The sequence below is a fragment of the Leuconostoc suionicum genome (genome assembly GCF_001891125.1).
Classification (GTDB): domain Bacteria; phylum Bacillota; class Bacilli; order Lactobacillales; family Lactobacillaceae; genus Leuconostoc; species Leuconostoc suionicum.
Genome location: NZ_CP015247.1, coordinates 1 through 57,671, shown reverse-complemented (window position 1 = coordinate 57,671; position 57,671 = coordinate 1). Strand labels below are relative to the sequence as shown.

Below are 57,671 nucleotides of genomic sequence, written 5' to 3'. Positions count from 1 at the left end.
AGTGATTATCCAGACATTTTATGATAAAATATTGGATTCATTCCAAATATGTTATATCATGGTAACAAAGAATTATTTTGGAGACTATTATGGAGATTGGTAATAAAATTAAAGCGCTCCGTAAAAAACACGGACTAACACAACAGCAATTCGCTGAAAAATTATATATTTCATTTCAATCTGTCTCTAATTGGGAACGTCATAAAGGGCACCCCACAACAGAAATGATGCTATTAATTATTGAAAAATTTGATTTGCCTCTGGACTTTTTTATTATTCCACCGACTAATTCGTGTGAAGACAATGATGAAGAGCTAATTTTACTATCTTTCTTAGCCAATATGCATTCAAACAGAGAAGATAAGCCTAGTCTCAAACAACTAGAAAAAACTTCTGGTATCGCTATCCAAAAAATTAAAAAATATTATCCCTCATATGATGATTTATTTTATGCTGTAATCAATCGAATTGACAAAGACGTTAAAATCAAGGTAGAAACAAGCTTGTCAACCAATGACAATCTTACATCAGTTTTCATCAACGACATGGCACCGATGCTCTACGAAAAAAAAGAAGAATTACACCTTTTATATACACGCCCATATATCAGAAATATTTGGATTACATTTATTAAATCTAAATATTTATCACTAATTACACGATATAATCCTAAATTGGCTGCCGATATTCTAACTACAGAATACTTAATTGAAATGCTCACATCGTTTATTTCCGTCTGGATGAGCCAACCTGATCCAGAACCACTGGTTGATTTTCAGAACCGGATGAAAAAGTATCTATCCAACTTATAAACAGACACAAAAAAGGCAAGACTACCATGTCTTGCTTTTTTTGTGTTTGTTTATAAAATTATTGTTTCGTTACCTGTCGCGAATGATAGAAATTAAAGACTACAATAAACAAATTCAAACCAGCCACAGCCAACAAACTCAACATCACACCTTGCAAGTGTTGTGCGGCAAAGTGCCCAGTGACAATTGGCATAATAAAAAATGCAATGCTACCAAAGAAAAAATAGAGACCGGTCAAACGACCTGAAAACTTTGGATCTGAGGCTATTAATTGACTCAGTCCCAACTGTAACGCTCCTCCTGCGGCTGAAAAGCCAAAAATAAAGCAACCAAAACTAGCACTGATTGTTTCTTGGCTCAAAACGACAATAACTAAGCCAACTATTGTTCCTATCGCTGTAATCATTAACAATATTTTTTCGCTGATCCATCCACGGTTGGTCAATAAGAACAAAGTGCCCACGCCCATGAGTGAGCCAATACTGTAAAAAGACATTAGTACATGCGAACTAACTGTTGAAAAAGATTGTACAATGTGAAAATATCGCGTGACCCACTGAGTAAAATGAATCATCACCCACATTGCACTGAAGCCATAAATCATAAATAATATTTTTGTAATATTCCAATGCCATGTACCCTTACTGTTGACTCTCTTGCCCCCTTTTGAGGCGCGAATAGTGTAAAATCCAGCTGCATTAATTGAGGTCATGATGATTAAATTTACTATTAGAATAGCCGTGGCAACCCAAAATAACCAGCCAAACCAAATATGTTGATTAATCAACATGACTAAGATAATCGGTAATATCCCCTCACCCAATGAAATCATTGCTTTAATGAGTACATTCCCACTAGATTTGCCATGATTCATTTCTAATAATGTGGGGTAGGCCACAGAATCTAATGCCGCGTTGGCTGGTCCTGCCAGCGTAGTTATGACAACGGCGAAAAATATATTCTTTGTTAATGGTAAAATAGTAAAAAATATTAAATACATGAGCATCGCCATCATTAATAATTTTTTTCTATCAACGTGATCAGACAATTCTCCCAAAATTGGATAGGCAATTAACTTTCCAATACCAATTGCTGAAACGACAGCAGTTGTACCAGCAATTGAGGCATCCCACAATTCACTTAATTGCTGCACAGTCTGCGCTAAAATAATTAAAGCAAATCCCTGTACAATGTAGGTCAAATAAATAGCAATACGTACACTAACATTATTCCTCTGATTTTTATTTTGCATTAATCGAATCATATTTGATAAGTCCCCTTAATTAGTTCACAATACGCATGTGTGTCTTTTTACCTAGACATGATAAATCTAATTACGATTATAATAATCTAACAATTCTATCATAATTTTTCGAACATTTTATATTAACATTAGTGCCGTCATTTGTAAACAGCAATCCTTATCGTGGCTAAGCCGTCTATCAAATAGCTGATTTTGATCAGCTCATTATCCAAAAACATCCGATTTTACAACCCACAGTGTATAATTGAACAAAGGTAATATACCTCTCTATTAAACAACAACCTATTTCGAGAAAGAACCCTACAAAAATAAATATGTCTAGAAAAATCGATTTACCAACTGCAGCTGAAATGCAAAAATTTCATGACCAATCGCAACGCCATACTTTTTGGTCGCGCATATCAATGCCGCAACGATTGTCATTAGGCTTTTTAACAGTCATTACAGTCGGTGCGCTGTTACTAATGCTGCCCTTTAGTTATCATGGTAATGTGGGTCACACCTTCATGGATGGCTTATTTACAGCAACTTCAGCAGCCTCAGTTACTGGCCTCACAGTTGTTGACACAGCAACTCATTGGACCACCTTTGGTCAAATCGTCATCATGGTTCTGATTGAGATTGGCGCGCTAGGATTCATGTCATTTTCAGTACTGTTATTTACGGCAACCCGAAAAAAAATGGATTTAAGAAGTAAAATGATGGTTCAAGAAGTTTATAACTTGGAAAGTCTCTATGATACACGGGTGGTCTTTGGGTATGTTATTAAACTATCAGTTATTATTCAAAGTATCGGTGCAGTGTTGTTAGCGCCTTTCTTTATAAATGACTTTGGTTGGAAACATGGTATGTTTTATGCTGTATTTCACGCCATCTCAGCATTTGGTAATTCTGGTTTCTCAATTTTACCTCACGAGACAGCTGCTTATAATAATCAACCTTGGATTCTACTAATTATTGCCTTCCTAATCGTTGCTGGCTCTCTCGGGTTCTTAGTCTGGCGTGATCTACTCATATATCGAACAACACATCGCCTAACATTACACTCCAAGCTAGCACTTGTTATGACAGGTGTTCTAATTGTAGGTGGTTGGTTGTTGTTTGAATTGACCGAACGTAATATGAGCTCTGCTCAAGGCATTCAACCTATAAACCGCATTTTCGATACATTGTTTATGTCTATTTCATACCGAACCGCTGGTTTTGCGCAATTCAGTTTTGATTCAATGAGTTCAGCAACTGTACTATTAACAATGATGTTGATGTATATCGGTGGTACACCCGGATCAACTGCTGGTGGTATCAAAACCACTACGCTTGGTGTGTTGATTCTACAAACACACGCTGCTTTACGTGGGAAAAAGGATGTTGTATTTTCGCATCGTCGCTTATCACACGAAAACATTGTTCGTGCACTGCTATTAGTTTTCGTATCGCTAGCATTCTTGGGCATCTTATCATTTCTATTAATGCTTACTCAAGAGCACACCGCACATTATGGGCTAGAATACATTATTTTTGAGGTGGTCAGTGCTTTTGCTACAACTGGCTTAACGCTTGGCTTGACCCCACATCTAACAACCTTTGGACAGCTTATTATCATGCTTGCAATGTTCATTGGTCGTGTCGGTATCTATACCGTCATGTTCTCCATTCTAAATGTGCATGATGATAAAGCCCCCTTCCGATACCCAGAAGAATCCGTTATCATTGGATAGCGTATTACAACCCATAGTTAGGAGAAATAAAAATGAGACAAACCTATGCCATTATAGGCCTCGGACGTTTTGGCGGCGCCCTTTTGGAAACATTGGTTGCAAATGGGCAAGATGTTTTAGGCATTGATATTAGTGAAGAACATGTTAATGATTATCGTGATATTGCAACACAAGTTGTCATTGCAGATGCCCAAGAAGATGAAGTATTACGCAAACTAGATATTGCTAGTTTTGATCATATTGTGATTGCCATTGGCCATAATATGCAAGCGAGTATTCTAGCGACTATCAACGCCAAAGACCTTGGTGCCAAGAATGTTATTGCCAAGGCTGAAAACCGTACCCATCTACGTGTGCTCACAAAAATAGGCGCAGATGTCGTCGTACAACCTGAACGCGAGATGGGCGAACGAGTAGCACGCAAACTTCTTGCGCCTAACATGTTGAATTTTATTGAGCTATCTGATGACTATTCCATGGCCGAAGTTCAAATTGTTAATCCTGCATTTTACGGTCGATCCATTAGCAACCTGAACATTCGGAAAAAATTTGGGCTAAATGTCATAGCTGTTCGTCATGACGGTGATGTTATTGTCGCCCCTGACTCAACCTACAAACTCCACGAAAAAGACATTGTTTCCGTTGTCGGACCAAAAGATATGGTCGATGATTTTGACCAATTAACGAACAATAAATAAATCAAAAGGTTATTCTTCTTCATCAATTTTATTGATTTTGTCAAAAACTCGAAACAAGTTATCCATTTCTGTTAGTCGATATTTTTTAGAATGACGATCAAAAATAATCTCAGATTTAATTGGTTCGCCAATTTGCAAATCATGCAAAAAAGTTCGAATTTCGGAGATATCGCGTTGGACGGTTTTTCGGCCAATAAAAAACATGTCCTCAATTTCTTCAATTGAGAGCGCTCGATGGCTTATCAATGCTGAATAAAGCCGCAAGATACGTTGTTTGTCATTAAATACCGTTTTATGTGCTGCCATAATTTTCCCCGATCCAAAAACTATTTTTATTGTATCAGATAAAACGTTTGTTCGCCATTAAACGAACATGAAAAATTACTATATATTTATACTTGAAAGGATTTCTAATTATGTCTTTCTTTAACATTTTCAAAAAGAAAAAAACGACAGAAAAAAATATTGAAGCAGTAAGTGAGCCGATTACTTGGCAAAACACGACCAATGCATCAGAATTTTTTGAGGGGTATAATATAGCTATAACTGACCTTGATTCTAACGGTGAAGTTGCCGCAGCCGAGACCCTCCGCGCTGATAAAACACAACTCCAGCTTGATTTTATTGAACGATTCGAAAAGGAGATAGACTCAAAAACTGCTGGCATACAAGACATAGATACCCGCACGAAGGTTGTTATTGATGCCATTTCGTCCATTCGTAAATATAATTCTGAAATGCCCATCACTGTTCGCACACGTTTGGCACAGGCCAAGAAAAACTTAATAGGAGAATGATGATCATGAAAATAGATGTCACACTTGATAACGGTTTTATACCAGACAAGTATGCTAAATATGCACCTGCTAATTATCGTACCAATGATATGCCAACCACTAATTTCCCAGTTGAAATATCTAACACGCCGGCTGGTACCCAATCATTGTCTGTCAGTTTAATCGACTATGATGCCGTTCCTGTATGCGGCTTCCCCTGGATTCACTGGTTAGCGGCAAACCTCCCTGTAACTAATATTCCTGAAAATCTTCGTGCTACCAAACGCGGTACATTTGGTACCAATTCAACTTGGCATGATGTGCAAAAATTAGGGCACCCAGCCAATGCTAGCATAAATCAATCTTATATTGGCCCAATGCCCCCTGATAAAACTCATAACTACACACTAACTGTATTCGCCTTAGATACTAAATTGGACCTGCAGGACGGATTTTTCCTCAATGAATTACGTTCCAAAAGTATGGAACACGTACTTGATATAGCAATTCTTGAATTACCTGCACGAGCTTAACACTTCGTATGAAGTGTTTTTTTATACATTAAATTTAAAATATCCAATTTTGTTTTGCATATTTATTGTATTTAAATGCTTATTGGTTTAATATTTAAAACATCAAACACAAGGAGGGCACACCATGACAGACAAAATTATAAAAATTGCTATCGTTGGCATTACAGGATACGGCGGTCTCGAATTATTGCGACTGCTTTACAATCATCCTAATGCCAAGGTTGTGTCCATACATAATACCCAAACAGAAAATACTGACATTAGCGAACAGTTTCCGCATCTAAAATCAATGTATAATTTAACGCCTACGGTATTCGATCCAATGCATATTATGCAGGAAGCTGATCTTGTATTTTTTGCAACATCCAGCGGTGTTTCCAAAAATTTAGCCCAGGACTTTATTCAAGCTAAATTTCCCGTCATTGATTTGTCTGGTGATTTCCGTCTTCCCGCTGATATTTATAAAAAATGGTATAAAAAAGAACCAGCCTCTGATGAAATCATTCAACAGGCACACTATAGTTTAGCTGATTTTTATGACAATAAAGCAACTTATATTGCTAATCCTGGTTGTTATGCAACGTCCACACTTCTTGCTCTTGCCCCTCTTGCACAAAACCACCTGCTTGATAAAGATAACATCGTCATTGATGCTAAAAGCGGATTATCCGGTGCTGGCAAATCCCTGACGTTAGCGAGTCATTTTATTAACGTTAATGAAAACTTCAGCATGTATAAGGCCAACCATCATCAACACATTCCTGAAATTACCCAGCAACTGCAACAATGGCAATCCGATATTACTCATATTCAATTCACCACATCCCTACTTCCAATTAATCGCGGCATTTTTGTCAGTGCTTATGTCAAGATAAACGACGACAGTCAGGCCGAAAAAATTCAAGAATTGTACACTGCAACGTATGCAAATAAGCAATTTGTCCGTGTCATGCCCAAAGATCAATTACCAAGCATCAAACAGGTTATCGGTACTAACTTTACTGATATTGGACTAACATACAATCCTGATACCAAATACCTCACCATTGTTAGTGTTCTTGACAATATGATCAAAGGCGCTGCTGGACAAGCCATCCAAAACATGAATCATTTGTTTGATTTAGAGGAAAGCACAGGACTTCATTTGATTGCTCAATACGCATAATATTCATTATACTAACGTCTAAAAATATACTTAGGAAAATCCTTATGACAGAATTATTAAATCAAATTACAACACTATCAACAGCTGACATTGCTGCTCCCATAGGATTTCACGCGGATGGCCAACACGTTGGCCTCAAGCACAAATCAAAAGATCTTGGTTGGATTTACAGTGACGTAATAGCTAGCGTGGCTGGCGTTTTTACCACGAATCAAGTGCAGGCCGCCCCAGTTCAACTGGATAAAAAAACGATTCAAAATGGTCAATTGCAAGCCATTATTGTTAATTCTGGAAATGCTAATGCTGTCACTGGTAGTATTGGTATGGCACATGCAGAGTCTATGCAAGAGTTTACCGCACAACAACTAAATATCGACACCAACCTGGTTGGTGTCGCTTCTACCGGTATTATTGGCAAAGTACTGCCAATCGATAAGATTATCAACGGCATCAAACAGTTAAAGATTGATGGTGACACAAACGGGTTTGCGCACGCTATTATGACTACTGATACTAAGGAAAAGTCAATTACCATTCAATCCACTATTCAGGGCAAAATTGTCACAATGAGTGGTGTAGCAAAAGGTTCAGGCATGTTGCATCCGAATATGGCTACCATGCTTGGATTTATAACGACCGATATTAACATTGATGCCAAACTTTTACAGCAGGCACTTTCAGAAGATGTTGAGACAAGTTTTAATCAAATTACAATCGATGGTGACACATCAACTAATGACACTGTCTTAGTAATGGCAAACGGTTTGGCTGGTCATAAAATGATTGAGGATCATACAGCTGAATATGAACAATTCAAAAATATGTTACACACGGTAACCACGGCTCTTTCGATTGCTATTGCTAATGATGGCGAAGGCGCCACTAAATTAATTGCTGTTGCTGTAAATCATGCGCAAAGTGCTCTTGATGCGCGAATGGTGGCTAAAAAAATTGTCGGTTCTTCATTAGTAAAAACGGCTATTTTTGGTAAAGATCCTAATTGGGGCCGCATTATCGCTGCTATTGGAGCCAGCAATGTCGATCTTAACCCAAATCTTATTGATATTAGCATTAATCAAATCGCTGTATTAGTAAATGGTGCCCCTGCCGTTTTTGATGCCGATGCCATGGCAGAAAAACTTGAGGAGCATGACATTCACATTGATGTTGATTTACATGCCGGTACCGAATCCGGTTGTGCTTGGGGTTCGGATTTAACATACGAATATGTAAAAATTAATGCACTTTATACAACGTGAGAATCCATTCTCATCTTGTTCGTTTTATGGGAGATAAAGTTTAATGAAAAAAATAGTCATCAAAATTGGTGGCAATGCCGCCACTCAACTCACACCTGCCTTTTTTGATACTATCAAATTTTGGCAAAAACAACATTATAAAATTGCGATTGTTCATGGCGGTGGTGATACAATTTCTGCCTTGATGTCACAACTTAATGAACCTGTTCAAAAGATAAACGGTATTCGTTTTACAACACAAAATGGTATCAACATCACAAAAATGGCACTCCTAGGTCAGGTACAACCTGCGCTACTTGAAGCTTGCCGTGTCAATGGTCTATCTGTAATTGGATTAAATGCTGCAAGTGATCAACTGTTAACTGGTCACACAATTGATCAAGACACATTCGGATACGTTGGCAACATTCACCAAGTGAATACTAAATTAATTCATAACCTTTGGGAAAAAAATCTCGTTCCTATTATTGCTCCGATGGCAATTACCAATAATGGTCAGTGGTTAAATGTTAATGCGGATCACGCGGCAACAGCTCTGGCTAAGTATCTAAAGGCTGATGAATTATATCTATTAACAGATGTTTCTGGTGTGAAAATTAAGGGAAATATTTTACAAAATCTAACTTCCAAAACGATGGAAGAATTACAAAAAACACAGATGATTACCGGTGGCATGATTCCAAAAGTAAACAGTGCCTTATTTGCAGCACGTCATGGCGTGCACGCTGTTCATATTACAAATACAGTTACCCATCCCGGTACTATTGTCACAATTTGAGGTATATCACATGACGCTATTTCCAAACTATCAACGTGCCCCACTAACATTTAAGAAAACTAAAAACGCCACCTGGACTGACGGTAAAAACAATGAGTACACAGACCTATCCAGTGGTATTGGTGTCTATAACGTTGGCGCAAATAATGATGCTGTTGTATCGGCACTTATTGCTCAAGCTAAAGAAATCTGGCACTTGCCTAATTTATACGAAAATGAATTGCAAGAAACTGTGGCAGCAAAATTAGGTGGTGAAGCTTATACCACTTATTTTGCCAATTCAGGAGCGGAAGCTAACGAAGCGGCAATTAAGTTAGCCCGTTTAGTGACTAAGCGGGAAACAATCATTACTTTCAAAAACTCTTTTCACGGTCGTACTTATGCTGCTATGTCAGCAACTGGACAAGATAGCATCCATTACGGATTACCTATGTTAGCTGGGTTCCAGTATGCAGAGTTTAATGACATTAACAGTTTAAAAGAACTCCTTAATACGGACGTTGCTGGCGTAATGCTTGAGCTTGTTCAAGGCGAAGGAGGTGTCATTCCTGCGCATCAAGATTTTGTTACAGAACTAATTCAAGTAGTTCATGATAATGGGTCTTTAATCATGATTGATGAAGTACAGACTGGCATGGGACGCACGGGAAAAAAGTTTGCATTTGAAAACTATCATTTTCAACCGGATATTTTTACGAATGCCAAAGCATTGGCTAGCGGTGTTCCTGTGGGTGCAATGCTTGCTAAAAACGAATTTGCCAGTTCATTTTCATATAATGCACATGGTTCAACATTTGGCGGGAATCCACTGGCCATGAGTGCTGCTAGTGCAACACTAGACGAATTATCTTTAATCCTGCCTAGTATTTCAGAAAAAATTAATCTTTTTTGGCAGGAATTGGCAACCTTCAAAGAGTTAAGTAGCGTTGTTGAAGTACGGGGCCTTGGTATGATGGCCGGTATTGAATTAAACATACCTGTAAAGCAAGTTGTTACTGACTTATTGGATGAAAAAATTGTTACCTTGAGTGCCGGACACAATACGCTTCGTTTGTTACCGCCACTGACAATATCAGAATCACAGCTCACAACAGCACTACAAAAAATTAAGCAGTTACTTTCGCAGTAAACTGTTGACAAGATATTCCAACGTTGATATACTTTAATAGTTGATTAATTCAGCTAATTGCTCCATAGTTCAGTGGTAGAATAACGCACTGTTAATGCGCAGGTCCTTGGTTCGAATCCAAGTGGAGCAGTCCTAAAAAAAGCGCCAAAATCGATAAGGTTTTGGTGCTTTTTAGTTGCTTTAAAACAGCTAGATTCTTTCATCACTCAAAACGAAACCCCCGCATCCAAAGATACGGGGGAGAGAAGAGAATTATAATTTGAGAGAATAATAATAGATTGAGTGTATCTTTTTTAGGGGGCTTCGCTAATTTGACAAATTTAAGTATTATTGTCAATATAATCACTGTACTGCACTAACATTAAATCAGTGTTAAAGTAATTATTTTTCTCCGTGCACTAAAAATCAATTAGTGAGACTGACATGTTATACTGAGGGTAACTGGTGCTATCAAAATAACACCGTATAATAAAAGACTCACGGAGGTAAATCACATGTCCCTTGTAGATACATATAAGCTAACCAACGGCATCGAAATTCCTATAATTGGGTTTGGAACTTGGCAAAGTGCAAACGGTACAGAAGCTTATCAGTCTGTGCGTTGGGCTCTAGAAGCAGGTTATCGCCACATCGATACAGCGGCTGTATATGGTAATGAAGATTCTGTCGGTCGTGCCATAAAAGATTCTGGTATTCCACGTGATGAATTGTTTGTAACGACTAAACTTTGGAATGATGCGCACACATATGAAAAAGCTATACAAGCGCTTGACACATCCCTTAGCAAGCTTGGCTTAGATTACGTTGATTTATATTTAATCCATTGGCCAAATCCTGCTGCCCTGCAAAAACAAGGAAAGGACGCCTGGATTGATGCAAACGCAGATACTTGGCGTGCTTTGGAAGATGAATATAAAATAGGAAAAACGACAGCCATTGGCGTTTCGAATTTCCAAATTGAACATCTAGAAGCACTAGCCAAAACACAAACTATAGCACCCATGGTTAATCAAAACTTTTTAAATCCTTCTGATAACCAACAAGAATTAGTTGCCTATGATAAAGATCATGGCATGCTTAACGAAGCCTATTCCCCACTAGGTACAGGAAAGCTCGTTGATTTACCACAAGTCGTTGATCTGAGTAAAAAATACAATAAATCGGTGCCGCAAATATTAATTCGTTGGTCCTTGGATAAGGGATTCTTACCTTTACCAAAATCAACACATGAAACATACATTAAAGCCAATGCCGATGTATTCGACTTTGCTCTAACATCAGCAGAAATTGCATCATTAGACTCACTCACTGGCGTGGGTGGATTCCATACTGATGCTTCCTCAGCCGACTTTTAAATAAAAAACACGAACTCACATTACGTTCGTGTTTTTTATTATTTATCAATTTTAAACGCTGCGTTTTCTAAAGATTAAATAAGCGATACCATACATCAACACAATATATATCAAATATGCTGATATCATTGCTCCTTGTGACATATCCATTATTTGTGCCATTATACTAAGTTTAACTTGTCCAAGACTAGCAATACCTAAATAAATATTGAATGGATTCCACTTCAAGATTGGTGCTAAATCAATTAATTTTAACGAAATGACAGAGATGATTGGTGTAGCAACTATCATCACTACGCCAAGTCCAATAGCAGCTCCTGAACTTTTGACCATGTTCGTAACCATCAATACTAATGCAGCCACAAATATCATTTGAAGTGCTACATCCATAATCGAAATCATCATACCCTGCCAACTATTCCCTATATATCCTAACTTTTGTGAGAAATCATATTTAGGGGCAAATATAGCAGTAGCCAAAACAGTACCAATAAAAGCTGATAAAAACAATCCAATGTAAACACTAATGTTTAATAACAACTTACTGATGAACACTTCCCCTCGACTAAAGCGACGTGACAGCAATGGACGAATTGTACCAAAACCGAACTCTTGAGAGATAGACAAAGCAGTAATAATGATTCCTGCCATTTCAACATAAATTAAGGACTGACCAAGATTAATAATCGATCCAGCTGATCTTGTTGACTTAAAAATGCCGATGATAGCAATGGGAAAAATAAATCCTAAAATCAACCAAATGTATAATCTATTTTGCTTGAATGCTTTGTAATATTCTTGCTTCATTAATGTTAACATGCGTTATTCCCCCTGATTATCAGCCGCTAGCATATCAAGTAGTGACTTTTCTAGATTGCCAGTTGCAGTATTAAGTGATTGAATTTGTATATTGGCTGCATTGAATGCTGTGATCACTTGTTGCAAATTTTCTGCCCCACTAATTTGCAACTGTCCGTTGTCGATTGTAGCTTGCCATTTTTTATCTTGTGCGATTTGTAGAGCTGATTCATTATCATTAGTGTCAAATGTCCAACGTGCTTGGTCATGAATAAAGAATGTCTCTATGGTAGCCGTTTGAATAATTTTTCCGTGATTAATGATTACAACATCATCCACTAGTTTTTGCAATTCATCCAATAGATGGCTTGAAATCAAGAAAGCCACCCCTTCTTCAGCCAACGAACGAATTAATTCACGCAAGTCGTGAACCGATTGTGGGTCAAGTCCGTTCATTGGTTCATCCAAAATAACTAATTTTGGATTTCGGATGAGCGCAATAGCAATACCAAGTCGCTGTTTCATACCCAATGAAAAATTTTTCGCCTTGCGCTTTCCAAAATTATCCCCGTCTATTTGCGTTTTATGCATTAATTCTTTGAAATCAGCGGGATTTTTTGTGTCCATTGCATACAACTTCAAGTGTTCTAGCGCGGTTAAGTTCGGATAAATGGCTGGATATTCAATCAAATTACCAATTTTATCAAGCGCACTATGATTATTAAAGGTCACAGGTTGCCCATCAAACGTGATTTGTCCAGATGAGTAGCTCATTAAACCAGTAATAGCACGCATGGTTGTTGATTTACCAGCGCCATTGGGACCAATCAATCCAACAATGTGACCAGCTTCAACATTGAAACTGACGTCATCCATTGCTGCTCTACTACCATACTTTTTATTAACGTTCTTTACTTCCAATAATGCCATGTTTTTCCCCTTTTATTGAATCAACTATTTTTGCCAAGATAGTTTTGGTTTAAATACGAAGATGAATGTGATTACGCTCAAAATTGCTGGTAATACAAATGAACCCGCCGTTAGGGAACTTCCATTAAGAAGTGGAAGAGCCAATGTTGATGCAAATACAAATATAATTACCGGCCATCTCAAAGCAGGTACACGTACTGTGTCATGTTCACTTTCTGTACCAATAATGCCCACAATATAATAGCTAGCACCTAATAAGAGCATTGCTGCGACAAATGTTACTAACATTATAAACTCTGTACTTTGAGATAACTCTTTCATACCGAGCTTAAAAGATATAGTATTGACGCCAACAGATATTGATGACCACACAATTAACACAAATAAACTAATTACAATTTTTTGCCATATTGGCCCAATAATTGTACTAACCAACACCACCACACTAGCAACGTAAAATAATTCCACAGCGTCGTTTAAATTGTTACTCGCCACCTTGTGCAAATTATCAGAGCGTATTGTAATGGACATGAATAGGTCAATAGCAGCACCCAGTACAATTGGCGCAATAATCATCCACACCACTTTACTGATGAAGAACTGCCTTCTAGAAGCGCTCTGCGTACTCAACCAGGTATTTAAGTGTCTTGTTTGATCTGCGCACGTAGCGGCGCCTGCTGCTAGGAGCATTATACCCATAAGTACGCCTCCCAACTCGCTATCACTGCCTATGTTTGTTATTGCTCGCCCATAATATGTATTCACGCCCCCAATAAAACAAGTTACTAGAACACCAAGAATCGCTATTAATATAATTTGATTAGATTTAATCCTGCCATATAGCCGTAGTGCTTGTTTCATTGTTCCCCCCCCAATTCTTGCTGCCAAGCGTATACTTCGTTGGCAAAGCTCGCACGGAATATGTCTTCACTGCTAATTGGTAGTTCTTCTATGAACTTGAAATCTGATCCAGCTAACTTAATACCAATATCTTCATCAAAATTATCAAACACAATGGTTACAATATGACCAACTTGAGCAATAATCGTTCCATTGTTTCTTAGAAATTCCGGCATCACATCCCCATCGTAAGCCAGTTGATACTTTTTAATGTTTTTATTATTTTCAATCGCAAATGCACGATCAATTGTGCCATCTTTCAGTAATAGAATACGATCAACTAAGGTATCAAGCTCAACCAAATTATGTGACGCAATAAGCACGGTCGTGTTATTTTTTGTAACACGATCAATAATTAACTGTTTTACCTGATCCCGAACTAATACGTCTAATCCATCAAGCGGTTCGTCCAATAAAACATATTGGGCACGGCTTGCGAAGCTGACAATAATCGTAAACAACGCTTTCATTCCTTTTGAGTAATTCTGAACACGTTTATTATTGTTTAAACCAAACTGCTTCAACCGATCATCATACCAGTCTGAATCAAAGTCTGTATAGGCAACTTCCAAAATTGATTTAACTCGCTTTGGTGTATAAAACGCCAACCAATTGTCTGGCATATCAATATAAAATAATTGGTCATGAACTGCAACTGTTTTCATATAATCTTTATTATCTAGACCTATACGACCAAAATCAGCTTGCATCTCCCCAGATATTGTTCTAAATAATGTTGTTTTCCCCGCACCATTACGCCCAACTAGTCCAACAATTTCTCCCTCTTTGAGCTCAAAACTTGCATTTTTTAGAATGGCATGATGGTGTATCTTTTTAGAAATATTTTCTAAAATTAAACTCATGATATTTCTCCATATAATTCTTCAATCCAACTATGTAGCTGCTTGGCATCAATAGACGCACGTTTGGCCTCAATAACAATTTCGGTCATTTTTAAACGTAATTGTGCTAATAATTTATCATCTACAATGCCCTTGTTTTCATGAACAAAAGTACCTTTACCGGTCACCGTTTCAATCACATTTTGCGCTTCAAGAGCTTTATAAGCCTTTGCCACTGTATTTGGATTTAATCCCTCAATTAAAGCCATTTCCCGGACTGATGGTAGTTTATCACCAATATGCAATACACCAGACGCAATTTGCGCTTTAATACGCCACATTAACTGCTCATATAATGGTTGACTGCGTTGAATTTGCGCCATCTGTGCACTTCCTTATTAAATTTTGATAGGTTTTTCTAAGTTGTCCTATCAATAACTGTTCTTTTGTGTGTTTCATTGCTCCCCATGACATCTGTACTACGTGTACTATAATACACAGTACACTTTGTCTTGTCAATCCTTTTTATTCATAAAGTATTCAAAATAGTTGTACTTTTTAGTTTACAGTTGTAGACTAAAGGTATGAATAAATTACTAACACCAAGCGAATGGGAAATAATGCGTGTGATATGGACATTAGGTGAAGCTACCGCCAATCAAATCATTCACATTATGAACAACCAGAAAAATTGGCAGCCATCAACCGTTAAAACGCTAATCAATCGAATACTAAAAAAGGGATTGTTACGCACAGATGGTGCTACACGTAACCGCTTATACACGCCAACCGTAGGTGAACATGAAACGATGACCCAAACACTACGTGCCACAATCGACGACATGTGCGCCATGTGTATTGGCCACACGTTATTGGATGTACTTGCTGACATGACTTTATCTCAATCAGACATTACCAAACTACAAGCGTTACTAGAACAAAAAATGAAAAATGCCCCGGAAAGCATTGCTTGTAACTGTCTACCCGAAAACTGTGAGGATTGTAAATGACTATGAACTATGATCACATGAATATGACAAATAAAGATACATCACATGAGCACCATGACATGTCAAGCATGAACCACGATCATATGGACATGTCCAGTCATGAACACACTTCTCATGCCGGCATGGACAGTATGAATATGTCAGACATGAAACGCCGTTTTTGGTGGGCTTTTTTCTTAATGATTCCAATCATCATTATCACACCCTTCATGGGTATCTATTTGCCATTTACTTTTACTTTCCCTGGCAGTTCTTGGGTATCTGCGCTATTATCTACCCTCCTCTACTTCATTGGTTCCAAACCTTTTTGGGATGGTGCGCGCGCTGAATTTCGTACTAAAAAACCCGCTATGATGAGCTTAATTACTGTCGGGCTGAATGTTACTTTTTGGTATTCTATTTACGCGGTTCTATCAACGCAACTATTTCATGTTCACGTTATGGATTTCTTTTGGGAATTTGCAACATTAAATGTTATTATGCTTCTAGGTCACCGAATTGAGATGTCTGTGACTATGCAAGCCGGAGATGCAACGGCTAAGTTACGCGAATTAATGCCAAATATTGCTCATGTCAAGCATGATGATATGCTGATGGATATGCCTATTGACACACTAAAATCAGACATGATTGTTCGTGTCTTGGCTGGTGAATCTTTCCCTGCTGATGGTACTGTAGTTGAAGGTGTAAGCCAGGTTGATGAATCTTTAATGACTGGTGAAAGTCGACTAGTCGAAAAGAAAATGGGTTCTCAAGTGGTTGGTGGCACCATTAACGGTAATGGTACACTTGATGTCAAATTAACGACTGTTGGGGAAGATTCTTTTATTGGCCAGCTAAAGGAAACCTTGCTATCTTCTCAAGATAAGAAATCGCGCGCTGAAACACTAGCAGACAAAGTCGCATCATGGCTGTTTTGGGTGGCTTTATTATTTGCTATTGGTTCTCTCCTTATTTGGACGCCACTACGCGGACTAGGTTTTGCAATTAATATTGCCGCAACTGTATTAGTCATTGCCTGCCCCCACGCTTTGGGTCTAGCAGTACCTTTGGTCATCAATCGAACAAAGGCGATCGCAGCAAAAGAAGGCATATTAATCAAAAATCGTAAAGCACTAGTGGCAGCAAATCATTTAAAGTTTGCTTTAATGGATAAAACTGGTACATTAACAACTGGAAAATTTACTGTACAACGCTTTAGTGTCTATGACTTTGATCAAAGTAAAGCACTAGGAATTATGAGCGCCTTAGACCAGCAATCCACGCATCCACTTGCGCAATCCATCGTTAACTACGCAAAAGAAAAACACGCACCAAAAATACAAGCATCACATGTAGAAAACATTGCTGGTTATGGTGTACGTGGTAAAATAGATGATCAATTATATACACTTGCATCGGCAAAATATCTCAAACAAAATCATATTACTTTTACGCCACTACAAACAGAAGTCTCAATTTCTTACTTATTGGAAGAGGGACGCGTTATAGCTGTAATAGCACAAGGAGACCATCTCAAAGAATCAGCCTCTGCCTTTATTCGCACTTTATTGAATCAAGGAATCACACCTGTTATGATTACAGGTGACAACGAATTGGCTGCTAACCAGATTGCTGACGAGTTAAAAATAACAGATATCCATGCCCAAGTATCACCCCAAGACAAAATTAAGTTGGTTTCAAAGTATCAACAACATGGTATGACAATGATGATTGGCGATGGTATTAATGATGCCCCAGCCTTAGCTCAAGCTAATTTAAGTATTGCCATCGGTGTTGGAACGGAAGTGGCACATGCTTCCGCTGATGCTATATTAATAGCTGATCAGTTATCAAAAATTATTGATTTTATTAATCTAGCTAAGCGTAGCAATACTAAGCAAGTGCAAAACTTATGGTGGGGAGCTAGTTACAACATTATTGCTATTCCTTTGGCCGCCGGTGTGTTGGCATTTGCTGGTATAATGCTAAACCCAATGATTGCTGCATTAATTATGTCGCTATCAACAATAATTGTCGCTGTCAATGCATTATTATTAAAATATTAGCTATACCTTTCCTTAATATTTAACAACCAGTTAATCTAAGAGTGTATAATAATAAGTGTTGGTAATTTTACATACATATAAGGAGAAATTTCATGCGTAAGTATATCGCAGAATTCCTTGGAACATTTATGTTGGTGTTCTTTGGAACTGGTAGCGTTGTTTATTCAGCAGCTACAACACAATCGGCCATCACTGTCGGTTTGGCATTCGGTCTTTCATTAGCTGTTGCCATCTATGCCTTTGGTCATATCTCAGGTGGACATTTTAACCCTGCCGTTTCATTGGCAATGGCTATTCAAAAGCGTTTACCATGGGTAACATTTATTGGCTATGTGATTGCACAATTGCTTGGTGCTATTGTTGCTTCCGCTGCTGTTTATGGCGGTGTAACAGCTTACCTGAAATCATCAACTGTAACCACTGCTTTGTCTGGTCAATCAATGACTGTGAAACAATTCGTAACCTTAGCTGGTCTAGGACAAACAAACTTCTCTGATGGTTCAGGTTGGTATGCATTTGCATTTGAACTTGTATTAACATTCTTGTTCGTTTTGGTAATTGCAATTGTTACTAAGTTAAATAACGTACCTGCACCATTTATTATCGGTATCTGGTTAGCTGTGTTAGTTGTTGTTGTATTGCCAATTACTGGTGGTGCATTCAACCCTGCACGTGCCTTAGCTCCTGCAATCTTTGTTCAAGGTAAAGCACTTACTCACGTATGGGTTTACCTTGTTGCTGACCTACTTGGTGGTGCCTTGGCAGCATTTGCTGCTAACTTCCTTGATAAAAAAGAAGAAGTTGCAAGTACACCAAAAGAAGTTAAAGAAACTAAAAAAGCATAATTTCATCTTAGTCAAATAATGATGTCAGATAAAAAGACGAACACTCATTCAAGTGTTCGTCTTTTTGTATTGTTTATCGTAGCTGTCTTGGAAAATCAATTGGGAGTGGTCCTGTAATCATTCTTACTCCCTTATCAAACGGTAACGTAATTTTTATGGATGCTGAATGTAGTAGCATACGGTCATTGTGTACACCACCGTATAGCTCATCCCCAACAATAGGGTGTCCTATACTAGCTAAATGCACGCGAATTTGATGCATGCGTCCTGTACTTAATTGCACCCGTAGTAATGAACTGTAAAACACCGTATGCATTCGCCACCAGTGTGTCACCGCTGCTTGGGCTTCTTTCCCGTCAACGGCACGTTTTCGATCATCGCTTGCGTCAATTCCTATCGGTGCTGTGATTGTACCATGATTAGCTTGCACCACGCCACTAACCCATGCCACATAAGTTCGTGTAATCTGTTTATCTGCTAACATTCTATCTAGAATTGGTACTACGACGGGGTTCTTTGCTACAATTACTAAACCTGAAGTTGCTCGATCTATCCTGTGAACCATATAAGGCTGATCGCTTACCTCTCGCTGAATAAACTCACCTGCTAAATAGTTCAACAAAGTATCAGTTTCCGTTGGCGAATGCGGATGCATTTTCATACCTGCAGGTTTATCAACAACAACCAAGTCTTCATTTTCAAAAATGATATTTACCGACTTCTGATGGTTGGGTAGATAGTTTGATTCACTGGTACGAAAGTCATCTGCATCGAAATTAAGCTGCAACTGATCCCCTGTTCGTAATTCATAGTTGGTAGGTACAATAGTATTATTCACACTAAAATGTTTTTTGATTCGCAAAGCGCCACGAATTCTTTGTGGCACGTACCATTTTATCAACAGTTCCTTAACACTTTGACCAGAATTCTGGGATGTTATTATAAAATTATACTGCCACTTTTTCATACATCTAGTTCTCTATTTTCATTCAGTTGCCCAACACAGAAATGCGAATATACATAATAAAAAATGACTGTCTGTTTGACAATCATTTTTTACTATCGACAACGCGATACTTGGCTTTACCATCCTCTAAAAATACGTATAGCAATTGTGTCTCATCGTCATCAAAGTAACCCATATTTACAGCCACAGTGCCTTGGAAGTCTTCTAGGCCCTGAAATTGAAATGCTTGTTTCATAATATGCTTTGTAATCATTGCACTGTCAATGTGTTCATCGGCATGGATCACTGCTGTACGTAAGGTATCGCCATCATCAATGTGTTGTTTAATAATGCTCACCTTTAAGAATGCACGAAAGCCGTACAAACGGGACTCTTGCTCATCATTGCGATCCAATGCCTTAACGTAACCTTGTTTTTCCCAATAACGTAGTTGTCGGGTAGACACGCCTGTCATCCGCGCAAGATCGCCAATCCCGAATTGTAACTTATCGAATGCTGTTTTTTTGTGACTAGGGCTGCAATTGTCCATGAATTAGACCTCTAAGTTAATATTATATAGTTGTCAAGTTGCTTGTCAACAAATATATGTATGATAATTAAAATAAAGTTTCCCACTGCTTCAAAATGGGCTCGATTTGAAAATCACGAACACGATTTAAGGACTTTTCTGCTAAATCAAGTTGTTGCTGACGACTGTTGATCAGCCGTTGAATCGCTATAGCCGCAGCATCAATGTCACCGTTCTCTACCAAAACCCCAAATTCACCCTCATTTAATACTTCTGCAGAACCTGTCTGTCTCATAGCGATAATTGGCAACCCAAAACTCATAGCCTCAACTAGAACAAGCGGTAATCCTTCCCAGCGTGATGTTTGTAGAAATAAACTTGAATTACGATAATGGTCACGCAATTCATTATCTTTCAATGGACCACGATATATTATTTTTTCATGCGCCCCATACTCATTGATTAATTGCCCAAAGGTTTCCATATCCTCCTGCATCCCACCCCCGGCAATTGCTAATTGCCAATCATCCGGTAGTTTGGTGGCCAATTGTACGGCAAAATCAATTCCTTTGTGTTGAATAGCGATACGTGCCGTAAACGATATAATGTGTTTCTCCAATTTAGAAGGGCCTTTAGGTGCAATTGTCAAAGGATTCCAAATTTTAACCGTATGGTCATTGTATTTTTTAAAACCACCTAAATCAAAATCAGTTAGTACCACTACTGCATCTAAAACACGTAAGCCGGCTATAAATTCCTCGCGCATCATTGCATAGTATTGATCTCTATATGTCGTAATGTTGTTATGCATCCACCCAAGCAGTTTTGTATGTGGCAACTTCGGTTTCAAGACAGCTGCAAAACTGGATAGTAGTCCGCCTGCTAAAATAACCACATCATAGCGCTGTGCTAAAAGTGAAAAATTTTCGATAGCTTGGGCGTATCTTTCAAATGGATGCGCATCACTTGTTAGACGTAGCGCGGGTGAAGCAACAACTAAAGGTGCTGACAATTCATAAAACGGTGGTAAATCAGAAAAACTATAATAGGTAACTTCATGTCTTGCTGCCAGTGCATTGCCGACGACAGTTGTTGCTCGCTTCATTCCCCCGAGTTCAATATTTTCGAGCACAATTAAAATTTTTGCCATATATTACTCCAAATTTATATTCCTGTCATCACGACAGGTTGATTTCTAAAAATTATTCGTCGTTACTCCAATCATCCGCATTTCGTGGTAATAATCGTGTTGTATCAGTTTTCTCATCATCAATTTCTGGTGCATCAGTAATATAATCACTCAACGTTGACTTATTACCATTCTGAGCAAACAAACTTGTTGATTTTGTTCCCAATTTTTTATTTTGTTTCTTCAGTCGTTTAATGGTTGCTTCTTTACTATAGTCAAAACTATTAGCCTTGACTGTCTTGAATCCTTCAGGTGTATAGAATTTAAGTAAGTTTTTTTGGTTTAAGTTATCTGACATGGATAACTTTTTATTCACATATGCCTGAATTTTATCAACCTTGGCCTGCAATGACTTACCTGGAGTTACAATTTCCTGCCCTGTCTTAGTATTCCATATTCTTCCCGATAGACTGGCATATTCGGGCGTTATCCAGTCTTTATTTCGAAATGCGACAATTTGCTTATGATTTTTACTCAATAAATCTTGCCCGAATTGAATGTAACGTTTCGTACTAATGCCCAATAAATGTTCTATCGTTGGGGCTACATCAATTTCACCACCATAAGTATGGTCAACATAACCGTTTTTCATTCCCGGAATATGAACAATTAATGGTACTCGCTGAAGGTTTGCATTGTCTAGATCAGTCCAATCGTCAGAGTCTTTTCCCAATAGTGAAGCTAAATAAGAGGCATCTGTGTTTGAAATACCATAGTGATCACCATACAAAACAACAGCTGTATTTTTATATAACCCCGATTTTTTTAGATAAGCAAAAAATTCTTTCACAGATTGATCAAGATAATGATTAGTAATGAAATAATTATCAACTAATTTTGATCCAGTATTGCTCGTTTGGAAATTAGGATCTTGATCTTGTTTATCTAAAGTAAATGGTGTGTGATTAGTTACTGTTAAATATTTAGCATAGAATGGTTGTTGTAGTCGCTCCAAATAAGGTATTGAATTATGGAATAACAACTTATCTTTCAGACCCCAAGAAGTTGCTTTTTTTCCAGTAATATCAAAATAATCACCTGAAACCCAATTTTGATAACCCATTCGTTTATAAACTGTACTACGATTCCAAAATGAACCCGTATTACCATGGAATACTGCACTGGAATAGCCTGCCCGTTGGTTCAAAATTGCTGGCATCGCTTGGAAAGTCTGATCATCACCCAATTTAGTAAATAAAGATCCCTGTGGCAAACCAAATGTAGACGTCTCTAACATATTTTCTGCATCTGACGTTTTTCCCTGCCCTACTTGATTGAAAAAGTTATCAAAAGCAATGGTTGACTTACTATGGTAAAGGCTGTTCAAAAATGGGGTGACTTCCTGCCCGTTTATTTTTCGATCAATCGACATTTGTTGAAAGCTTTCCAGATGAATGACGATTACATTCTTTCCCTTAGCTTTTCCGTAAAATTTAGGATTAATCGCAGCATAGTTTTTCTTAATGTAGTTTTGCACAGCTGTCAATTCTGATGGTGTAGCTGTTTTTCGGATTTGACTAGTTTGATAGGTATTGATGGCATCATAAATTGTAAACGGTCCTATACCAAGGTATTTAACCATGTACTCTCGATCGAACTGCCGAACCAGTAATTGGGGTCGATTCAAGTCAGCCAGCAATAGATTTGCCATAAAAATAAATACACCGATGGTTAAAATTTTAAATGGTTGCAACCGTACCATTGGACGACTATCAAAATGAATTTTTCGCGCTAAGAATAAGCCGATTAGGATGATAATATCAATCCAGAAAAGCACATCATGAATCCCAAACACAATCGCTCCAGCTGCTTTACCACCCTGATTAACCGAACTGTAGCCCAACATGGTGTTAACTGACATAAAATCAGAAAACTCACGAAAATAAATGACATTTAAATATAATAAACCCGTCATTGCAGTATCAAGTAAAATCAATGCACCATAATATAATTGCTTGGGCTTAATAAATAACGCGATACTAAAGATAATTATCGTAAACCCAATTGGATTGATTAACATCAAGAATATCTGCAAAGGATCGGAGACATGTAACCAATAGAAATCAGCACCATATGCCAAAATGGTCTTTAACGTGAACAATACAACCGTCCATGTAAAAAAACCTTTACGAGTATTTAACTGTTTAATCCAATTTTTTGGCGCCAAAGCTTCATGCCAAATATTTTTTAAATATTTTTTCATAATTATCATTATACCAACTTTACAGGGTTTAGGTTTATAATTTCTGCTGAACCAGCGTCTCACTGTTGTCTCCATTGCTTTTTTTGCACTTAACTTGCTATAATAATCCTATGAAAATACAGATTAAACATGCACAAGGCCTCGGACCTATCCACGAAGATGCCCTAGCAATACGTAAAGCAGTTTTTATTGTTGAGCAAGGGGTTGACATTAAAGATGAATTGAATGATCAAACTGCTGAAGAGAATGCTATCCATATCGTTATTTATGCGGATAACAAACTTGCAGCCACTGCTCGGGTATTAGCAGAATCAGATGATACTTGGCACATACAACGTGTCGCTACATTATTTCCTCTTCGTGGGCAGGGGTTAGGTAGACAACTTATGGAATACATTGAAACCCTAGCACCATCTTATGGTATTCAAAACCTTGTCCTTGGTGCTCAAATTCAGGCCCGAGGTTTTTATGAATCCCTTGGCTTTACAGCGGTTGGGGCAACTTTTTTTGAAGCTGGAATACAACATATACATATGAAAAAAGAGCTATAATCAATTATTAGCTCTTTTTTTATGCAATAGTATAGTTATATATGATCATAGGCTATTTCTATTTTTATTTTGTAGGGCTGCACATCATCAACTAACTCACTCCGCGTCGCTAAATGACTTGGTCCTCCTATAAGGACTACTGAGGCTATTGCCAAGCGATAATTAGTCAATGCTTGAGACGTAGGGGTTAGGCCAACCATAGAAACATTACCTAATTCTCGAGCTTGTAATTGGTTAATACCCCCGAATATTTGTAGCGTACCATTATTTTCACGCATTGCAAAATAAGGTAACAAAGTCCCTGGGTGATTGGCGTAAATTACTCCTTGTTGCGCAATAATCTGTCGCTGCGCTTGTTCACCAAGATGCCCATAGTCATTTGCTATTAAATCAAGTTGTCGCATCTCTAATGCAAGCGTGTCTATATTGGCCTGTTGCTGCGCGTCGCTTACCACTGTTCCTAACATAACATTCTGTCGACTGTATAGTCCATTAGCCGGCATGATAACCGTCTCCGATTCACGTTCACTCTTTTCCTCACGCGGTCCCCCTAATAATTTCTCAATTCTAGGTGAAATATCCCACTTACTCGTACGCTTCGTAAAATAATATACTACATTCAAAATGACGAAGTAAAGTAATAGTAAAAATACTGCAGCAATTAATGCACCACGCAACCAACGACCATTCACAAAAAAACGATAGGCTAAATAAAGTAGGTACCAGACACCCCCGGCGCCAACAACAGTATATATGCGCCCCTTGGTTTTTGAATTTGTCGTAAAATATCCGAGATAATGATTAATTAAATCAAGAACTGTCAGCATTATTGGGTATCCTCCGAACTACTTGTTGTAGGTGTTGCGTTTGATGAACTTGATGTTGCATTAGTATCACTTGACGACGTCGCCGAAGAAGACGTACCAGATGATGATGTAACAGCACTTGAGGTTGTCGTATCTGCGGCCGAAGTTGTAACATCCGATGATGATGTATTCTCTGCTGACGTATCATTCGATGTTGAACTTGACTCGTCATCGCTGCTCGACGTTGATGAACTACTTGATTTATCATCACTACTTGTTGTGCTACTTGTTATCATCGAAGTGCTCACGACACTACTAGCACTTGATGATACTTTTCCACCTTCACTTGTACCAGTTGCAACGTTTACTGCTAAATTTGCAGCACTGATAGCAACAATTAAGGAAACAATAGCTGATGGTGTTAAAAACGGTGGTGTTCGATATTTTTTAGGCATAATTTATTCCCCTGTTATTCTATTTTACCCTTTCTATATCAAATTAGGATAAAAATTTAACCTATAACCAACGAAAACCCGCAATTACTTGCGGGCGAACTATATTTATAAAATATTTTAGGAGATTTTATTTTAGGGAGATTGTGATGAGAGAAGTCCGTTGATTCGTTGTTTGATATCAATCAATGTTGATGGGTATAATATAGACATTCAATATTAAATGGAGATTAAACATGTCAAAATATAAAGCTTACTTCATCGACCTAGATGGCACAATATATCAAGGTAAAAAAAAGATGCCTTCTGGCAAACGATTCATTGATCGACTAAAGGCAGCTAATATTCCTTACCTATTTGTAACCAATAATTCAACCAAAAGCCCAGAAGATGTGGCTGATAACTTAACCAAAAACCATGATATTAAAACATCGGCCGACCAAGTTTATACTAGCTCGATGGCAACAGCCGATTATCTTAAAACGATTGCTTTACCTGACAAAAAAAGCGTATATATAGTAGGCGAATCTGGTCTACGGGATGCATTAATAAATGCTGATTTTACAATAACTAATGACGAAAATGCTGATTTTGTTGTTGCTGGACTAGATCGAGCATTCAACTATGAAAAGCTCACTACCGCTACATTAGCAATTCAACGAGGTGCACAGTTTATTGCAACAAATCGTGATTCTAATTTACCCAACGAACGTGGCATGTTACCTGGAGCTGGTTCATTAATCTCTGCCATCCAAACTGCCACACAGGTTGAGCCAACTGTGATAGCTAAACCAGAAATACCCATTATGGATGGTGCGTTAAAAAAGCTCCATATTAATCGACAAGATGTTGTTATGGTTGGTGATAATTACAATACTGACATTCTGGCAGGCATTAATTCAGAAATTGACACATTACTCGTATATTCAGGAGTTTCTACACCTAAACAAATTTCTCAGATTACTCAAAAACCAACCCATGAAGTTGAGACTTTAGACAATTGGATAATTTAAAAATAAAGGCAGTATGTTTCACGTGAAACATACTGCCTTTATTTTTAAGCCAACTCCTCGCTAGGAATAGTTGCTACATTTTTTTTGATACGATCTGGATGATAAAATACCAGATAAAGTATTGCTGAAACCACAGGAATGGTAGCTGAAACTAAGTACAATTCACGGAACGTCAACATAACATGCAAAGCACCTAAAGCATAAGGTCCAACGCCTAATCCCAAGTCCAAGCCGATGAAGTATGTTGATAAGGCAATGCCGACACGATGACTCGAAACTAGCTTTAAGGAAACCGCTTGACCATTTGACATGAATGTTCCATATCCTAGACCAATGAATGCACCGGACAATAACAAAGTAATCCCATTATGGGTCAATGCCAAAACAACTAAACCAAGAGCTAAGAAAAAGTAGCTCGGATACATAACGTAATTTTCACCAAAGCGATCAAAAATACGTCCTGACATTGGCCTCGTCAATGTCACAATGCCGGCATAGACTACGAAAAAGAATGAACTAATCGAAACCAAGTTCAAGGTTTCCGCATATGAAGCCAAAAATGATAATACTGACGAATAAGACAAGCCCATCAAAAATCCTACACCAGCAATTAATAATACTTTAAATTCAATGAAACTAGAAAGCTTCCACGACTTCAATTCGGATAAATGTTCTGGTGAAAGCGTCACATTATTAATTTTAATTGCAAACAGTGCAACCATTGAAATTCCAATTAAGATAACCGATAATATCACAATGAATCGAAAACTAGTTGCATTCAATAATAATAAACCAATGAATGGACCAATAGCCGCGGCTAAACTTGTACTCAATCCATAATAATTTATACCCTCACCTTTGCGTTTCTCAGGAATAAATTCGGTCACAATAGCGTTTAGAGCTGTCGATGTCATTCCATACGCAAAACCATTAAAGAGACGTACCGCATCTAGTATAGCGATTGTTGGTACAAATAAGTAAGCAATTGTTGTAATTAAATATAGAATAGCACCCCATCGCACGATTTTTTTCCGTCCGATTAATTCTAATTCTTTACCAACTATCAACCGAGCTATTAACGTTCCTATAATATAAATTCCAGAGGCCAATCCTGCCTGCCCGAACGAAGCATGTAGTTGATCATGTGCAACAACAGCGATTATAACCATCATCAGATAGTACACTAAGTACACGATAAAGTTAATAATAGTAATTGTTAAAAAGCCTTTATTAAATAATTTTTCTTCCATTTTCCCAATCTCAAATTCTATTTAGCAACTCCAACAATAGCAAAGTAGCTATGTAGGTGCAAACTTGAAATCAGAGTTCAAAACATGCATATCGCGTTCCTTCACTTATTTTAACACTGCGCGCGTTTGCATGAAAATAATGTAAGCGTTAAGCCGTTGATATTAGATTACCACGATTTCACAAAGGTTGCAAAATTTTTTTCATTTACTTATATAATTGTCAAATAAGTTGACAAATAAGCTTTTAATATTATTAAATTACTTGTTTTCTCTTGTGAAATTTATTTTATTTTCACTAATTTACAGTAATTATTTTTCAAATTTTCTTTACATAAAGAAAATATTACACAGGTTTTTACACAAACAAAAAAGGAGAGGAACACCTCTCCTACTTCTTGATGGGCCATCCAGGACTCGAACCTGGGACCTCTGCGTTATCAACACAGCGCTCTAACCAACTGAGCTAATGGCCCTTATTTTCCTTGCCTACTCATACCATCCATAGACAAAAGCGAATGACGGGAATCGAACCCGCATAGCCAGCTTGGAAGGCTGGAATTCTACCATTGAACTACATTCGCAAGCTTTTCTTCGGGATCCTCTCCCTATGGCGCTGGACGGAATCGAACCGCCGACACATGCAGCTTCAATGCATTGCTCTACCAACTGAGCTACAGAGCCATCTCATTGCTTCCAATGAACGGTCACAGCGGGGCTCGAACCCGCGATCTCCTGCGTGACAGGCAGGCGTCCTAACCAGCTAGACCATGCGACCAATTGCGGGAGCAGGATTTGAACCTACGACCTTCGGGTTATGGGCCCGACGAGCTACCAGACTGCTCCATCCCGCGATTATATTATGACACCTTCTTCAAATGCCTAAGGAGAATGTGGGATTCGAACCCACGCGCCGGTTTCCCGACCTGACGGTTTTCAAGACCGTTCCCTTCAGCCAGACTTGGGTAATTCTCCATTATCTTTCTTACTTGTCCTGCATGGACCATGTTGGACTCGAACCAACGACCGGACGGTTATGAGCCGTCTGCTCTAACCAACTGAGCTAATGGTCCTAAATCGAGCCTATCGCGGCAGGGGGGATCGAACCCTCGACCTCTCGGGTATGAACCGAACGCTCTAGCCAGCTGAGCTACACCGCGGTCTGTCTTGATTAGCTTCCCTAATCAATCGGGATGACAGGATTCGAACCTGCGACCCCCTGGTCCCAAACCAGGTGCTCTACCAAGCTGAGCTACATCCCGAATTAGTCTATCGAGAGCTTATCGCCCCACTAAACTTAAAAAAAGAGTTTGAATTCCTTCAACCTCTATGCACCTAGCAGGAGTCGAACCTGCAACCTCCTGATTCGTAGTCAGACGCTCTATCCAATTGCGCTATAGGTGCATATATGCCGGCGACCGGGATCGAACCGGTACGATATTTCTATCGCAGGATTTTAAGTCCTGTGCGTCTGCCTATTCCGCCACGCCGGCATAGAAGCGGAAGACGGGATTCGAACCCGCGACCCCCACCATGGCAAGGTGATGTTCTACCACTGAACTACTTCCGCATAAATTATGCCGACTAAAGGACTCGAACCTTCGACCCCCGCTTTACAAGAGCGGTGCTCTACCAACTGAGCTAAGTCGGCATCGTTTATCCCGACGTGGCAAGTTTGACTCTAAAGTCAATGGACGCTACAGGGATCGAACCTGTGACCCCCTGCTTGTAAGGCAGGTGCTCTCCCAGCTGAGCTAAGCGTCCATGATGGAGAGGAAGGGATTCGAACCCTCGAAGCAAGTTCCCCTGCTTACACGGTTTCCAACCGTGCTCCTTCGGCCAGACTCGGACACCTCTCCGATTATCTTCCTACTGCTCTCTACTTCTTTGCTATGTACGGCACCGCATCGTCCTATCCTCGCAGGAAGCGATCCTCCAACTACTTTCGGCGCTATAGAGCTTAACTTCTGTGTTCGGTATGGGAACAGGTGTGTCCTCTATGCTATCGACACGACACCTTGAGTGTTAGCCACTCAAAACTAAATAGTAACAAATTCTTCTTCTATCCTAAACCACTCATAATTGCTTATCGAATATTTCTATCCTTTAGACTTTGGTTAAGTCCTCGACCTATTAGTACTAGTCCGCTCCATTGATCACTCAACTTCCACTTCTAGCCTATCTACCTCATCATCTCTAAGGGGTCTTACTCTATTAAATAGATGGGAAATCTCATCTCGAGGCGAGTTTCACACTTAGATGCTTTCAGCGTTTATCTCGTCCATACATAGCTACCCAGCAATGCTCCTGGCGGAACAACTGGTACACCAGCGGTATGTCCATCCCGGTCCTCTCGTACTAAGGACAGCTCCTCTCAAATTTCCTGCGCCCGCGACGGATAGGGACCGAACTGTCTCACGACGTTCTGAACCCAGCTCGCGTACCGCTTTAATGGGCGAACAGCCCAACCCTTGGGACCGACTACAGCCCCAGGATGCGATGAGCCGACATCGAGGTGCCAAACCTCCCCGTCGATGTGGACTCTTGGGGGAGATGAGCCTGTTATCCCCAGGGTAGCTTTTATCCGTTGAGCGATGGCCCTTCCATGCGGAACCACCGGATCACTAAGTCCTACTTTCGTACCTGCTCGAGTTGTAGCTCTCGCAGTCAAGCTTGCTTATGCCTTTACACGCTACGAATGATTTCCAACCATTCTGAGCAAACCTTTGAGCGCCTCCGTTACCTTTTAGGAGGCGACCGCCCCAGTCAAACTGCCCGCCAGACACTGTCCACGATCACGTTGAGTGACCAGTGTTAGAATGTTCATACAACGAGGGTAGTATCCCACCGTGCGACTCCGACTAGACTAGCGTCCAATCTTCTACGTCTCCTACCTATTCTGTACAAGCAGCACAAACATTCAATATCAAGCTACAGTAAAGCTCCATGGGGTCTTTCCGTCCTGTCGCGGGTAACCCGCATCTTCACGGGTATTTAAATTTCACCGAGTCCCTCGTTGAGACAGTGCCCAGATCGTTACGCCTTTCGTGCGGGTCGGAACTTACCCGACAAGGAATTTCGCTACCTTAGGACCGTTATAGTTACGGCCGCCGTTTACTGGGGCTTCAATTCGTACCTTCGCCGAAGCTAAGCACTCCTTTTAACCTTCCAGCACCGGGCAGGCGTCAGCCCCTATACTTCATCTTACGATTTTGCAGAAACCTGTGTTTTTGATAAACAGTCGCCTGGGCCTATTCACTGCGGCTCATGTTTTACCATGAGCACCCCTTCTCCCGAAGTTACGGGGTCATTTTGCCGAGTTCCTTAACGAGGGTTCTCTCGCTCACCTTAGTGTTCTCCACTCGACTACCTGTGTCGGTTTGCGGTACGGGCAGTGTAATACTTCCTAGAAGCTTTTCTCGGCAGTGTGACATCTCAGACTTCTCTACTTTATTTCGATCCGCATCACAGCTTGTCCTTATAGAGAAAAGCATTTCACTCTTCTCAAGACTTACTGCTTGCACGCACATATCCATCAGTGCGCATCTGGTAGCCTCCTGCGTCCCTCCATCGGTAATAACGCATTACAACTGGTACAGGAATCTCAACCTGTTATCCATCGACTACGCTTCTCAGCCTCGCCTTAGGTCCCGACTAACCCTGGGTGGACGAGCCTTCCCCAGGAAACCTTAGTCATTCGGTGGACAGGATTCTCACCTGTCTTTCGCTACTCATACCGGCATTCTCACTTGTAAGCGCTCCAGCAGTCCTTACGATCTACCTTCGTCGCCCTTACAACGCTCTCCTATCGCGCCACTTAGTGGCACCCGCAGTTTCGGTAATATGTTTAGCCCCGGTACATTTTCCGCGCAATGGCACTCGACTAGTGAGCTATTACGCACTCTTTAAATGGTGGCTGCTTCTAAGCCAACATCCTAGTTGTCTATGCACTATCACATCGTTTTCCACTTAACATATATTTAGGGACCTTAACTGGCGATCTGGGCTGTTCCCCTTTCGACGGTGGATCTTATCACTCATCGTCTGACTCCCATTCATACATATCTGGCATTCGGAGTTTATCAAACTTTGGTAACCCGAGATGGGCCCCTAGGCTTAACAGTGCTCTACCTCCAGTATGCTTATAATGAGGCTAGCCCTAAAGCTATTTCGGAGAGAACCAGCTATCTCCAAGTTCGTTTGGAATTTCACCGCTACCCACAGTTCATCCGAGCATTTTTTAACATGCACCGGTTCGGACCTCCAGTAAGTTTTACCTCACCTTCATCCTGACCATGGGTAGGTCACTTGGTTTCGGGTCTACAGCATCGTACTATTCGCGCTATTCACACTCGCTTTCGCTGCGGCTCCGGTCTTTCCACCTTAACCTCGCACGATACCGTAACTCGCCGGTTCATTCTACAAAAGGCACGCCATCACCCATTAACGGGCTCTGACTTCTTGTAGGCGTCGTGGTTTCAGGAACTATTTCACTCCCCTTCCGGGGTGCTTTTCACCTTTCCCTCACGGTACTGGTTCACTATCGGTCACTAGGGAGTATTTAGCCTTACGGGATGGTCCCCGCAGATTCCGACCGGATTTCACGTGTCCGGCCGTACTCAGGATCCTGAAAAGAGTGTGCTTCATTTCGCTTACGGGGCTATCACCCTCTATAGCCAAGTTTCCCAACTTGTTCTGCTATAAAACACTTTTGTAACTCTTATATATCAGTCCTACAACCCCAACATGCAAGCACGTTGGTTTGGGCTCTTCCCCGTTCGCTCGCCGCTACTTAGGGAATCGATTTTTCTTTCTGCTCCTGCTGCTAATGAGATGTTTCAGTTCACAGCGTATTCCGTCAAATATCCTATGTATTCAGATACAGACAACTCTTACGAGTTAGGTTTCCCCATTCGGAAATCTTTGGGTCATAGCGTACTTACCGCTCACCAAAGCTTATCGTAGTTAGTCACGTCCTTCATCGGCTCCTAGTGCCAAGGCATTCACCACGCGCCCTTATTAACTTAACCTATACAACCGTAGTTGTGGTTTAAGTTTATGAGTTGGTCATTTTTCAGACCTGCGATTAAACCGTTCTTTTTAAAGAACTTTTTGTGTTGTTTCTCGGTTCATTTTAGTACAATCTTTCGATTGCTTTTAAAAGAATTTGTTACTATTCAGTTTTCAATGTACAACATGCTAACCTTTCGGCTAGCTATGGAGAATAGCGGGATCGAACCGCTGACCCCCTGCTTGCAAAGCAGGTGCTCTCCCAGCTGAGCTAATTCCCCATAGGATCACTTTGAGACAATGATACCTATTAAAGTATCACACTCAAAACTAAACAAAACTTTGAAACAAACAAATTGACACTTAAGTCCCTGTCGCTTTCCGATTATCCTTAGAAAGGAGGTGATCCAGCCGCAGGTTCTCCTACGGCTACCTTGTTACGACTTCACCCCAGTCATCTGTCCTGCCTTAGACGGCTCCTTCCTAAAAGGTTAGGCCACCGGCTTTGGGCATTACAAACTCCCATGGTGTGACGGGCGGTGTGTACAAGACCCGGGAACGTATTCACCGCGGCGTGCTGATCCGCGATTACTAGCGATTCCGACTTCATGTAGTCGAGTTGCAGACTACAATCCGAACTGAGACGTACTTTAAGAGATTAGCTCACCCTCGCGGGCTGGCAACTCGTTGTATACGCCATTGTAGCACGTGTGTAGCCCAGGTCATAAGGGGCATGATGATCTGACGTCGTCCCCGCCTTCCTCCGGTTTGTCACCGGCAGTCTCGCTAGAGTGCCCATCTGAATGCTGGCAACTAACAATAAGGGTTGCGCTCGTTGCGGGACTTAACCCAACATCTCACGACACGAGCTGACGACGACCATGCACCACCTGTCACTTTGTCTCCGAAGAGAACACTTCTATCTCTAAAAGCTTCAAAGGATGTCAAGACCTGGTAAGGTTCTTCGCGTTGCTTCGAATTAAACCACATGCTCCACCGCTTGTGCGGGTCCCCGTCAATTCCTTTGAGTTTCAACCTTGCGGTCGTACTCCCCAGGCGGAACACTTAATGCGTTAGCTTCGGCACTAAGAGGCGGAAACCTCCTAACACCTAGTGTTCATCGTTTACGGTGTGGACTACCAGGGTATCTAATCCTGTTTGCTACCCACACTTTCGAGCCTCAACGTCAGTTGCAGTCCAGTAAGCCGCCTTCGCCACTGGTGTTCTTCCATATATCTACGCATTCCACCGCTACACATGGAGTTCCACTTACCTCTACTGCACTCAAGTTAACCAGTTTCCAATGCCATTCCGGAGTTGAGCTCCGGGCTTTCACATCAGACTTAATAAACCGTCTGCGCTCGCTTTACGCCCAATAAATCCGGATAACGCTCGGGACATACGTATTACCGCGGCTGCTGGCACGTATTTAGCCGTCCCTTTCTGGTATGGTACCGTCAAACTAAAATCATTTCCTATTCTAGCTGTTCTTCCCATACAACAGTGCTTTACGACCCGAAAGCCTTCATCACACACGCGGCGTTGCTCCATCAGGCTTTCGCCCATTGTGGAAGATTCCCTACTGCAGCCTCCCGTAGGAGTTTGGGCCGTGTCTCAGTCCCAATGTGGCCGATCAGTCTCTCAACTCGGCTATGCATCATTGTCTTGGTAGGCCTTTACCCCACCAACTAACTAATGCACCGCGGATCCATCTCTAGGTGACGCCGAAGCGCCTTTTAACTTTGTGTCATGCGACACTAAGTTTTATTCGGTATTAGCATCTGTTTCCAAATGTTATCCCCAGCCTTGAGGTAGGTTGTCCACGTGTTACTCACCCGTTCGCCACTCACTTGAAAGGTGCAAGCACCTTTCGCTGTGCGTTCGACTTGCATGTATTAGGCACGCCGCCAGCGTTCATCCTGAGCCAGGATCAAACTCTCAATTTGAAAATTTGAAGATTGCTCTTCGATTAAACTGACTATCTTTCGCTATATCTCTATAACGTAATCCGTTTATTGTTTGTTACGAATTGACTTCGCAAATTTGTTTTTGTTACTTTACGTAACAGCTACAGATTCGTTTGTTCAAAGTTTTGTTCAGTTTTCAATGTGCTACTCGTTGTCGCTGAGACAACTATATTATCTTACCACGCTCATTTCGCTTTGTCAACTACTTCTTTTAAGAAGTTTTTCTCGACTTCACTACTTTCGCGCTCCCGTTCCCCCTTGCCTCGCAACGCTTTGCGTCGCTTCGCTCCGTTGGAACATATACTAATATACCAACTTTAACCCCGCTCGTCAACTACTTTTTTACTTGTTTTTTACTTTCCTTTACTCGTTCGCTTTTTATCCCTTTTTAACCCTTTACTCCCACTCCTCATTCGCTTTATTCGCCCCTTTTTTATCCCTTTCCTCTCTTTCGTTCTTCTCCCTTTACCTTTACTTAATAAATAAAAAAGCAAGCTGTCTCCAGCTTACTTTGAAAATACAGGTAACTTACTAATTCGTTTTGCAGCTTCAGCTAAACGTTCTTCACCAATTGTTAATCCGACACGTATATAACCTTGTCCACCCTTACCAAATCCAGATGCATCAGCTACAGCCACATCAGCCTCTTCTAATAGTAAATCTGCAAACTCACTCGACGTATAGCCTTTAGGTACAGGCATCAACACATAAAAGGCTCCCTGCGGAACGTAAGGTTCCCAACCAAATTCTCGAACCGCATTAATAAATACATCACGACGACGTTGATACAGATTGGTTAGATCTGTAACAGCCTTTTCACGCCCTGCTCTATTTGTTAAGGCCTCAATTGCTGCATCTTGAACCGCTGGGAATAATGAAACGAATAAATGATCTTGAATTAGATTAAGCGCTTCAATCATCTCTGCATTTCCAACAGCAAATCCTACTCGCCACCCCGCCATATTGAACGTTTTTGAGAAGGTATACGTTTCAATTCCAACACTTTTTGAATTTTCAGTTTGTAGAAATGATATTGGCTTGTGACCATCATAGCCGATTGCACCATAAGCAAAATCAGATACAATACCAACCTGATTCTCTTCTGCAAAACGAACGGTTTGTCGGTAGAATTCTGAAGTAGCAATTGCACCAGTTGGGTTGTTAGGATAGTTTAAGTACAAAAACTTAGCTGCTTCGGCTACTGAGCTTGGAATCGCTTCATAATCAACTAAAAAATTATTTTCTTGTTTTAAAGGTACTGCTTCATAATTTACGCGCCCCAATGCTGCGGCAGATAAATAATCAGGGTACCCTGGATCTGGTAATAATAATGTCTCCCCAGGATTCATTAATGCCCACGGCAGCTCAACCAAACCAATTTTCGATCCGGCTAATATAGCTACTTCTGTTTCTGGGTCGATTGACACGCCATACTCATCAGCATAAAATTCTGCAATTGCTTTCTTAAAACGTTCTTCACCGCGAAATAATGAATATTTGTGATCAGCCGGATTTTCTGCAGCCACTTGTAAGGATTTAACAATATAATCAGGGGTAGGTTGATCAGGATTCCCTTGCCCCAAGTTAATCACATCTTTACCGGCAGCAATTTTCGCATTGACCTTAGCAACAAGTGTTGCAAAAAATTGTTTAGGCAGTGTTTTAAGTAAGTCGGATTCTTCAAAATGCATACGTTATTCACCTTATCTGTAAAGTTCTGGACGACGATCGCTAAACACCGGGATTTCTCCTCGAATAGCTTTTTCATCATTAATATTAATTTCTGCTACTAATAATTCCGCTTTGTTATCGCTTGCTTGTTGAACAATATTTCCTAGTGGATCGATAATTAATGAACGACCACCAAATCTATTGTCATTATCTCGACCTACACGATTCGTTGCGACCACAAATGTTTGATTTTCAATAGCTCGTGCTTGCAGCAAAAGTTGCCATTGTTTTATTCGTTGAATTGGCCATTCGGCAACGATATACAAAATTTCTTGTGGCCCTTGACTCATCATAGTACGTAACCACTCTGGAAAGCGAATATCATAGCAAATGGCACCAGCAGATGGTACATCCGCCAAATTAAAACGATTTGTTTTATTTCCCGCTGACATGAATTTCTCTTCATTCATTAGTCCAAATAAATGTAATTTATTGTATTCACTAACTTGTTCGCCTTTGTCATTGAAAACAAACATCGTGTTGTAAAATTTGTTCTCTGCTTGGGCTGTTGCCACAGAACCACCAACAATGTTGAGATGATATTTTTTAGCGAGATCACGCAACAAATTAATGCTTCTTTGTCCTCGGGGATCCGCTACGGTCTCCAAATTAAGGAGATCATATCCCGTATTCCACATTTCAGGATAAACTAAAATATCAGCCTCAACTGCTGCAGCCCTCTGAGCATACTCGATTACTGTTTGCTCATTAATGGCTGGCTTTCCCAGTGCTATATCAATTTGTGCAATCGCAATTTTTAAGGTCATACGTGTTAAGCCTCCGTTATTTATGGGAACTTTGGAAATTGATCAAAATCAGGATCGCGCTTTTCTTTAAAGGAATCACGACCTTCTTTAGCCTCGTCTGATGTGTAGTACAGCATGGTTGCATCCCCAGCAAATTGCTGTAGGCCTGCCAACCCATCTGTATCAGCGTTCATTGCGGCCTTGATAAAACGTAGCGCCGTTGGTGATTTAGTCAACATTTCATCGGCCCACTCAATTGTGGCATCTTCAACTTTATTTAGTGGGACAACTTTATTAATCCAATTCATTTGATAAGCTTCTTCAGCGGTATAAAAATGGTTCAAGAACCACACCTCTTTGGCACGCTTATGCCCTATTACCCGAGCTAAATAGCCTGAGCCATATCCAGCATCGAACGAGCCTACCATCGGTCCTGTTTGACCAAATTTAGCATTGTCAGCAGCAATGGTTAAATCAGCCACTAATTGTAATACGTTCCCACCACCAACAGACCAGCCCTTAACCATAGCAATAATCGGCTTAGGAATAATACGCATTAGTCGTTGCAAATCCAACACGTTTAAACGAGGAATGCCATCGGAACCAACATATCCACCGTTACCACGTACCTTTTGATTTCCCCCTGAAGAAAAAGCTTTATCTCCAGCTCCTGTTAAAATAATCACACCAACTTGAGCATTGTCTCGCGCAAGTGTAAAAGCGTCTATCATTTCCGATACCATTCCCGGAGTAAAAGCATTGTGTGATGCCATATCGTTCATCGTAATTTTGGCAATTTTTCCAGGATTTTTACCATCAGTGTTTATTTCAAAAAGAATCTCGTCGTACTTCTTAATAGCGCTCCAAGTTGTCATTTGTTATACTCCATTCAGAAAGGAAATTAGTTATTATGAATATTATAGAACTTTTAGAATTAAAAACCACCATATTGTCTGCTGATAAAACGGTTGTTGAGTTAGCTGTCACTGATAAAATTATGCAACCTTATGGCATTGTTCATGGTGGTATTAACGCCTTATTAGCTGAAACAGCAGCCTCATTAGGTGCAAAAGAAGCTTTATCTGATAATCAATTCCCTGTTGGTGTCGATATTCAAACACATCATTTAAAACCAGTAAGCAAGGGGATTCTGATTGCCACTGCAACCCCTGTTAATATTGGTCATTCACTTCAAGTATGGCATGTTAAAATTACAGAAAATATTACTAACCAATTAACGAGTATAGCTACCGTTACCTTAAAAAACCAACAGAAAAAGAGCTAAACAAGTGAATGTTTAGCTCTTTTTTGTTGGTTGTAAATAACTTATCATTTGTTTTTTTGACCAAAAAGCTTAGAGAATGCGCCAGGTTTTGGATGTGATGCCTCATACAACAATTGCTGCTCATATTCTTCAGGCGTTGGCGTCTCATATGTCAGTGTTTCTAATCGCTCATATTTTGGATGTGAAATGATTAGATCAAGTTGAGTGTTGGGCATTATCGAACTAGTAAGATAGCTGACGCCATCAACGCTACGTTCAATTGTCCATTCTGACTTTCCAGGGGACAATAAAATATCTTCGCTAATTATTGCCACACTCTTTTTAATTTGTTGCTGATAATAGAGGGCAGCGTAACTAGATATTGGTCCATAACCAACAAACTCGAGGCTGTGCGCCTTAACCTGTTTTCGTACGGTTTTAATAGCTGATATTAGTTCTAACTGACGATAATAACCCGCTTTTAGTGCGCCACTTGCAACAAATAATACGGCTTGTTGCGTTGTTTTTATTTTTTGCGTAACATAGTCAGTTACCGCTTCTTCTGGTTCTGAAAAAATAACTCGTAATACTTTACTCGTTACTTTCTCTGGCTGATGCAAATAAGTATACAATTGTGGCGCTATTTCTTGGTCGTTTTCTCGCAAAATACCAGCCCTTTTTTTGCGTATATCGAAATTATGAAAAGTAAAATGTCCGCTTCCTGCAGAAACTAAATCAATAACGTAAAAAGCATATTCATCTGGTGTATTGATCAACAGTCGTTCAGTATTTTCACTGAAAGTAGCAATTGGCTGGTATTGCTGATCAAAGAAAGTCACCACCAAATAGGCAAACATCCGGTCACTGGCATCAATATGACGTTCCATCACATATGTCTCACTGTGTGATAGCTGAGGCAAGTCTGCTTTCACTACCGGTTGACCGCTCATTCTCTTGTATGTAGAATGCCATCGCGCAACAACCTCTCCACTTGGCAAAAAATGATTTTCATAATACACCTCATTCAACGACCTGAAGTCAACTGTTGCCCCTTGAAGCCCCAGCAGTTCGGTATTGGGTGTCCAATAAATTTGATATTGCATTATTCACCCTCCGCTCGCATAGTGTTTCGTAATACATTTAAATTAGTCATCATGAAGTCAACCATTTCATCAAGCTTCTCCGTATGTTGCCCTTCTTCACTTTCATGCTTTACTGGGGCATTATGCGTGGCAAAGAAATCTAATAACTGACCTAAGCTCTGACCATCATATTCATCTTGAGACATCGAAAATAATGCCACTTTGATATTTGTCCAGTTCGTATTCTCAATGTGTTTCCATAACTTTTCATTCATGGCTACATTATCGTCAGGCCTGACATAGCCACTCAAATAACGTCGTACATCTAAACGCCAACCATAATCAAAGCCACGTGAAATAGTTGATCCAGCAGTGAATGTGCCCAAATTAACAATTGGTTTTGCAATAATAACAGCAGCGGGGTTAAGATCAGCAGCGTAGTACAAAGCAGGGTAACTACCCATAGAAGCACCCATCAAAATAAGATCTTCGGAACGTAGTCCTAATGTTTTCATTTTCTGCTTAATTATTTTAATGATGGTCGCTTCATATTCTGCTGTTCCAATATCAAATGCGCCACCTTGTATACGCGCATCTGTAAACAATAAATATGGTGTTCCTAGAAGATTTAGCGCTTCTTGCATTTCAAACCCATCAACATGAAGTCTCGTATCCGCAAAACTAACAATCAGTGGTTTTTGACGATCTCCGGGATTGAAGTAACTTAACACTTCTTCATTTTCTTTGGTAAGCTGCCACGTTCCACCTGGTAGCAAATGTCCCAACCCATGTCGAGAGGCTCTTTGGTGAATGACGTAAAAATCAAGGGTTCCCTGACCTTTACCCAAAACCAAGATTTCATAATTTTCGTAATCTTCAGGGGGCGCTACAGTTGTCAATTGGCGCAATGATTGACCAGCTATCAACTGTTGAGTCAATACTTCACCATTTTTATAAAACACAAATAGCAAGGCCGGTTCGGCGTTCTCTGTATGATTGTATTCCAACCATACTTCGTTTGCCCGACCACTTTGAAAATCACTTGTACCAGCCTTTAGTGTTCCTAATTGTTGCCAATCTTCTCCAAATTCACCTTCAAATTGTGTTGAAAAATCTCCTTGTCGTTGCAAATGAATTCCTTCAGGCACATAAGGAATAAATTGTTCGGCGCTAAAGCGCGTCGAAAAACCGTATTGGCTAGTACCCATATCAGTAACTATTCTTTTTTCAACATTTTCTGGTGTATTTTCTTCAACACGAAAAGCGCGTCGCTCGTCAAGAATTTTTTGAAAATCAGACGATACTTCATGAGCAAAGTAAATCACTCGTAATGCAGGCCATTCATTAATTTGACTGGATAGCAGCGTGCTTTCAAGATAATCATCTGTGAGCAGCACATAAGTCTGTTCTAATACGTACGGATCCCTTTGCATGGCCAAAAAAGTAGGTAAGTCAAGTACTGATGTATAGTGCCAATCAAGCTTATCAGTAATATATGGTGCCCAATTTTCTGCGCCAATTTGTAAAATTGATATTGTCATTTTTCACCTGTCATTGCATCAAATTATTTAGCTAATCATCTTACTTTTTATTTTGTTGAATACTTGCTGCCATTTAATCCATAGCATTTCACTAGTATATTCTGCTTGTATGTCTGCGGATACTTCTTGTGCTATTTCAAAATGCTTTTTACTATCCAAAAAGAAACTTATTGCTTGATCTAACTCTGCCAAATCTGCCAATACTTTACCATTTTTATCAGGCTTAAGATAGACTGTTTCCGTGCTGTTAATTTGTGGTATAGAAAAATTAATTGCCACGGTTTGTAAGAATTGATTTGGTTCATTATCCAAATCAATTAGGATTCGTGTGTTTTTCATATAACGCAAAAGTTGTTCTTCATTTTGAGTCTCCAAGAAATGAAAACGTGATTTAAAGGCCATTTGACTATCCTGATCTACCAAGCCATGCTCATTTTTAGCTTTTAAACTCGCTTCATGAATTTGTTTTTGCATCGCTGAAATTTTATCAGAAGTTTCAAATACAACTGTTGTCGTGTCATATTCATTAATAATATTAATTAATGCAGCAATAACTATTGTTTGTTGTGCAACAGATAAATTATGTGCTGAAATAAATAGACTTACCAGTGGACTCTGGGGATGTTCGTTGTCCAACATATCTGTTGCGTATGGTGGAACGATAGCAACTTCCTTTGTTTCACCATCAAATGCTATTACTTGTTGTTGATGTCGCTCATTGTCCGTAACAATAAAATCGCTAATCTGTTCCAATTTCTTGCCTACTTCAACAAAATTATTTTGTACACTGACAATTACCGGTTGTTTGATAGCAATATCCTCAAGTATTTCACCAGTAGTTACGCTTGGAGAAATAATTATATTTTCATCATCGGGTATTTTATTCAAATAATAACTTAAGAGTTCATGAATTAATACCGTCATATTAGAGAATTGTGTCTGCTCTGTCCACAACTGTTGCGTTGTGACAAGACCTGTCAGTTCATCCTCTTGCAACGCAATATCACCACTAGGGGTCAAGTAATCTGTTCGAACTTTATTACCCTCATCAAATACGATAACTTTTGATATAAATCCTCGATCATCAATGATTAATTGTTGTGTCATCATATCGTCAGCAAACAAGTCAATATGGTCAAATGATAACTGATTACTCCAAATTGTCGCGTAGTGCTGACCAGAAACATTGACTAGAATTCGATCGGTCAACGTCATAAATTCCGCATAATCCGGCCAAGTAAAGTCATTTAATGCCACAGGTCGTGGCGCTGACAAGTCAATATGTTGTAATACATCAAACGCCGACCAAACGCTGGCTTTATCAATGTTTTTGTTTGACAATATACCACGTAATTTGGGTAGATAATCACACAAAATGAAGGCAACTTCTTGTCCTTGTTCTAAAAATAATTGTGCTTGATGAATGCTGTCATTAAATTGTGGTATTTCTACGCCAAGTTCGCTCCAGTTTGGCATAATGTGAATTTTCATCGAAAGTACCTCATATGTACGGAGATCAATTCTCCTGATTTTAGACCAAATCATATTTAACTCATTGCAAGTTCAAATCTTGCCACTGCTTATAAACACTATCTTTGGTAAATAATTGTGCTTGTTGGGAAGCTAATCTACTTGCCTCTCGCCATTGCTTATCATCTTGAAATAGCGAAACTATTCTGTTTGCAGCCTGATCATAATTACCAATTGGTACAAGTTGCTCATTTGGCATGTAAGTATTTGGTCCATAATTAACATTATACGCGATTACAGGAAGCCCATGCGACATCGCTTCAATATTTTGCATACCGCTCCCTTCGGTTGGTACGGTTGATAGCAACACTTGCGCCCCTTCTATTACATCATCCAACATTTTACCAACAACATAGTTACCAAATGTAACAGTATTTTTTAATCCTAGTTGGTCAATTAATAAATCTAATTCATTTAGTAGCTGCCGATCAGTACTGTAACCTCGGAATTCTAGCGTAGCATCTGCTACACTAGCTTGCACGCTTTTTAGGATGTGCAGCGCATCTTGTGGTTGTTTTTCTTTGGCAATTCGGCCCAATACTAAAATTTTATGTGATTTACAATTGGCCAATGAATTTGTTTTATTTTCTTTGACAATCGTATCTGGTGCAGCCAACACGGGTAGCATTGTTAATGGCTGCATATCTTGCTGTTGTTGTTTCGTGGCCACAATAATACCGGTAAAACCTAGTTCACCACGCATCAATTCAACTAAGGTTGTCAACAATTGTCCCTTCAAATTTGTATGTGAACTATGCAAATAAAAATATTTTCCTTTTGTACTTTTTATTCCCGGCATAGTATTCAACATACTAGCTCTTTCTAAAATTATAGTCCCTGGATTTTGTTTCAGTTGCTCGTTCATAAAAAAGGTAAATAATTCATTTTCTGTATTAAATCGATAATTTGCACCACAATAATTAATCAACTTATACATCGTTGGCATCAAATGCCCTTTGACATTCATATGTGTGATCTCTAAAACAACTTTCCCAGCAGGAGTATAGAATTTTTGCAGACTAACTTCACCATTTGGATGAAAATAAGCGGTTGACGACTTAAAACCACGATAATCCCATTCGTCACGTGCAACAATATGATCAAAGCGATCAAGGTATTCAACATTACCCATTAGCGCAACTGTCGCCGGCATGACATTTACCTTAGCAACCGTGCGACCCTCGTTGAGGATCAATGATTGGTCGGGATTAGGACTTTCAATGACGTATCTTTTTTTAGGAATTGTGACAGACTCACGTAAATTTTGTTTGACTCGAATAACCTGCGTTGCCTCTTGAAAAAAATCATACATATTCAAAACTTGATGGTCATTTAATCCAAGTGTTTTAATTGTCCGATGGAATATTGGTGCATAATTCCGTGTAACAAATAACGTTAAATTGTCAAATGAATTATACATCGATGTGCGAGCAGCCTGAGAAAATTCAGTACCGGAGTTAAATTCAAATGCATTCTCCGAAATGAAATAATTCATAATTCACTCTCCTCATCCGCACCCTCTAGATCATTAATCGCCATATGAAAATAATTAGCTTGTTTGACTGGCCACATTTTTTTTGCATCCATCAAAAGTAAACACCATTGTGCCCACACCGTGTCAGAACTATATCGATAAGACATTTCATAGGATGTGTCGCTGATTTGTTGCATGAGACGTGGATTTTTGAAGATGTGAATTAACACTTCACCCATAGATTTATAATCATTCAGAGGCACGATGTAACCATTTTTTCCATCAGCAATAATTGAATTTGGACCATAGTTGACATCATAAGTTACCCCAATGTCGCCCTGCCCCAACGCTTCCATCAGGGATAAATTAAATCCTTCCATACTTGAAGTAACACCAAACACTTGCGCGTCTTGTTCGACCAATGCAACCTGATCAGTATAATCATGCAATGTCACAATGTTTTCTAAATTATTTTCTCTAATGGCTGACTCAATCAAACGTTCAGCAAGAAAATTATTGGTTGGATCCTTGTACCCATATAAATCAAGCGTTATTTGTGGCACTTGCTGTCGCGCATACGCAACCGCTTTTACTAATTGATCAAGTTGTTTTTCTGGTGCTTTACGTGCCAATGCCACGACTTTACCAAATGTTCGCTCTGCCATAGGCACACGTCGCTGTCGTAACTGTTTCATTGGTATGACGCCAACTGGAATTGTAAATAGTTTCGTGGTTGGTTTGAATCGACTGCGAATATCATTTGTTTGCCTTTCCGTAGCACTAACCACAGCATCATAGACGTTAATATTAAACAAACTATACTCATAATTATTATTTAATATGCCCTTTTCAGGATGGCTCGCATCACTAGCATGAGAATTATGCAAAAAAAGTACATTGTATGACGGCTTATCCAAATAAGGCAATACAGTTTGAGCCAAATGTGCACGATCTAATATAAAAATATTCGGTTCATTTTTTGACCAGTACTCATCGTTAAGCAAATTTAAGAAGTGCAAGGTTACTTGCTCAAGTGTATCAAAAATATGGATTTCGCCTACCCTACTTATCAACCGCCAACAAACTTTTTCAACAGATCCATCACTATTGATTTTGTTAAATGCTTCTAAAACCGTTCTTCCTTCCGGACTTTGCCATGTTTCGGAACCAATTTTATTATCGGGTGTGTACCATTGAGATAGAGAAACAAAGCCTCGAGAATCATACATATTAACACAATATAAATTACCAAAGCCATCAAACAACTCAGTAGATATCACTTGCTTTTGACCAGTCCGGTAATTAACACGAGCAATAAGCTGTTGATTTATATCGTAAATAAGATAACGATTTTTTTTAAGCTCTTCAACTCTATGCGTGTTAGCCACACCAAAATCCAGTTTATCAACTGTTATCGTCTGATTGGATACCTCGGTTGCTTCCTGAAAATAATCAAACATGTTAATCACCTCGAAGGATTTTAAGCTGGTTGCTTTTATATTTTCATGCAAAAGAGGATCCCATTCGCGAAGAACAATTTTAAACCGTTCCCCATGCGCTCGAAAAAGATCGGCACGTTTTAATTGAGCATGCTCAATTCCTGATTTCTGTGGTTGCATAGTTGCATTTAAGAAAAAAATCATTCTATAAATAATGACCTAACACACGTAAACAGTCGGCAGAATGCCCACATATGCTGTCACAAATTCCTTTCCGAATTAAAAAAATATAATTCTCAACCTAATTATATCCAATTTTAAAACTCATGGATTAATTAGCAATTAAACTGACGACGCTATGAATTCAAAATAAGCTTTTCGAAAATTTATTTCGTATTATACGATTAGCAAAGTATTTGTAATTTATTTACATAATCCTCTTTTATTATACAAACGAAAGACTTTCAAAATGAACCCTACTCTGAATTTATCAATTACGGTACCTATCAATATGTTCTTGGATTCTATCTGGTTAGTTGGATTAACATTTATTTTCTTACTAGTTATCATGATTTGCCCCCTCTGCAATTATTTTCAGCAATTACGCATACAACACGAATATGAAAGTCGTGCCACACAGACATATGTTACGAAACTGGAGCAAATTTGTTCGTCCTATAGACATTTTCAACACGACTATAAAAACATACTTGCCAGTTTAGCGCTAGCAATTCATACCAAAAATTTATGTGAAATAGAAGAAGTCTATCATTCTTTCTTATCAGAAAGTACTAGTGCTTTACCTCTTTCACCAACTTTAAATCTTCAATTGATCACCGATTTAAACTTACGTAGTTTGCTCGTTGTCAAAAATCAGTATGCCATTGATAGTGGTCTATTTTTTAAAGTCGATATTGCAGAAAAGTTCAACATGACTGTAACGCTAGATCTTTATCGAACTATTGGTATTTTGCTTGATAACGCCATTGAGGGAGCAATAAACAGCCTCGAAAGGACGGTCATTTTATCTATTTTGTCAGATAATGACTATCACATTGTCAGTATTACAAATACCATTAATCAGAATGTAGCCCTCTCAGACATGAACAAAAACGGTTTCTCAACGAAAGCAGGCCACTCTGGTATTGGATTAACCTTTGTAGAACAGTACATGACGCGGATGCCTACGATTTCAATGCATGCTACTTTGATGAATCAGAATTTTACGCAGACGCTTACTATCGGAGAACTTCACAATGATTTATCTGCTAGAAGACAACCTTACACAACAAAAGCGTATTAAACAGTATATACAACATATACACACGTTCACTTCGCCAACCAATTTATTATCTGCGGTGCTAAAAGATAAAACACCGAAGATTATTTTACTGGATCTTGAAATTAAAGGCGTTATTTATGCAGGCCTTCAAACTGCGCAACTGATTCGCAAAAATGATATTATTTCACCGATTATTATTGTCACAACTCATTGTGAATTATCATGGCACACATTTCAACATCACATCAGTGCACTAGACTTTATTGACAAATCACAACCTGAGTCTGTATTCGCACAACAACTCAATTCTGCTATTTGCACAGCTGCTCAAGTGCTCGAACGATACGATAAAAAATCTCCTAACTTGATTGCTATACGCAATGGTGCACACCTCGTCCAATTCGACCTCAACCACCTGTCTTATTTCTCCAGTAATAAGGGTACACATTATATCAATGTTTTCACAAGGAATGGTGTAAGCAAAATTCGAAATACAATCAAAACTATTGCTTCAAGCCATGAAAATTTCATACAAATTCATGCATCATTTTGTATTAATCGTGACTTTATCAAGCATTATTTAAAGTCAGAAAAAATAATTGAGTTAACAGATGGTACACTGTTGCCGGTGACACGTAAATTTCAACATCATTTAATCCAATTTAAGACACCAACAATACGGGCTTAAGTTTTTTACCAGAATGCGTGGCACTCATAAAACAGCTTCAATATCTTCTTCAAGCTCTTTGGGTTCTGTTTTTGGGGCATAGCGTTTTACGACGTTTCCCTCCTTATCCACTAAAAACTTTGTGAAATTCCATTTGATTGTGCTACTACCCAGCATCCCCTTTGAATTCTCTTTCAAATATTTAAACAAAGGATCTGTATTTTTACCATTCACGGCAACTAGTTGATGCATTGGGAAAGTTACACCATAAGTGAGCTGACATGCTTGGGCTGCCTGTGATGCAGTTTCTAACTCTTGTTTGAATTGATTAGATGGAAAGCCTAAAATTACTAGTCCCTTATCTTTATACTTTTTATATAATTTTTCTAACTCACCAAATTGTGGTGCATAGCCGCACTTCGTAGCAGTATTAACAATCACTACTGGATGATTGGCTAGCTTATTAAGTGAATAAGTTTCTCCGTTTTCTAAGGTTGCAAAATAATCGTATATGCTCATAATCACTACTCCTTAATTTTAATGTATTATAACATTATGAAAATTAGTTGTTATACTATTTGTTTCCTACCAAGTTTTCAATTGTTCTATCTTTTATAAAAAAATAAACCAACAGGCTGCTAACGTCCTGTTGGTTTATTTTTTGTTATTTATCAGTATCGTCTTGTGCACGATCTAATAGTTCTGAAACTTGGTCAATTTGTTGCTCATCCAACGGTGCGTTATCAGATGTTTCACGTGAAACATCTTCAAGCGCTTCCTCGTGTTCTACTTTTGCTAACGTAGCCACTTTAGCATTGCCTTCTAAGCGAATCAAACGCACACCTAGTGTTGCACGTCCTGTCTGACTGACAGAATCAACATTAAAACGAATCATTACACCTTGTGTCGTCGTAACCATAATATCTTCTTGGCCACTGACAATAGTCATTCCAGCAAGAGGACCATTTTTCTCGGTAATATTTGCCGTTTTGATTCCTTTACCGCCACGACCTTTGATTGGATATTCGCTCACTGGTGTTTGCTTTCCGTAGCCTTTTTCCGTGATGATCAAAACATTATGGTCTTTTTCCAGCACGTCAGAACCAACCACTAGATCCCCTTCGCGAAGGCGAATACCACGAACCCCAGCAGCTGAACGTCCCATAACACGTACATCATTTTCAGCAAAACTAACTGAATAACCATTATGTGTCGCGATAATAATATTTTGCGTACCATCCGTAATTTGAACAGATAGTACTTCATCATCATCATGCAAAGTTAAGGCTTTTAATCCATTCGTACGAATATTTGCAAATTCCTTAACCGCTGTACGCTTGACAACACCCAAACGAGTTACAAAGAATAGATAATCATCGCTTTCACCGGCTTCTCCACGAACATTGATAACGGTTTGAATTTTTTCGTTTCCTTCAAAATTCAAAAGGTTAACAACTGGGATTCCCTTCGCTTGGCGACCATATTCTGGTACTTCATAACCTTTCATACGGTAGACTTTACCCTTATTAGTAAAGAACAACAAAGTATCATGCGTTGATGTGGAGATCATCTGGTCAACAAAATCCTCATCATGAACATTCATACCCTGAACACCACGACCACCTCGATTTTGTGCCTTGAACTCTCCAGTTGCAACACGTTTGATGTAACCACTGTTAGTCAATGTTACGATTACATCTTCTTCTTCAATCAAATCTTCATCTTCAATACTTAGAACGTCACCAACCTGCAATTCTGTGCGACGCTTGTCACCAAACTTTGTTTGGATTTCTAGTAGCTCATTATAAATAATTTCATCAACACGTTCTTCATGCGCCAAAATATCTTTCAAATCAGCAATCAGAGTAACAAGTTTTTGATATTCTTCTTCAATCTTGTCACGTTCCAAGCCAGTCAAACGAACCAAACGCATGTCCAGGATAGCTTGTGCTTGTTTATCAGACAAAGCATAACCATTAATTAAACGAGTTTTAGCTTCCTCAGATGTCTTTGACGAACGAATAATTGTGATGATTTCGTCTATATGATCAAGCGCAATGCGTAAACCTTCTAAAATGTGTGCGCGCGCTTGTGCCTTTTGTAATTCAAATACTGTACGACGACGGATAACTTCACGTTGATGTGCCAGATAAGCAACAAGTATCTCTTTCAAACTCATTGTCTTTGGCGCACCGTGATCAATCGCCAACATATTAAAGCTAAAACTAGTCTGCAATAATGTTTGCTTATATAGATTATTTAAAATGACACTTGCCGAAGCGTCGCGACGAACATCAATAGAAACTCGCAAGCCTTCACGATCAGATTCATCGCGAATTCCTGTGATACCTTCTATCTTTTTGTCCCGCGCTAATTCTGATATACGCTCAATTAAACGCGCCTTGTTAACGGCATAAGGTAGCTCAGTTACAACAATCTGCTCTTTGCCTGATTTAAGTTGTTCAATATCTACTTTTGCACGTACAGTTACAGTGCCGCGCCCAGTTTCATATGCACGACGGATACCTGACTTTCCCATAACAATACCACCGGTGGGAAAATCGGGTCCAGGTAATGCTTCCATAAGGTCGGCTGTGGTAGCTTCTGGATTATTCATCAGAATATGAAGCGCAGAAATCACTTCAGCAAGGTTATGCGTTGGAATGTTCGTTGTCATCCCAACGGCAATTCCAGTAGCCCCGTTAACCAACAAATTTGGGAAACGTGCTGGTAATACTTCCGGTTCGCGTTCCTCACCATCATAGTTGGGAATAAAATTAACTGTATCTTTATTTAAATCCCGAACCATTTCCATGGCGACTTTACTCAAGCGAGCTTCCGTATACCGCATAGCAGCAGCACCATCGCCATCGACAGAACCAAAGTTTCCGTGACCGTCAATTAACATGTGTCGGTACGAAAAAGGTTGTGCCATCCGGACCATTGACTCATAAATTGCAGAATCTCCGTGGGGATGGTATTTACCCATCACATCTCCAACAATACGAGCCGATTTTTTGTGTGGCTTATCTGGTGTATTCCCCTGTTCAATCATTGAATACAGAATTCGGCGATGTACCGGCTTCATGCCATCGCGCACATCTGGCAGTGCACGTGCCACAATAACAGACATGGCATATGACAAGAATGACGTTTTCATTTGTTCTGACAAATTCGCATTTTTAATACGGCTGTCGTTTAACTCAGACATTACTTATTTACTCCTCGCAAATATTTTATGACTTTTATATTGTGTTTTTAATTTCAATGCTAAACACACTTGGATTAAATATCCAAATTTTCAACAAAGACTGCATTATCTTCAATAAACTTTCGACGTGGAGGCACGTCGCCACCCATCAACATGTCAATAACTGCCTCAGCTTCTTCAGCATCAGCTGGATCAACACGTAATAGACGACGGTTCTGAGCATCCATGGTCGTATCAGCTAATTGGTCATAATCCATTTCTCCAAGTCCCTTGTATCGTTGCACTTTTGGCTTAACATTGGATGGCAATTGCGACAAATATGACTCAAGTTCTTCATCAGAATCCAAGTAAGTCATTGATTTGTTGTTGCCTAAAGCAACGCCATACAAAGGTGGCTGAGCAATATAAATATAGCCAGCATCAACCAAAGGTCGCATATAGCGATAGAATAATGTCAAAAGTAACGTACGAATATGTGCGCCATCAACATCCGCATCAGTCATAATAATAACTTTATGATAGTTAGCTTTTTCAACATTAAAATCATCCCCAAAGCCAGTTCCCATAGCTGTGAAGAGCGAGCGAATTTCTTCGTTAGCCAAAACACGTTCCAGGGAAGCTTTCCCAACATTCAAAATTTTACCACGAATCGGCAAAATAGCTTGTGTTACACGGTTTCGTCCTTGCTTAGCAGAACCACCGGCAGAGTCACCCTCAACGATGAACAATTCTGAAATGGCAGGGTCGTTTGATGTGTTATCCGCCAGCTTTCCGGGTAGATTACCAATTTCCAAACCAGATTGTTTACGTGTCATTTCGCGAGCACGCTTAGCCGCTAAACGTGCTTTTTGAGCCAAGACACCTTTTTCAACAATCTGTTTAGCAACATTTGGGTTTTCCATCATGAAACGACTAAATGTTTCTGAGAACATGCGATCTGTGGCTTGACGCGCATCAGAATTGCCCAATTTCGTCTTCGTTTGTCCTTCAAACTGTGGATCTGGATGCTTAATAGAAACAATCGCTGTCATTCCTTCACGAACATCTTCACCAGTCAAGCTTTCCGCACCATCTTTAATTTGACCATTTTTACGTGCGTAATCATTAATCACACGTGTCAATGCTGTTTTAAAGCCGGTTTCATGTGTTCCGCCTTCATAAGTATTAATATTGTTTGCAAAAGTACGCAAACTGTCTTTTATGTCAGTTGTATATTGTAAAGCAGCTTCAACGACGATTCCATTTTCCTCGCCCTCAACATAAACCGGTTCAGGAAAAATAACTTGCTTATCTTCGTTTAGGTATTGAACATATTCTTTAATACCACCTTCAAAATGGAAGCTTTCTTTGATTGGTTCTTCTAAACGCTTGTCAGCAATCGAAATACGCAATCCTTTATTTAAAAAGGCCAATTCGCGCACACGTGTCAACAAGGTTTTGTAATTATAAGTTGTTGTCTCGCGAAAAATATCAGCATCAGGTTTAAAGTGAACAATTGTACCGCGTTCAATCGTTGGTTTCTCGTCTAAGGTTCTCATAGTTGTGTGAACACGACCAACTTTGAAGTCCATATAGTAAACTTTATTATTACGAACCACTTTAACATCTAAGTCTGTTGACAACGCATTAACAACAGAAGCACCAACACCATGTAATCCACCAGAGACTTTATACCCGCCGCCGCCAAACTTTCCACCAGCGTGAAGCACGGTGAACACAGTCTCTAGCGCGGGCTTACCTGTTTTTGTTTGGATATCAACTGGAATACCTCGTCCATCGTCTGTTACAGTAATTGAATTATCTTTTTCAATTGTTACCGTTATGTGGGAAGCAAATCCTGCCAACGCTTCATCAATACCATTGTCGACAATCTCCCACACCAAATGATGCAAACCCTGGGCTGTAGTCGTTCCTATATACATTCCGGGACGCTTACGAACAGCCTCTAAGCCTTCCAATACTTGAATTTGATCAGCATTATAATCACCGGCATTCGCATCAACCGTGCTAGCGTGTCGAATTTCTTCGTCATCAGTAATGATATCATCAACTGATTCTAATTCTTGATCTTTATTTTCGTTATTTTCTGCCATTTTGTATCCTTTATGTACTATCTATTATCATCACATAGCAAAATCAATTCATTGATTTAACCTATGTGTCGTTTTCGAGTGTAATCACTCCTTGTTTCACATGAAACACACGTGGTTTTCGAATGAGTTGCCGTGCAATATCGCTGAGTGTTGGTGCAGTGATAAATGTTTGCACCTTATCTTGAATTGCCAATAATAAATGTGTCTGCCGACTGGCATCAAGTTCACTAAGTACATCATCGAGAAGCAATACTGGATACTCACCAGTTTCTTGTTGCATTAAATCAATTTCGGCTAATTTAATAGCCAACGCCGTTGTTCGCTGCTGCCCTTGTGAGCCAAAAACAGCAACATTATTCCCATTAACATCAAATTGTAATTCGTCGCGATGAGGACCAACCATTGTCGATCCTTGTATAATTTCACGTGAACGCTGACGTGACAATGCATCAGCGAATACCGATTTTACCTCTTCAAGACTAGCATCTGAAGTAAAATCAACCGAACTCATGTAACGTAATTTCAAAGCTTCACGCTGATCAGATATTTCAGCGTGAATTGGTTGTGCAGCCAATTCTAATTTGTTCAAAAATTCTTGACGTGCAATTAAAATCTGTGAACCTACATCAATCAATTGTTCACTCAATACATCCAAGAATACTGTGTCTGTTGTCTGTTTAAGTTGCAAACGCTTAAGATAAGCATTTCTTTCTTTTAAAATCCGCTTGTATTGTGTCGTATTATACAAATACAAGGGGTTCATTTGGCCAAACTCCATGTCAATAAAACGGCGACGTACGCTTGGTGAACCTTTAACCAGCTCAAGATCTTCTGGTGCAAACAAAATGACATTGAGTTGCCCGATATAATGCGACAGCTTTGATTGTTCAAGATGATTAACCCGTGCTTTTTTACCCTTATTAGAAAAATGGAGCGACAGCGGGGTCTCACTAATAGAACGTTTAACCCGGCCACTAATAGTTGCTTCTTTTGCTTGCCACTGGACCAAGTCTTTGTCACTACTGGTTCTATGTGACCTTGCAAGTGCCAATACATAAATACTTTCTAATAAGTTTGTTTTCCCTTGCGCATTTTCACCAAGAAAAACATTCACACCCGAGCTGAATTCCAGCGTTAAATCTGAATAATTACGATAATGATCGAGCTTTAACGATTCGAGTTCCACGAACCGGGTCCTTTAGGTTTGTTTGTCGAGCGACCAAATCCACCAGCACGAGTACGATTTTTTTTGCGTAATTCAGCAAATCTAGCTTCCTTACGGGCTTTGGCTGCAGCTGCCTTTTGTGCCTTAATACGATCATCACGGACGGTTTTTTTAGCGTTCATAGCACGTTCAGCTCTTTGTATCTCAGCTTCTGCTATCAACTCTTCAGCATTCTCTGCTAATTCAATTACGTACGTTTCGCCGTCAATAACAATCTCATCATGATCGTATAACTTTTTACCGCGACGATTTTCTGTTTCTCCGTTGAGTAGCACCGGAAAATCCATTAAATAATATTTGGCTTGGCCGCCTGATGAAATAATGTTCTCTTCTTTTAATAATTGTGTCAAAGTAATGTATTCAGTTGTGATACGTACGCTGGTTGTCATATATCGCTTTCTCTTTGTGAGTTAATGGTCACGGTAGTTACTATAGTATTATACCATTTTTAAACCCTAAAAGCTCAAAAACGAGGCCTAAAATTGTGTGTAAGCAATTTTAGGCCTCATTAGTGTATTTTGTTTATTTTTGTCTAAACGGGTTTATTTTCAAGTATTTGAACAAATTAAAATGTGCGTACTGGTGTTATGAGTTGTAATTGTTTGTTATCCGTCTCTCCTTCAGGTGTCAAAGTAAACGGACGTAAATTACTTGTAAATTTAACATCTACACGCTTGCCATTAAAAATACGCAAAGCATCACGAACGTAATCCGGATTGAAAGAGATATCTAAGTCTTCCCCTTCAATGCTATTGGCATTCAACTTTTCGGTTACCTGTCCAACTTCTTGAGATGTACCGGTTAACACTGCACGCCCTGCTTTTAATGACAATTGAACAACGTTATTGCGACTTTCGTGACTCAGCAAACTTGCTCGATCAATTGCACCCAGTAACGAGCTTGCCTCAATTGTGATTTGTGTCGTGCTCTCCGTGGGAATCAAACGATCTGTCTCAGGATAGTTTCCTTCCAGTAAATGTGAATAAAATGTTGTATGTCCTAAATCAAACACCGCTTGATTGGTAGAAAACTTGATTTCCACACGATCTTGTCCCTCGAGTAATGCTTGTAATTCATTAAAAGATTTTGCTGGAATAATAACATTTGCATCAACATTGTTGGCATCAGTTCCTGTTAGCTGAACGATACGTTGAGATAAGCGATGAGAATCAGTCGTAACTGCCTTCACGCTATTTCCTGTCAATTGTAGATGTATCCCAGTTAAAATTGGTCGACTTTCTTGTGTAGAAGCTGAAATTTTTGTTTGCGAAATAATATCAACAAGTTGCGCAGCAGAAACGCTCAAGCTTTGCACATCATCCATTTCTGGCAATTGTGGGTAGTTTTGTACGTCTTGTCCATTAATTGTAAATGATGAGGCACCGGATGTAATAGTAGCTCGTAAGCCCTCAACATTAAGAGTCATTGCATCATCAGGAAGACGCTTAACAATATTAATAAAGAAAGTTGCCGGTAAGGTAATACCACCAGGAGTTGTAATAATTAATTGGGCACTGGTATCTGATTGTGGCACAGTTGTTTCAATAGAAATATCTGCATTTGAACCAGTAAGGACTAATTCTTCATCATTTAAAACTAATTTGATATTAGTCAAAATTGGAATAGTTGTTCGTGATGAGATAGCACGTGATACATCATTGAGGGCTTTAATAAAGGCTGAACGGTTAATTGTAAATTGCATGATGTTACTCCTTTTTAAATTGAGCAAATAAGTGATAGTTATATTAATAATTATATAAAAAATAAGTAGTAGTAATAATAAGGGGTGTTGATGTTGTGGAAAAGTCCCCTGTGACTAACAGAACGTTTATAAGTAGTTGTTCACAACGCTGTTGGTAACTACCCTATTTTTACAACCTTATAAACATATGTTTTTATGAGCAATGCTTAGAGTTATTTGCCATGTTTAATTTCATCAGTTAGGGCGTCCAACATTTCTTTTGTACGCGGATCGCTCTCTGATTTTTCAGTTATTTTGGTTGTGGCATGTAATACCGAAGAATGATCTCGCCCACCAAATGAACGGCCAATGTCAGGCAAACTTTCATTTGTTAGCGTTCTCGTTAGATACATAGCAACATGCCGTGCAGTGACAAGATCTTTTTTGCGGCTTGAACTTTTAAGATCATCAATAGTTTGCATATAATAATCTGCCACAACCTGTTGAATGCGCTCAACAGTGATCTTGAAGCCTTGATTAATATTTAAATCACCTAATATTTGTTGAGCTGTTTCCTTTGTAGCCGGCTTATTCATGTATCGCAAGCTGGCTTCAAACTTATGGAACGCCCCTTCTAAGCTACGCACATTGGAATCAATTTTTTCGGCAATTAATTCTAATACATCGTTAGGAATATCTAAGCCATCAGATTCAGACAAATTTTGTAGAATAGCTACTCTTGTTGGTAAATCAGGTTTTTGAATATCCATCATAATGCCGGCTTCAAAACGTGATGTTAATCGTGTTTGTAGATCAACAATTTCTGTTGGTAATTTATCTGAAGTCATAACGATTTGTTTACCATTTTTAGTTAAAACGTTAAAAGTATTGAAAAATTCTTCTTGAACTTTTTCTTTTCCAGACCAGAATTGGATATCATCAACAAGTAAGAGGTCAACAGAACGATATTCTTGCTTAAAAGCTGCTGTAGCACCATCCCCTGCGCGTAAGGATTCAGTAAAATCGTTCAAAAAATCTTCAGCTGTAGCGTATTTAATGTGTGCGCTTGGCGTCGACACAGCATACGCATTGCCAATAGCTTGCATCAAATGTGTTTTGCCTAGACCAACTCCACCATAAATTAAATAAGGATTGTATACTTGTCCAGGTTCATCAGCAACTGCACGCGCGACAGCATAGGCATTCTCGTTTCCTGAGCCAATAACAAATTTTTCAAAAGTAAAATCTGGATTTAAGTCAGATTCGCGCGTAAATGATAAATTATCTGAAAAAGTTGGTATGGTGTTAGGCTTTGCTTCGGCCACTTGCAAGTCGGGTTTAATAAAACCATCAGCAATTGACATGGCAAATTGTACAAAGTCCATGGAGTACTCACTATCCCATTGATCAATTATATCTTGCGCCATATCACTTGGTACTGCTAATGTTAAACTGGTATCCTCTAGAGTCAGCGGTTTTAGCGGTTCTATATAGGTGGAAAAAGTAACACGACCGAGCTTGGTAAAAAATTCGGCTTGCACTTTTGACCATAATTCTTCTTTGGTTATTGGTTTTGTCACGATTATCTCTCCTAAATATGGTTCAAGTCAGCATGAAATGACGATCTTACGTTGATAGTATTTAACGCAGATTATGGATTGAACCGACGACTTTTCTAATATAGAAGAAGTAGCAAAGATAATTATAACAATAAGAAAAATAGTTTTCCACAGGCAAACGACAACTTTAGAGAATATCAACAGTTGTGGACAATGAAAAAGCGGGGGTGTTGATATTAAGACGAACAAATGTGTGGGTTATCCACAAATGAACATTGTTATACACAAGTAAAAGGGCGAAAGGACAATAATTGGGGCTGTTTATAAACATTATCCACAGGGGTAAGTTCACAACTTGTGGATATGTGGATAA

47 protein-coding genes, 17 tRNA genes and 3 rRNA genes are annotated in these 57,671 nt (G+C 39.3%); 19 read left to right on the top strand and 48 right to left on the bottom strand.

Annotation, left to right across the window (positions count from 1 at the left end; translation table 11 throughout):
- Window positions 1-89: 89 nt before the first annotated feature.
- On the top strand, window positions 90-812 hold the full coding sequence (locus A6B45_RS00335; RefSeq protein ID WP_072612864.1) for a helix-turn-helix domain-containing protein: 723 nt from the start codon (window positions 90-92) through the stop codon (window positions 810-812).
- Between the two features lie 58 nt (window positions 813-870).
- Here A6B45_RS00335 and A6B45_RS00330 read toward each other — a convergent pair whose 3' ends face one another.
- Window positions 871-2,076 (bottom strand): MFS transporter, encoded by a 1,206-nt coding sequence (locus tag A6B45_RS00330; RefSeq protein ID WP_072612863.1) that lies wholly within the window; start codon window positions 2,074-2,076, stop codon window positions 871-873.
- 314 nt (window positions 2,077-2,390) lie between these two features.
- Here A6B45_RS00330 and A6B45_RS00325 point away from each other — a divergent pair, with 314 nt between their 5' ends.
- Both A6B45_RS00325 and A6B45_RS00320 read left to right on the top strand, forming a co-directional pair.
- Window positions 2,391-3,794: a TrkH family potassium uptake protein gene (locus A6B45_RS00325; protein ID WP_072612862.1), complete on the top strand. Its 1,404-nt coding sequence runs from the start codon at window positions 2,391-2,393 to the stop codon at window positions 3,792-3,794.
- 32 nt (window positions 3,795-3,826) lie between these two features.
- Window positions 3,827-4,492 (top strand): potassium channel family protein, encoded by a 666-nt coding sequence (locus A6B45_RS00320; protein WP_010286784.1) that lies wholly within the window; start codon window positions 3,827-3,829, stop codon window positions 4,490-4,492.
- 9 nt (window positions 4,493-4,501) lie between these two features.
- Here A6B45_RS00320 and A6B45_RS00315 read toward each other — a convergent pair whose 3' ends face one another.
- Window positions 4,502-4,798, bottom strand: a complete 297-nt coding sequence (locus A6B45_RS00315) for a kinase (protein WP_072612861.1) — start codon at window positions 4,796-4,798, stop codon at window positions 4,502-4,504.
- Between the two features lie 110 nt (window positions 4,799-4,908).
- Here A6B45_RS00315 and A6B45_RS00310 point away from each other — a divergent pair, with 110 nt between their 5' ends.
- The 8 genes from A6B45_RS00310 to A6B45_RS00275 all read left to right on the top strand — a co-directional run bounded on the left by A6B45_RS00310 (window position 4,909) and on the right by A6B45_RS00275 (window position 11,487).
- Complete coding sequence (locus A6B45_RS00310; protein WP_072612860.1) at window positions 4,909-5,289, top strand: GTP-binding protein; 381 nt, start codon at window positions 4,909-4,911, stop codon at window positions 5,287-5,289.
- Between the two features lie 5 nt (window positions 5,290-5,294).
- Window positions 5,295-5,801: a YbhB/YbcL family Raf kinase inhibitor-like protein gene (locus A6B45_RS00305; RefSeq protein WP_072614455.1), complete on the top strand. Its 507-nt coding sequence runs from the start codon at window positions 5,295-5,297 to the stop codon at window positions 5,799-5,801.
- A gap of 124 nt (window positions 5,802-5,925) precedes the next feature.
- Complete coding sequence (argC, locus tag A6B45_RS00300; protein WP_072612859.1) at window positions 5,926-6,966, top strand: N-acetyl-gamma-glutamyl-phosphate reductase; 1,041 nt, start codon at window positions 5,926-5,928, stop codon at window positions 6,964-6,966.
- A 44-nt stretch (window positions 6,967-7,010) separates the two neighbouring features.
- Entirely contained in the window at window positions 7,011-8,225 is a 1,215-nt protein-coding gene (gene argJ, locus A6B45_RS00295) for a bifunctional glutamate N-acetyltransferase/amino-acid acetyltransferase ArgJ (RefSeq protein WP_072612858.1), read from the top strand.
- Window positions 8,226-8,268: 43 nt separating this feature from the next.
- A complete protein-coding gene (gene argB / locus A6B45_RS00290) occupies window positions 8,269-9,003 on the top strand; it encodes an acetylglutamate kinase (RefSeq protein WP_072612857.1) in 735 nt (244 codons plus the stop codon).
- Window positions 9,004-9,013: 10 nt separating this feature from the next.
- Entirely contained in the window at window positions 9,014-10,132 is a 1,119-nt protein-coding gene (locus tag A6B45_RS00285; RefSeq protein WP_072612856.1) for an aminotransferase class III-fold pyridoxal phosphate-dependent enzyme, read from the top strand.
- A 58-nt stretch (window positions 10,133-10,190) separates the two neighbouring features.
- Window positions 10,191-10,262, top strand: a tRNA-Asn gene (locus tag A6B45_RS00280).
- 364 nt (window positions 10,263-10,626) lie between these two features.
- A complete protein-coding gene (locus A6B45_RS00275) occupies window positions 10,627-11,487 on the top strand; it encodes an aldo/keto reductase (protein WP_072612855.1) in 861 nt (286 codons plus the stop codon).
- A gap of 51 nt (window positions 11,488-11,538) precedes the next feature.
- Here the strand turns inward: A6B45_RS00275 and A6B45_RS00270 are convergent, their stop codons facing one another.
- Genes A6B45_RS00270 through A6B45_RS00250 form a run of 5 tightly spaced genes read right to left on the bottom strand, consistent with a single transcriptional unit; the run spans window position 11,539 to window position 15,340 of the window.
- The gene (locus tag A6B45_RS00270; protein WP_072612854.1) at window positions 11,539-12,306 is read right to left on the bottom strand and encodes an ABC transporter permease; all 768 of its coding nucleotides are present in this window, start codon (window positions 12,304-12,306) and stop codon (window positions 11,539-11,541) included.
- Between the two features lie 3 nt (window positions 12,307-12,309).
- Window positions 12,310-13,215 carry an ABC transporter ATP-binding protein gene (locus A6B45_RS00265; RefSeq protein ID WP_072612853.1) on the bottom strand — a complete coding sequence of 302 codons (906 nt, stop codon included), beginning with the start codon at window positions 13,213-13,215 and terminating at the stop codon, window positions 12,310-12,312.
- Between the two features lie 24 nt (window positions 13,216-13,239).
- Window positions 13,240-14,076, bottom strand: a complete 837-nt coding sequence (locus A6B45_RS00260; protein ID WP_072612852.1) for a hypothetical protein — start codon at window positions 14,074-14,076, stop codon at window positions 13,240-13,242.
- Window positions 14,073-14,978 (bottom strand): ATP-binding cassette domain-containing protein, encoded by a 906-nt coding sequence (locus A6B45_RS00255; RefSeq protein WP_072612851.1) that lies wholly within the window; start codon window positions 14,976-14,978, stop codon window positions 14,073-14,075. The genes A6B45_RS00260 and A6B45_RS00255 overlap by 4 nt, the downstream gene beginning before the upstream one ends.
- Window positions 14,975-15,340 (bottom strand): GntR family transcriptional regulator, encoded by a 366-nt coding sequence (locus tag A6B45_RS00250; protein ID WP_072612850.1) that lies wholly within the window; start codon window positions 15,338-15,340, stop codon window positions 14,975-14,977. Before A6B45_RS00250 ends, A6B45_RS00255 begins: the two co-directional genes overlap by 4 nt.
- Window positions 15,341-15,541: 201 nt before the next feature.
- Here A6B45_RS00250 and A6B45_RS00245 point away from each other — a divergent pair, with 201 nt between their 5' ends.
- The 3 genes from A6B45_RS00245 to A6B45_RS00235 all read left to right on the top strand — a co-directional run bounded on the left by A6B45_RS00245 (window position 15,542) and on the right by A6B45_RS00235 (window position 18,860).
- A complete protein-coding gene (locus A6B45_RS00245; protein ID WP_072612849.1) occupies window positions 15,542-15,967 on the top strand; it encodes a CopY/TcrY family copper transport repressor in 426 nt (141 codons plus the stop codon).
- Window positions 15,964-18,015 (top strand): copper-translocating P-type ATPase, encoded by a 2,052-nt coding sequence (locus A6B45_RS00240; RefSeq protein ID WP_072612848.1) that lies wholly within the window; start codon window positions 15,964-15,966, stop codon window positions 18,013-18,015. Before A6B45_RS00245 ends, A6B45_RS00240 begins: the two co-directional genes overlap by 4 nt.
- 92 nt (window positions 18,016-18,107) lie before the next feature.
- A complete protein-coding gene (locus A6B45_RS00235; protein WP_072612847.1) occupies window positions 18,108-18,860 on the top strand; it encodes an MIP/aquaporin family protein in 753 nt (250 codons plus the stop codon).
- A gap of 73 nt (window positions 18,861-18,933) precedes the next feature.
- Here the strand turns inward: A6B45_RS00235 and A6B45_RS00230 are convergent, their stop codons facing one another.
- From A6B45_RS00230 to A6B45_RS00215, 4 genes are all read right to left on the bottom strand, one after another.
- Window positions 18,934-19,827, bottom strand: a complete 894-nt coding sequence (locus A6B45_RS00230) for an RluA family pseudouridine synthase (RefSeq protein WP_072612846.1) — start codon at window positions 19,825-19,827, stop codon at window positions 18,934-18,936.
- A gap of 82 nt (window positions 19,828-19,909) precedes the next feature.
- Complete coding sequence (locus A6B45_RS00225) at window positions 19,910-20,356, bottom strand: MerR family transcriptional regulator (protein ID WP_072612845.1); 447 nt, start codon at window positions 20,354-20,356, stop codon at window positions 19,910-19,912.
- Between the two features lie 67 nt (window positions 20,357-20,423).
- Window positions 20,424-21,485 (bottom strand): glycosyltransferase, encoded by a 1,062-nt coding sequence (locus A6B45_RS00220; RefSeq protein WP_072612844.1) that lies wholly within the window; start codon window positions 21,483-21,485, stop codon window positions 20,424-20,426.
- Between the two features lie 52 nt (window positions 21,486-21,537).
- Window positions 21,538-23,736 carry an LTA synthase family protein gene (locus tag A6B45_RS00215; protein WP_072612843.1) on the bottom strand — a complete coding sequence of 733 codons (2,199 nt, stop codon included), beginning with the start codon at window positions 23,734-23,736 and terminating at the stop codon, window positions 21,538-21,540.
- Between the two features lie 101 nt (window positions 23,737-23,837).
- Here A6B45_RS00215 and A6B45_RS00210 point away from each other — a divergent pair, with 101 nt between their 5' ends.
- Complete coding sequence (locus A6B45_RS00210) at window positions 23,838-24,278, top strand: GNAT family N-acetyltransferase (protein ID WP_072612842.1); 441 nt, start codon at window positions 23,838-23,840, stop codon at window positions 24,276-24,278.
- 35 nt (window positions 24,279-24,313) lie between these two features.
- Here A6B45_RS00210 and A6B45_RS00205 read toward each other — a convergent pair whose 3' ends face one another.
- On the bottom strand, window positions 24,314-25,105 hold the full coding sequence (locus A6B45_RS00205) for a DUF6681 family protein (RefSeq protein ID WP_072612841.1): 792 nt from the start codon (window positions 25,103-25,105) through the stop codon (window positions 24,314-24,316).
- Window positions 25,105-25,539, bottom strand: a complete 435-nt coding sequence (locus A6B45_RS00200) for a hypothetical protein (RefSeq protein WP_072612840.1) — start codon at window positions 25,537-25,539, stop codon at window positions 25,105-25,107. Before A6B45_RS00200 ends, A6B45_RS00205 begins: the two co-directional genes overlap by 1 nt.
- A gap of 233 nt (window positions 25,540-25,772) precedes the next feature.
- Here A6B45_RS00200 and A6B45_RS00195 point away from each other — a divergent pair, with 233 nt between their 5' ends.
- Window positions 25,773-26,549 (top strand): TIGR01457 family HAD-type hydrolase, encoded by a 777-nt coding sequence (locus A6B45_RS00195; protein WP_072612839.1) that lies wholly within the window; start codon window positions 25,773-25,775, stop codon window positions 26,547-26,549.
- Between the two features lie 44 nt (window positions 26,550-26,593).
- On the opposite strand, the gene A6B45_RS00190 is transcribed toward A6B45_RS00195, so the two are convergent.
- The 23 genes from A6B45_RS00190 to menB form a co-directional block, all read right to left on the bottom strand.
- Window positions 26,594-27,799 (bottom strand): MFS transporter, encoded by a 1,206-nt coding sequence (locus A6B45_RS00190; RefSeq protein WP_072612838.1) that lies wholly within the window; start codon window positions 27,797-27,799, stop codon window positions 26,594-26,596.
- A gap of 399 nt (window positions 27,800-28,198) precedes the next feature.
- A tRNA-Ile gene (locus A6B45_RS00185) sits at window positions 28,199-28,272 on the bottom strand.
- 37 nt (window positions 28,273-28,309) lie between these two features.
- A tRNA-Gly gene (locus tag A6B45_RS00180) sits at window positions 28,310-28,380 on the bottom strand.
- 27 nt (window positions 28,381-28,407) lie between these two features.
- Window positions 28,408-28,480: transfer RNA gene (locus A6B45_RS00175), tRNA-Phe, on the bottom strand.
- A gap of 20 nt (window positions 28,481-28,500) precedes the next feature.
- Window positions 28,501-28,574 (bottom strand) — tRNA-Asp (locus tag A6B45_RS00170).
- Window positions 28,575-28,576: 2 nt separating this feature from the next.
- Window positions 28,577-28,650: transfer RNA gene (locus A6B45_RS00165), tRNA-Met, on the bottom strand.
- A 31-nt stretch (window positions 28,651-28,681) separates the two neighbouring features.
- Window positions 28,682-28,771, bottom strand: a tRNA-Ser gene (locus A6B45_RS00160).
- A 24-nt stretch (window positions 28,772-28,795) separates the two neighbouring features.
- Window positions 28,796-28,869, bottom strand: a tRNA-Ile gene (locus A6B45_RS00155).
- Window positions 28,870-28,882: 13 nt separating this feature from the next.
- Window positions 28,883-28,956 (bottom strand) — tRNA-Met (locus A6B45_RS00150).
- Window positions 28,957-28,984: 28 nt separating this feature from the next.
- Window positions 28,985-29,058 (bottom strand) — tRNA-Pro (locus A6B45_RS00145).
- A 68-nt stretch (window positions 29,059-29,126) separates the two neighbouring features.
- Window positions 29,127-29,200, bottom strand: a tRNA-Arg gene (locus A6B45_RS00140).
- Between the two features lie 5 nt (window positions 29,201-29,205).
- Window positions 29,206-29,289, bottom strand: a tRNA-Leu gene (locus A6B45_RS00135).
- Between the two features lie 5 nt (window positions 29,290-29,294).
- Window positions 29,295-29,366: transfer RNA gene (locus A6B45_RS00130), tRNA-Gly, on the bottom strand.
- Window positions 29,367-29,374: 8 nt separating this feature from the next.
- A tRNA-Thr gene (locus A6B45_RS00125) sits at window positions 29,375-29,447 on the bottom strand.
- 40 nt (window positions 29,448-29,487) lie between these two features.
- Window positions 29,488-29,560 (bottom strand) — tRNA-Val (locus A6B45_RS00120).
- 4 nt (window positions 29,561-29,564) lie between these two features.
- Window positions 29,565-29,655 (bottom strand) — tRNA-Ser (locus tag A6B45_RS00115).
- 40 nt (window positions 29,656-29,695) lie between these two features.
- Window positions 29,696-29,812 (bottom strand): 5S ribosomal RNA (rrf, locus tag A6B45_RS00110).
- Between the two features lie 97 nt (window positions 29,813-29,909).
- Window positions 29,910-32,826, bottom strand: a 23S ribosomal RNA gene (locus tag A6B45_RS00105).
- A gap of 188 nt (window positions 32,827-33,014) precedes the next feature.
- Window positions 33,015-33,087, bottom strand: a tRNA-Ala gene (locus tag A6B45_RS00100).
- Between the two features lie 114 nt (window positions 33,088-33,201).
- Window positions 33,202-34,752 (bottom strand): 16S ribosomal RNA (locus A6B45_RS00095).
- The 16S, 23S and 5S rRNA genes sit together here with 16 tRNA genes alongside, the layout of an rRNA operon.
- A 527-nt stretch (window positions 34,753-35,279) precedes the next feature.
- On the bottom strand, window positions 35,280-36,464 hold the full coding sequence (locus A6B45_RS00090; RefSeq protein ID WP_072612837.1) for a pyridoxal phosphate-dependent aminotransferase: 1,185 nt from the start codon (window positions 36,462-36,464) through the stop codon (window positions 35,280-35,282).
- A 12-nt stretch (window positions 36,465-36,476) separates the two neighbouring features.
- Window positions 36,477-37,271 carry a carbon-nitrogen family hydrolase gene (locus tag A6B45_RS00085; protein ID WP_072612836.1) on the bottom strand — a complete coding sequence of 265 codons (795 nt, stop codon included), beginning with the start codon at window positions 37,269-37,271 and terminating at the stop codon, window positions 36,477-36,479.
- 20 nt (window positions 37,272-37,291) lie between these two features.
- Window positions 37,292-38,125: a 1,4-dihydroxy-2-naphthoyl-CoA synthase gene (gene menB / locus A6B45_RS00080; protein WP_072612835.1), complete on the bottom strand. Its 834-nt coding sequence runs from the start codon at window positions 38,123-38,125 to the stop codon at window positions 37,292-37,294.
- Between the two features lie 35 nt (window positions 38,126-38,160).
- Between menB and A6B45_RS00075 the strand changes: the two genes are divergently transcribed.
- Complete coding sequence (locus tag A6B45_RS00075; RefSeq protein ID WP_011679032.1) at window positions 38,161-38,535, top strand: PaaI family thioesterase; 375 nt, start codon at window positions 38,161-38,163, stop codon at window positions 38,533-38,535.
- A gap of 44 nt (window positions 38,536-38,579) precedes the next feature.
- Here A6B45_RS00075 and asp3 read toward each other — a convergent pair whose 3' ends face one another.
- The 5 genes from asp3 to A6B45_RS00050 form a co-directional block, all read right to left on the bottom strand.
- Window positions 38,580-39,617, bottom strand: coding sequence for an accessory Sec system protein Asp3 (gene asp3 / locus A6B45_RS00070; protein WP_072612834.1), 1,038 nt, complete (start codon window positions 39,615-39,617; stop codon window positions 38,580-38,582).
- Window positions 39,617-41,137, bottom strand: a complete 1,521-nt coding sequence (gene asp2, locus A6B45_RS00065) for an accessory Sec system protein Asp2 (protein WP_072612833.1) — start codon at window positions 41,135-41,137, stop codon at window positions 39,617-39,619. The genes asp3 and asp2 overlap by 1 nt, the downstream gene beginning before the upstream one ends.
- Window positions 41,138-41,164: 27 nt before the next feature.
- Complete coding sequence (gene asp1 / locus A6B45_RS00060; protein WP_072612832.1) at window positions 41,165-42,628, bottom strand: accessory Sec system protein Asp1; 1,464 nt, start codon at window positions 42,626-42,628, stop codon at window positions 41,165-41,167.
- Between the two features lie 61 nt (window positions 42,629-42,689).
- Window positions 42,690-44,162 (bottom strand): glycosyltransferase, encoded by a 1,473-nt coding sequence (locus tag A6B45_RS00055; protein ID WP_072612831.1) that lies wholly within the window; start codon window positions 44,160-44,162, stop codon window positions 42,690-42,692.
- A complete protein-coding gene (locus A6B45_RS00050) occupies window positions 44,159-45,784 on the bottom strand; it encodes a glycosyltransferase (protein WP_072612830.1) in 1,626 nt (541 codons plus the stop codon). Before A6B45_RS00050 ends, A6B45_RS00055 begins: the two co-directional genes overlap by 4 nt.
- A gap of 265 nt (window positions 45,785-46,049) precedes the next feature.
- Here A6B45_RS00050 and A6B45_RS00045 point away from each other — a divergent pair, with 265 nt between their 5' ends.
- Entirely contained in the window at window positions 46,050-46,883 is an 834-nt protein-coding gene (locus A6B45_RS00045) for a GHKL domain-containing protein (RefSeq protein ID WP_072612829.1), read from the top strand.
- Window positions 46,837-47,550 (top strand): LytR/AlgR family response regulator transcription factor, encoded by a 714-nt coding sequence (locus A6B45_RS00040; RefSeq protein WP_072612828.1) that lies wholly within the window; start codon window positions 46,837-46,839, stop codon window positions 47,548-47,550. Before A6B45_RS00045 ends, A6B45_RS00040 begins: the two co-directional genes overlap by 47 nt.
- A 24-nt stretch (window positions 47,551-47,574) precedes the next feature.
- On the opposite strand, the gene A6B45_RS00035 is transcribed toward A6B45_RS00040, so the two are convergent.
- From A6B45_RS00035 to dnaA, 7 genes are all read right to left on the bottom strand, one after another.
- Window positions 47,575-48,048 carry a glutathione peroxidase gene (locus A6B45_RS00035; protein WP_072612827.1) on the bottom strand — a complete coding sequence of 158 codons (474 nt, stop codon included), beginning with the start codon at window positions 48,046-48,048 and terminating at the stop codon, window positions 47,575-47,577.
- A 145-nt stretch (window positions 48,049-48,193) separates the two neighbouring features.
- Window positions 48,194-50,740: a DNA gyrase subunit A gene (gene gyrA / locus A6B45_RS00030; protein ID WP_072612826.1), complete on the bottom strand. Its 2,547-nt coding sequence runs from the start codon at window positions 50,738-50,740 to the stop codon at window positions 48,194-48,196.
- Between the two features lie 74 nt (window positions 50,741-50,814).
- Window positions 50,815-52,833, bottom strand: a complete 2,019-nt coding sequence (gene gyrB / locus A6B45_RS00025; protein ID WP_072612825.1) for a DNA topoisomerase (ATP-hydrolyzing) subunit B — start codon at window positions 52,831-52,833, stop codon at window positions 50,815-50,817.
- Window positions 52,834-52,894: 61 nt separating this feature from the next.
- A complete protein-coding gene (gene recF / locus A6B45_RS00020) occupies window positions 52,895-54,019 on the bottom strand; it encodes a DNA replication/repair protein RecF (protein WP_072612824.1) in 1,125 nt (374 codons plus the stop codon).
- Entirely contained in the window at window positions 54,001-54,447 is a 447-nt protein-coding gene (yaaA, locus tag A6B45_RS00015; RefSeq protein WP_072612823.1) for a S4 domain-containing protein YaaA, read from the bottom strand. Before yaaA ends, recF begins: the two co-directional genes overlap by 19 nt.
- Window positions 54,448-54,623: 176 nt before the next feature.
- On the bottom strand, window positions 54,624-55,760 hold the full coding sequence (gene dnaN, locus A6B45_RS00010; protein ID WP_072612822.1) for a DNA polymerase III subunit beta: 1,137 nt from the start codon (window positions 55,758-55,760) through the stop codon (window positions 54,624-54,626).
- 212 nt (window positions 55,761-55,972) lie between these two features.
- On the bottom strand, window positions 55,973-57,319 hold the full coding sequence (gene dnaA / locus A6B45_RS00005; RefSeq protein WP_072612821.1) for a chromosomal replication initiator protein DnaA: 1,347 nt from the start codon (window positions 57,317-57,319) through the stop codon (window positions 55,973-55,975).
- Window positions 57,320-57,671: the final 352 nt, after the last annotated feature.

Bases quoted from the DNA above. Each gene is read 5' to 3' on its own strand.
- A6B45_RS00255 (WP_072612851.1), bottom strand. From the start codon at position 14,978: ATGAGTTTAATTTTAGAAAATATTTCTAAAAAGATACACCATCATGCC.
- A6B45_RS00285 (WP_072612856.1), top strand. From the start codon at position 9,014: ATGACGCTATTTCCAAACTATCAACGTGCCCCACTAACATTTAAGAAA.
- A6B45_RS00310 (WP_072612860.1), top strand. From the start codon at position 4,909: ATGTCTTTCTTTAACATTTTCAAAAAGAAAAAAACGACAGAAAAAAAT.
- A6B45_RS00075 (WP_011679032.1), top strand. From the start codon at position 38,161: ATGAATATTATAGAACTTTTAGAATTAAAAACCACCATATTGTCTGCT.
- A6B45_RS00330 (WP_072612863.1), bottom strand. From the start codon at position 2,076: ATGATTCGATTAATGCAAAATAAAAATCAGAGGAATAATGTTAGTGTA.
- argC (WP_072612859.1), top strand. From the start codon at position 5,926: ATGACAGACAAAATTATAAAAATTGCTATCGTTGGCATTACAGGATAC.
- A6B45_RS00220 (WP_072612844.1), bottom strand. From the start codon at position 21,485: ATGGCAAAAATTTTAATTGTGCTCGAAAATATTGAACTCGGGGGAATG.
- argJ (WP_072612858.1), top strand. From the start codon at position 7,011: ATGACAGAATTATTAAATCAAATTACAACACTATCAACAGCTGACATT.
- A6B45_RS00045 (WP_072612829.1), top strand. From the start codon at position 46,050: ATGAACCCTACTCTGAATTTATCAATTACGGTACCTATCAATATGTTC.
- A6B45_RS00035 (WP_072612827.1), bottom strand. From the start codon at position 48,048: ATGAGCATATACGATTATTTTGCAACCTTAGAAAACGGAGAAACTTAT.
- A6B45_RS00085 (WP_072612836.1), bottom strand. From the start codon at position 37,271: ATGACCTTAAAAATTGCGATTGCACAAATTGATATAGCACTGGGAAAG.
- A6B45_RS00305 (WP_072614455.1), top strand. From the start codon at position 5,295: ATGAAAATAGATGTCACACTTGATAACGGTTTTATACCAGACAAGTAT.
- dnaN (WP_072612822.1), bottom strand. From the start codon at position 55,760: ATGCAATTTACAATTAACCGTTCAGCCTTTATTAAAGCCCTCAATGAT.
- A6B45_RS00260 (WP_072612852.1), bottom strand. From the start codon at position 14,076: ATGAAACAAGCACTACGGCTATATGGCAGGATTAAATCTAATCAAATT.
- A6B45_RS00270 (WP_072612854.1), bottom strand. From the start codon at position 12,306: ATGTTAACATTAATGAAGCAAGAATATTACAAAGCATTCAAGCAAAAT.
- gyrB (WP_072612825.1), bottom strand. From the start codon at position 52,833: ATGGCAGAAAATAACGAAAATAAAGATCAAGAATTAGAATCAGTTGAT.
- asp3 (WP_072612834.1), bottom strand. From the start codon at position 39,617: ATGCAATATCAAATTTATTGGACACCCAATACCGAACTGCTGGGGCTT.
- asp2 (WP_072612833.1), bottom strand. From the start codon at position 41,137: ATGACAATATCAATTTTACAAATTGGCGCAGAAAATTGGGCACCATAT.
- A6B45_RS00320 (WP_010286784.1), top strand. From the start codon at position 3,827: ATGAGACAAACCTATGCCATTATAGGCCTCGGACGTTTTGGCGGCGCC.
- A6B45_RS00200 (WP_072612840.1), bottom strand. From the start codon at position 25,539: ATGCCTAAAAAATATCGAACACCACCGTTTTTAACACCATCAGCTATT.
- menB (WP_072612835.1), bottom strand. From the start codon at position 38,125: ATGACAACTTGGAGCGCTATTAAGAAGTACGACGAGATTCTTTTTGAA.
- A6B45_RS00055 (WP_072612831.1), bottom strand. From the start codon at position 44,162: ATGAATTATTTCATTTCGGAGAATGCATTTGAATTTAACTCCGGTACT.
- A6B45_RS00315 (WP_072612861.1), bottom strand. From the start codon at position 4,798: ATGGCAGCACATAAAACGGTATTTAATGACAAACAACGTATCTTGCGG.
- gyrA (WP_072612826.1), bottom strand. From the start codon at position 50,740: ATGTCTGAGTTAAACGACAGCCGTATTAAAAATGCGAATTTGTCAGAA.
- A6B45_RS00050 (WP_072612830.1), bottom strand. From the start codon at position 45,784: ATGATTTTTTTCTTAAATGCAACTATGCAACCACAGAAATCAGGAATT.
- A6B45_RS00240 (WP_072612848.1), top strand. From the start codon at position 15,964: ATGACTATGAACTATGATCACATGAATATGACAAATAAAGATACATCA.
- A6B45_RS00275 (WP_072612855.1), top strand. From the start codon at position 10,627: ATGTCCCTTGTAGATACATATAAGCTAACCAACGGCATCGAAATTCCT.
- asp1 (WP_072612832.1), bottom strand. From the start codon at position 42,628: ATGAAAATTCACATTATGCCAAACTGGAGCGAACTTGGCGTAGAAATA.
- A6B45_RS00250 (WP_072612850.1), bottom strand. From the start codon at position 15,340: ATGGCGCAAATTCAACGCAGTCAACCATTATATGAGCAGTTAATGTGG.
- A6B45_RS00225 (WP_072612845.1), bottom strand. From the start codon at position 20,356: ATGGACAATTGCAGCCCTAGTCACAAAAAAACAGCATTCGATAAGTTA.
- A6B45_RS00265 (WP_072612853.1), bottom strand. From the start codon at position 13,215: ATGGCATTATTGGAAGTAAAGAACGTTAATAAAAAGTATGGTAGTAGA.
- A6B45_RS00325 (WP_072612862.1), top strand. From the start codon at position 2,391: ATGTCTAGAAAAATCGATTTACCAACTGCAGCTGAAATGCAAAAATTT.
- A6B45_RS00090 (WP_072612837.1), bottom strand. From the start codon at position 36,464: ATGCATTTTGAAGAATCCGACTTACTTAAAACACTGCCTAAACAATTT.
- A6B45_RS00040 (WP_072612828.1), top strand. From the start codon at position 46,837: ATGATTTATCTGCTAGAAGACAACCTTACACAACAAAAGCGTATTAAA.
- A6B45_RS00245 (WP_072612849.1), top strand. From the start codon at position 15,542: ATGAATAAATTACTAACACCAAGCGAATGGGAAATAATGCGTGTGATA.
- A6B45_RS00195 (WP_072612839.1), top strand. From the start codon at position 25,773: ATGTCAAAATATAAAGCTTACTTCATCGACCTAGATGGCACAATATAT.
- A6B45_RS00230 (WP_072612846.1), bottom strand. From the start codon at position 19,827: ATGAAAAAGTGGCAGTATAATTTTATAATAACATCCCAGAATTCTGGT.
- A6B45_RS00190 (WP_072612838.1), bottom strand. From the start codon at position 27,799: ATGGAAGAAAAATTATTTAATAAAGGCTTTTTAACAATTACTATTATT.
- A6B45_RS00210 (WP_072612842.1), top strand. From the start codon at position 23,838: ATGAAAATACAGATTAAACATGCACAAGGCCTCGGACCTATCCACGAA.
- A6B45_RS00205 (WP_072612841.1), bottom strand. From the start codon at position 25,105: ATGCTGACAGTTCTTGATTTAATTAATCATTATCTCGGATATTTTACG.
- yaaA (WP_072612823.1), bottom strand. From the start codon at position 54,447: ATGACAACCAGCGTACGTATCACAACTGAATACATTACTTTGACACAA.
- A6B45_RS00335 (WP_072612864.1), top strand. From the start codon at position 90: ATGGAGATTGGTAATAAAATTAAAGCGCTCCGTAAAAAACACGGACTA.
- A6B45_RS00235 (WP_072612847.1), top strand. From the start codon at position 18,108: ATGCGTAAGTATATCGCAGAATTCCTTGGAACATTTATGTTGGTGTTC.
- argB (WP_072612857.1), top strand. From the start codon at position 8,269: ATGAAAAAAATAGTCATCAAAATTGGTGGCAATGCCGCCACTCAACTC.
- A6B45_RS00215 (WP_072612843.1), bottom strand. From the start codon at position 23,736: ATGATAATTATGAAAAAATATTTAAAAAATATTTGGCATGAAGCTTTG.